Genomic DNA, 48,723 nt, shown 5'->3' on the forward strand with positions numbered 1-48,723 from the left:
TTTATCAAATTCCTCTTCCCATCTCGCATTTGCCTGCCTACACACCTTTATTCCCTTGATCTCCGACTCGGGCAACTTCGGAAGGTTCACATTTAGCACCACTCCTTTTGGGAGCCCGTGCTTTAATACCTGCCGGGTTATACGTTTTACAAATTTCTTGCAAGGTTCAAAATCGGCATTTAAGGAATAGTCCAGTAAGGAAAAACCAATTGCAGGAATACCTTCGATTCCGGCTTCCACTGCCGCACTCATAGTACCTGAATAGATCACGTTAATAGAAGAGTTAGAGCCGTGATTAATTCCGCTCACACAAAGATCCGGTTTGCGGTGGAGGATCTCCTGCGTCGCGATCTTCACACAATCGGCCGGCGTTCCCGAGCAGCTGAACTCTTTATGCTTATAAGTTTCTTTTACTGTTATCTGGTCACAAAAAAGAGTGTCGCTAATAGTTATGGCATGTCCCATTCCGCTTTGAGGGCTATCGGGTGCTACCACGATCACATCACCCAGCTGTTTCATTACATCGATAAGCGCCCGGATTCCAGGGGCGGTAATTCCGTCATCGTTGGTTACTAAGATCAGCGGTTTTTCCTGAGGCATTTATGAAAATTTTATGGCTGCTAAATTAAATTAATTTCCTGAGGAAAGACTTATATTCGTAATTTAACAAAAACCGTAAAACTATAGAAGTTGGCATAGTTTTTACTGTAGTAGAGGTATACAAATGATGAAAATACAAACTATAATGAAAAGGAATTATAAACTACTGGTGCTGGTACTGCTCTTTGCTGCAGCCTCCTGCAGCTTTACCACCAAGACCTTCAACGATCCCAACAAAGATAGAACCTTGATTGAGCTGATCTCTTATGTCCTTAAAAATGGACATTACGATGCCAAGGAGGTAGACGATTCCTTTTCTTCTGAAGTATTTAAAGATTACCTGGAAGCCCTTGATCCTTTGAAAAGATACTTCTATGCTAGCGATATTGAGGAATTCAAACAGTATGAAAACTTGCTGGATGACCAGATCAAGAATTCGGAGATCAGTTTCTTTGACCTTACTCATACCAGATTAATGCAGCGCATGAATGAGGCTGAAGGTATGTACATGGAAATCCTGGATAAGCCTTTTGACTTCAGCAAAAAGGAGCAACTGGATACAGATTACAGTAAACGTGGTTATGTAAACTCTGAAGCAGAGATGAAGCAAAGATGGAGAAAACAGCTTAAGTTCTCTGCCATTTCAAATTTCTACGATAAGAAAAAAGAGCAGGAGAGAGAACTAGAAAACAATCCTGATTATGTCGCAAAGACCGATGCAGAACTTGAAGTAGAGGCGCGGGAGCTAACCAGGAATTCTTTGGAAGAATATTTTGATTTTAGTGATGATCTTGAAAGAAAAGACTGGTTTTCGGTTTACGTAAATGCAATTGTGGAAGAATTTGATCCACATACCTTCTACTTTGCACCACAAGATAAGGACCGTTTTGATATGGCAATGAGCGGGAAGCTCGAAGGTATTGGCGCCCGACTTCAAAAGAAAAACGACAACGTGAAAATTGTTGAAGTGATCTCCGGCGGGCCTGCCTGGAGAGGTGAAGAGGTAGAAGTAGGTGACGAAATAATCAAGGTAAAACAGGAAGACGAGAAAGAACCTGTAAGTGTTGTTGGTATGAGGCTTGATGATGCCGTGAATCTCATTAAAGGGCCAAAAGGTTCAAAAGTTACCCTTACCCTTAAAAAAGTAGATGGAACAATTCAGGAAGTAGATATAGTGCGGGATGTGGTTGAGATCGAAGAAACTTATGCAAAGGCGGCCAAAGTACAAAAGGATGGCAGAACTTATGGAGTGATCAACCTGCCGAAGTTCTATTTTGATATGGAAGATTATTCAGAAAGGAATGCAGCTTCCGATGTTAAGAAGGAGATCATAAGGCTGAAGAAAGAAGGAATGGACGGTTTAGTGCTCGACCTTAGGAATAACGGTGGAGGATCACTTAAAACTGTTGTTGATATTGCAGGACTATTTATAAAGGAAGGACCTATTGTACAGGTAAAGTCCAAGCTGGAAGGCCAGGAAGTGTTGAAAGATAATGATCCGTCAATCCTTTGGGATGGGCCGCTTGTGATCCTTGTGAATGAACTATCTGCCTCAGCTTCCGAAATCCTTGCAGCTGCGATGCAGGATTATAAAAGAGCCGTGATCATTGGTAGCAAACAAACCTATGGAAAAGGAACAGTGCAAAATGTACTGGATCTTAACCGTTGGGTAAGAAATAGTGACCTTGGAGATCTGGGAGCATTAAAAATTACAACCCAGAAGTTCTACAGGGTGAATGGTGGTTCTACCCAGCTCGAAGGAGTTAAGAGTGATGTAGTGGTGCCCGATCGTTATTCTTTCATTGATATTGGAGAGAAGGACCAAAAGAACCCACTGCCATGGGATCAAATCCAGGCAGCGTCATTTCAGGAATGGGATGGATATATTGACTTTGAAGAAACCCTTGCCAATAGCCAGAAACGAATGGCGAAGAATGAGCATATCGATCTTATACAAGAAAATGCTGAATGGATAAGGGATCAGCGTAACAATACGACTTTCCCGCTCAACTATGAAGATTACAGCAGGGAAATGGAGCTAAACGAGGAGCAGGCAAAGAGGTTTGATAAGATCTCGGAGTATCAATCGAACCTCAGCTTCGAATCTCTTCCCTATGAGAAGGAACTGTTTAGTGTAGACACCGTACTTGCTGAAAAACGACAAAGATGGCATAAAAGCCTTAGCAGTGATATTTACATGGAAGAGGCAGTACATGTACTGGAAGACATGAAGATGAACAACATCAAAAAATCAGGTCTTGCTGATATAAAAAAATAAGAATAAGAAAAACAGCATATTCAAAAAGGGCTTTTTAAAGAGCCCTTTTTTTGTGCTTTACTAATTGGTGGGACAGATGTTTTGGAGGGACCAGGATTAGGTACTATAGTGTAAATGGACAGGCAGATGTCCAACACATACCCGCGATCCTGCCAGAGAATAGTTTTAGACGAAAGGAAGGGAGAGGAAACCTATGGCTGCGGAGTCCATTGTCTCTATTTGTTAGGGACGGACTCGATTCAGAGCAAACTTTTTAGTACTTGATTTGAAGCTGTCTCAAAAGCTGACTTCAGAAGGAGCGACACTAAAAGGGATAAATAAAAGCGATGAAAGAAACTCCGGAGCAGCGCCGTAATTATTCTGGCTAAATTTTTCGGAAGTCAGTTCTTGAACCTCTCCTATTTTCAAATTTTCTCCCTACCAGAAGGACATCCTTTCAGAATCCAGCTTCACAAATATGAACAGGAGAATGGTGAAGCCCCATAGACCTGAACCTCCATAGCTAAAGAAAGGCAATGGAATCCCTACAGTTGGAAAAATACCTATGACCATCCCAATATTTACAAAGAAGTGGACAAAGAGAATCCCTGCCACACTATAGCCGTAAACCCGGTTAAACTGAGACTTCTGCCGCTCGGCAAGATGAATGATACGAAGCATTAAGAAGATGAAAAGAAACACCACCACAGCGCTTCCCACAAAACCCCATTCCTCACCTACGGTACTGAAGATGTAATCTGTGTGCTGCTCGGGAACGAAATTACCTTTGGTTTGTGTGCCTTCGGTCCAGCCTTTTCCAAACCAGCTTCCGCTTCCAATAGCGATCTCACTCTGATTGGTGTTATAACCAATTCCGCGGTTGTCGACTTCCTTTCCTAAGACGATATTGAACCGGTCGCGGTGCCGTTGTTCAAAGACGTTCTCAAAAATATACTCCACCGAAAATGAGAGTGCCACTGCCAGGATTAGTATACTTAGGTAAGCAATCGCCCCCGGTCTTTTCTTTTTCCGGAAGAAATATAAAAAGATCACCAGAATAGTTGCGCCTATGGAAACCCATACGGGGCTCCAAACCAGGGTAAGTACGAAGACAAGAACTCCTACCGTGGCTGCTATGAGATAAACGCCCGATAAACCTTCCCTGTAAAGCGGAAAGAAAAAAGCAGCATAGACCATGGCACTACCGGCATCGGGTTGCGGCAAAATGATCAAGGCAGGAAGCGCAATAATTATAAAGGCTCTGAATTGATCGGCCAAATTGCGCATATTCGTTTGAATGTCGCTAATGTACTTCGCCAAAGCAAGGGCTGTGGCAACCTTTGCAAATTCGGCAGGCTGAATGGAGAAACTTCCAAAGGCATACCAGGAAGTAGCACCGTTTATGGTTTTTCCAAAAAAGAATAACCCCAGGATGGAGAGTAGGGAAATGATGTAGATAATACTGGAAAAACGTTCATAGAACTTTGCCTCAAGGGAAAGTAAGATTGTAATAAGAAAGACGCTGAGTAGGATCCACAACAATTGTTTTCCATAGATCTGGCTAAGATCAAACATTGATGTCGCCGTATCATCCAGGGATGCAGAATAGATATTCACCCAACCAATCATAACCAGTAAGAAGTAAACCAGAATGGTGATCCAGTCGAACTGGGAAATAGTTTTGGGCATAATTACTCCTTAGTTCTTTAGTGGTTTCTTTTCGGTCCAGCCATGCTTCTTGTTATCGTTGATCATGAACGGCTTTCCACTATATGGTTTTTCATATTCTTCTTCCAGGCTGTTGGTAAGGACCCAGTTTTCCATATCTTTTCTGGTGATCTCTCCCTTAATATATTTCTCGATCATTAATCCTGCTATACGTCCTGCATAACGACCTCCCCAGTATCCGTTTTCCACAAATACTGCCAGTGCGATTTTAGGATCATCTACGGGGGCAAAGGCGACAAAAATAGAATGATCTGTTAGCTGCATTCTCTTCCCATCTACTTTGGTGAAGTTTTCGGCTGTTCCGGTCTTTCCTGCTATTTCTATTCCCGGCACCTGTAGTGCAGAAGCAGTTCCTGCTTTATATACCTGGTGCATACCTTCTACTACCGGGCCAAAATGTTTTGGGTCGATAGTGGTAAATTTCTTTTCAGTAAATTCTTTTTCCTTAATAGGTTTACCTTCGATCTCTTTGAGGATATGCGGAGTATAGAACCAGCCCCGGTTTGCAATAGCAGCAGTCATGTTGGCCAGCTGGATGGGTGTCATTAAAACTTCTCCCTGTCCAATTGCATTAGATAGTGTTGCCGTAGAGAACCACTTATATGTAGGATAGTCATAGATCTTGTTGTAGTATTCTGCAGTCGGGATCTTGCCGGGTCTTCCTGTGGAAAGGTCAGATCCTAAGTAATCTCCCAGGCCAAAACTCCGCAAATGGTTCGCCCATGCATCTACTCCTTCCTGTGGAGAAGGATATTTTTCAATTACCCTGCGATAGACGTTGGCGAAATATGCGTTACATGACTGGGCAATTCCCGGGATCATGTCCAACGGACTGGAGTGCGGGTGACAACCCATTTTGCGGCCTCTTCCATAAAAATAGCCGCCGTGACATGAAAAACGATCGTTTGTTGTTACTACACCCTCCTGTAAAGCGATAAGGGCATTAATGGTCTTAAATGGAGAACCCGGAGGATATTCAGCTAAAAGTCCGCGGTCAAACAAGGGTTTGGCGATTGAATCCAGCCATAACTCGGTAAAGTTCTGCGACCTTTTGCGTCCCACGAGGTCTGCAGGATCATAATTGGGTGCTGTTACCAGGGCGAGAATCTCTCCTGTAGATGGTTCAAGGGCAACAATTCCGCCTCTTTTGTTTTTCATTAGGAGCTCCCCATATTTCTGGAGTTCGGCGTCAATAGTAATAGTGATGTCTTTTCCCTTTTTTGGGAGGGTATCATATATTCCACCTTTGTAAGCTCCAATATCCCGGTTGAACCTGTCCTTCTGAATATACTTTACCCCCTTTACTCCCCGTAGCAACTCTTCATAATAGCCTTCAACTCCCTGGCGGCCTATAAGATCTCCGGAAAGGTAGTAAGGGTTTTCATTCACTATTCGCTGGTTAACTTCAGTGATATAGCCAAGTACGTTTGCTCCATGTTGGGTATAGTAATCCCTCAGGGAACGCTTTTGGATATAAAAACCTTCATATTTCCGCATTTTTTCAGCTAAATATGCGTATTCACTTTTGGTGAGCTGGGGGATAACGACCGAGGGTAACCTGGGAGAATAGATCTTCGCTTTATCAAGCCTCTCTACCAGCTGTTTGGGAGTGATGCTCAAAATATTGCAAAGCTCTGTAGTGTCAAAAGGTTTAAGGTTTCTTGGGATCACCATTACATCGTAGGAAGGCTGATTAGAAACCAAAAGTTCTCCGTTCCTGTCAAAAATGAAACCCCGCTGAGGGTAGTCATACACTACCTTTATGGCGTTGTTCTCCGAAAGCCCTACAAAGGAGTCATCCATGATTTGCAGGTAAAATAACCTGGCAAGGAAAATTATTCCTGAAGTGATGACTATTATGTAGAGTAAAATTTTTCTCATCTGGATCGTCTGTTAAATAAAGCAAGCGTCAAAAACACCAGAATTATTGTAAATATTGCTGAAAAAAAGGTTTTTTTAAGAAGTAGCAAGAAGTGTGCAAAATTGAAGAATTCCAGCAAAAACAGGACAAAATGATGAACCAGCACCAGGATAAATACATAACTAATTCGCGATCCCGGTTGGGTACTTGAAAATTTTATCGTTTGATAATCGTAACTCACTCCGAAGGAGAAACGCAGGATAGCAGGGCGAATATAAGCAGCCACAAGGCAGGCAGCCGCATTGATACCTCCACTATCTTCAAAGATGTCAACTCCCCATCCCAGGAGAAAACTCAGAAATATAAAAAGTGTTTGATTTCCATTAAAAGGATAAAGAATTAAAAACAACACATACAGGTAGGGATTGATGTACCCCAAAAAGTTAATGTTGTTCAATAACAGTACCTGTAGTAAAAGCAGCACTACAAAACGCAGGGTATTTGTAATTATCACACTATTCATTTTTGGACAGGTTTTGCAGGGCTCTTATCTCGTCTTGCTGCGTATTTTCAATGATATAGACATAACCAATATTCGTCATATCGTTGAATAACTGGATGTCGATGTTGTAGTAGCTCTCGCTTTGATCAAGTGAAAAGTTCTTTACAGCACCGATAGGAAGTCCTTTTGGAAAAATGAGGGAACGTCCTCCGGTAATAATGGTGTCACCCTCGGCTATTGGAGCAATTGAAGGAACATCAATAAGCTGTACTACATTAGGGTCATCTCCATTCCACACCAGTGTTCCGAAATGATTCGATCTTTTTAGCTGGGCGTTGATCCGGGAGTTGGAATTAAGTATAGAAATCACTGTGGAATAGTTGGGAGATACATTCTCAACAATACCCACGATACCTCTACTGGTTACTACCCCCATGTCCCGTTCGATCCCATCCCGGGCACCACTCTTAAGGGTAAGATAATTGTCGACTTTGGCGTAGTTGTTATTTATAACTTCAGAAGCTCTAAAAAGATAATCGGCATCAAAACTACTGGTATCCCTGTATGATTTTACTTCCAATGAATCCTCATAGCTGGCCAGCCTTGTACGCAGCCTTTCATTTTCTTCCAGCAGCCTGAGGTTGTACTGTTCAAGGTTAAAGTAACTGTTGATGTTGCTCGTCCAGCTATAAATTCCCCCGCTTAAAAAATTGGCAGAACTTATGAACTTACTCTTTTGATAAGAGTGGGACTGAATGGTTAAAAACAGGGAAAAGGTAAGCAGCAATAAGAATAGTATATTGTTCTTATTGCGAATAAGAAAATTAATTATTTGCTGCATAAACTACTCCTACTTTATCAAGATCCCCTTGTAACGGTGAAGGGTTTTCAGGCAAATTCCTGTTCCGCGTACCACAGCACGTAAAGGATCTTCGGCGATGTAGACAGGAAGATCGGTCTTTTGTGATAACCTCTTATCAAGCCCGCGCAACATGGATCCACCACCGGCAAGGTAAATACCGGTGTTGTAGATATCGGCTGCAAGTTCCGGCGGAGTTTGTGAAAGGGTTTCCATCACAGCGTCCTCAATTCTAAGGATAGATTTGTCAAGGGCCTTAGCGATCTCACGATAGGAAATATTGACCTGTTTGGGTTTTCCTGTTAGTAAATCACGTCCCTGAACATTCATTTCATCTGGTGGCACCTCAAGATCTTCGGTAGCGGCACCTATTTGAATTTTAATTTTTTCCGCAGTACGTTCCCCCACATAAAGGTTGTGCTGGGTGCGCATGTAATAAACGATGTCGTTAGTGAATACATCCCCCGCGATCTTGACAGATTTGTCGCAAACAATACCTCCAAGGGCAATAACTGCAATTTCGGTAGTACCACCTCCAATGTCCACGATCATATTACCTTTGGGCTGCATGATATCAACACCAATTCCTATGGCAGCAGCCATTGGTTCATGGATAAGATAGACCTCTTTCCCGTTTACCCTTTCGGCGCTTTCTTTTACCGCACGCATTTCCACTTCTGTAATACCTGAAGGGATACAAATGACCATTCTCAACGCAGGAGTGAACATTTTTTTCTTAAGCGCAGGTATTTCTTTAATGAACATGGTAAGCATCTTTTCAGATGCATCAAAATCGGCAATTACCCCGTCTTTAAGAGGTCTTATCGTCTTAATATTTTCATGGGTTTTCCCCTGCATCATCGCAGCTTCTTTACCTACAGCTATAATCTTGCCGGTAGTGCGGTGACGGGCTACGATAGACGGACTGTCAACCACAACCTTATCATTGTGTATTATGAGTGTATTTGCAGTTCCTAAATCTATAGCAATTTCTTCAGTGAGAAAATCGAAAAATCCCATGTTAAGTCAATTAGTTGAGGTTCGGTAAATGTAATAAAATTAATGTTTAAAATGCCTCGTGCCGGTCATTACCATAGCAAGATTATTTTCGTTGCAATAATCTATACTCAGCTGGTCCTTAATGGATCCGCCGGGTTGAATTACAGCAGTGATTCCGGCTTTATCGGCAATTTCCACACAATCGGGGAATGGGAAAAACGCATCACTGGCCATCACTGCACCCTGCAGGTCAAAATTAAAAGATTTTGCCTTGTCTATGCTTTGTCTCAGGGCATCTACACGAGAAGTTTGGCCTGTTCCGCTTGCCAATAGCTGATTATTCTTTACGAGGACGATAGTATTTGATTTTGTGTGCTTGCATATTCTTGAAGCAAACAACAGGTCATTTAACTCCTGCTCCGAAGGTTTATTGTTGGTGGCAAAAGTTAAATCCTCTTTGGCGTCTGTCTTGCTGTCTTTATCCTGAACTAAAATCCCGTTAAGGCAGGTGCGAACATTCTTTTGCGGAAGCTCTGTTTCTTTCTGAACCAGGATTACCCTGTTCTTTTTCCCTTTTAAGATTTCCAGAGCTTCTTCGGAATAGAAGGGGGCAATAACAACTTCGCAGAAAAGTTGGTGGATCTCTTCGGCAGTAGCTTTGTCAATTTCAGTGTTGCTGATCAAGATCCCGCCAAAAGCTGAAACAGGATCTCCTGCGAGAGCATCTTTATACGCCTGAAGCAGGGTTTCCCGTTGTGCCAATCCACAAGCATTATTATGCTTTAAAATAGCAAAAGTTGGAGCCTGGTTTTGAAATTCATTCATCAAATTAATTGCAGCATCGACATCCAGAAGGTTGTTGTATGAAAGTTCCTTACCGTGAAGCTTGTCGAACATTGCGGAAAAGTCCCCGTAAAAATGCCCTTTTTGATGGGGATTCTCACCGTATCTTAATTCGAGTCCGCCATTGAAGCTTTCCTTATAGGAGAGCTCGTCATTGTTAAGGTAATTAAATATTGCTGTGTCATAATGTGAGGAAACATTAAAAGCCTTTGCAGCAAATCTTTTTCGGTCTTCAAGCGTGGTTTTACCTTCCCCTTCTGAAATGATGCTGAGGAATTCAGAATAACTTTCTACTGAAGGAACGCAAATAACATCTTTAAAATTCTTGGCTGCTGCCCTGATGAGGGAAATTCCACCTATGTCGATTTTTTCAATGATATCATCTTCCGGAGCACCCGATGCTACTGTTTTCTCAAAAGGATAAAGATCCACGATCACTATGTCGATCTGCGGAATTTCATATTTCTCAAGTTCGGCTTTGTCATCTTCATTCTCGCTGCGGTTGAGGATGCCGCCAAACACCTTTGGATGTAAGGTCTTTACTCTCCCGCCAAGGATCGAAGGATAGGAAGTTATGTCTTCAACCGGCACTACATCTATTCCCAGTTCTTTGATGAATTTTTCGGTTCCCCCGGTAGAGTAGATGGTGATCCCCAGCTCATTAAGCTTTTTTACAATAGGTTCCAGCCCATCCTTATTAAAGACAGAAATAAGTGCAGATTTAGCCGATTTTAAGTCGCTCATTGTGTTGGTTTTGTTGAGGTTGCAAAAGTAATTATTTCGCTAGAAAATAATGCGGCTGTTGCCTTTATTTCTATATTTATTTTGTAACGAATTTTTAAAGCTGGCGTCTTATGATGTACAGGTCATAAACAACAGAGGAAAGCTGCAATGTTAATATATCTAAGGGTTCTAAAAGAGAGTTTTTTATTTGCTATTAATGCTCTCAAAAATAATAAACTACGAACCATGTTGTCCCTGCTGGGTGTCACCATAGGGATCTTTTCAATTATCGCAGTCCTGGCTGCAGTAGATTCTCTGGAAAAAGAGATCAAAGGAAGCCTTAGTTCTCTTGACAACCGCACCATGTTCCTTACCCGTTTTTCCTTCGGGCCAACAGATATCCCTCAGTGGAAAAGACAGCAATTTCCCGATGTTACCTATGAGGAGTACGAATATTTGAGCCGTACCGTGCCGCAGGCTTCCGCCATGGCTTTTGTTCTAAACGTGCCTTCAGAGAATATAAAGTACAGCGATAAGACCGCTTCAAATGTTGGTATAGGTGCCGTCTCTGCCGAATATTATGATATTGAGGCCCTGCAAATAGAGGAAGGCAGATTTTTCAATATGGCCGAGGCTGTAAGTGGAACTCCGGTGATCGTTCTTGGACATGACGTCTATGAAAACCTCTTCGGAAGTAGAAATGCGCTGGGAGAGCAGGTGCGGCTCTATGGAAGAAAATTTACAGTTATAGGGGTGCTCGAGAAAATGGGTGCAAGTCTTATGGGAGGCAGTCACGACACGAATGTTTTTGTGCCGGTAAATATTGTAAGAAGGATATATGGAGGGAGTAATCGTGGTACTTTTCCGCAAATCGTGATCAAGCCCAACCCAGATGCCGACAGTAATGAGCTTATTGCATACATTACACAACAGCTTCGCAATTTGAGGGGGTTGAGAAGAGAGGATGTCAACAACTTTTTTGTCAATCAATTGGAGGGCTTCACAGATCTTATCGACAACATGACAGGTCAGCTTAATTTCTTTGGTCTCATCATTAGCGGATTTTCCCTTTTGGTAGGAGGCTTTGGGATTGCCAACATCATGTTCGTAAGCGTGAAGGAACGTACCAACCTCATTGGGATACAAAAGTCTTTGGGTGCAAAAAACAGATTCATTCTGTTCCAGTTCCTTTTTGAAGCAGTAATTCTATCAGTAATTGGAGGATTAATAGGATTATTTATGGTATGGCTGGCATCGCTTATAGTATCTCAGTTCACTGGAGATTTCCAGTTTATCCTGTCTCCGTGGAACATGTTTATTGGAACGGCTGTTTCTGCAGTGATAGGACTAATTTCAGGAATAGTTCCTGCAATTTCTGCCTCAAAACTTGATCCTGTTGAGGCGATCAGGACAGGGATGTAAAAAGATATTAGAAACCTATTGCAGGGTGGAACATCTAAAGTCTTCCCGCAATTAATAATACGATATAGAAAAAGGGTGCCAAAAATATCATTTTTGAGCACCCTTTTAATTTTAGTTTCTGCCTGTGGATTCTATCCAATAGAGAGGCAGGGATGAGGATTAAATAATTTCGGCCACCTTTTCGTTCACAAATTCCAGGAAACGCTCGTCTTCTTCAGTAAAAGGATCGGGTACATTGGAATCAATGTCGATCTGGCCGATATTTTCACCATTCTTGAATAAAGGCACTACAATTTCGGCCTTTACGTGAATACTGCAGGCAATATAATTATCCTGGGCGCTTACATCGGGCACTACAAAGTTCTTGTTGGATACTGCAACCTGTCCGCATATCCCTTTTCCGAAAGGAATAATTGTATGATCTGTAGGTTCGCCTGCAAAAGGCCCTAACTTTAGTTCATTTTTGTCCCCGTTCTTAAAATAAAAACCTACCCAGGTGTAATAATCTATTTCAGCTTTAAGAAGTTCGCAAACTTCAGCTAATCTTTTATCTACGGGAGTTTTATCATTCGAGAGGATCTCGGAGACCTCATTTCTTAGTTTATCAAAAGACATTGTTCACATTTTAGGCAAAAGTATTTAAAAATTCATCTCGCGGCCACGTGATAAATAAATACTTTTGATAAAACCATTGGTCAAAGTTTGCATCAGCTTCTAAAGAAATATTCTACGGTAATTAAGTTCATTTTTACCTTTTTAGGCACCTATCTCTTTTTGGCGCTGCTGTACAATATCTATCTGCAGAATTATTCTTCGGCTGTTTACTATCCCGATTACCTGACGCATTTGGTTGCTTTGCAAAGCGAAGCCGTGGTTTCTGCTCTCGGTTACGAATCCCATCTTAGATCTGGTTTTCCTGAGGCCACCATGCATCTTTATATTGGAGAAAAATTTGTGGCCAGGATAATAGAAGGTTGCAATGCAGCAAGCATAATCATACTTTTTGTCTCCTTTATGCTGGCTTTTTCGGGCCGTTTGAAGACGACGCTTTTCTTTACGCTGGCAGGAGCGGTAGTGATCTACGTGACCAATATTCTAAGGATCGCACTTATGGCTATAGGGATCTTTGAATATCCATGGCACGCACACTTCTTGCATTCCATAGCCTTTCCCCTGGTGATCTATGGAGTAGTTTTCCTGCTATGGGTGCTATGGATTGCCATTTATTCAAAACAGATAAGGTATGAAAGCAGTCACTAAGATCTTGATCATACTTGGTTTAGTAGGGTTGCTGGCGCTGGTAAGAATGTATGAATACAGGTTCTTTTACGATCCTTTCATGTATTTTTTTGAAAAGCAATATATGGACGGAGAGAGCATTGCTTTCCCCGCTTACATGTTCTGGAACGTTTTCTGGAGATTTTTGGTAAATACCCTTATCTCTTTACTTATTCTTTATGTGGCCTTTCAAAACAGGAGCATTATAAAATTTTCGGTCCTTATTTATGCCGGCTTCTTTATTGTGTTGTTCCCTTTATTCGTCTACCTCATGCATCACGTGCAGCCGGAAGATTATCTGGCAGCCTTTTATGTCCGCAGATTTTTGGCGCATCCGGTACTGGTTCTGCTGTTACTTCCTGCTTTTTATTATTATCGAATTCAATCGGAATCTTCCACGAACTGATCCTTTACATTTCAGTTCTTTCCTTGTTCTTCTGTAGCCAGTGTCAAAAACCAAGTAGTTCAGGATCTGATTCCCTCTTACTTTCTAAATCTCTTGACTTCTTCTTTTTCCATTTTTACCACCTAAGCAGCAGTTATTTAAAATTTATTTACCTTTGTCTTCTGTGAAAACTTTTTTTCAAAAGTCGGGATCTTTGTTAATGGCACTTTTGGTGCTATTCTCTACTATGTCCTTTACTGTAGATAAACACTTCTGCGGAGAGATCCTGGTGGACCAGGCTGTTTTTTCTGAAGCTAAGACCTGCGGAATGCATTCCGATATGCCCGCTTCGGCTGAAGATGAGTGCTGTGACGAAGAAAAAGTTTCCGTAGAAGGACAAAAGGAGCTAAAGATATCCTTTGATGATCTGGACCTTGAAAAACAGGTTTTTCTCGCTTCTTTTACCTGGTCTTATGCCGAACTTTTTGAAGGAGAAGCACAGGCTGAAACTCCTTTTTTTCACTACAAACCACCCTTGCTCGTCTACGACATACATTTGCTCGACGAGACTTTTCTTATTTGATATTGAAATTGATTTTTTAAACCCTGCATGACGGGGTTGCTGTGTTTGTTCACATTTAATCAATTTAATATCAAAGAATGCTTACTAAAATAATCCATTATTTCCTTTATAACCGGCTGGTCACATCCCTATTGTTGATCTTCATGATTGGTTGGGGCGTGGTTACTTCTCCTTTCGATTGGGATTTCGACCTGCTGCCAAGGGATCCCGTGCCGGTAGATGCAATCCCCGACCTGGGAGAGAATCAACAGATTGTCTTTACCGAATGGCCGGGCCGTTCCCCACAGGACATTGAGGATCAGATCACTTATCCCCTCACTACTGCTTTACTCGGTATTCCGGGTGTGGAATCTATTAGAAGTACCTCCATGTTCGGGTTTTCCAGCATCAATATCATTTTTGATGAAGATGTTGAATTCTACTGGTCCCGTACACGAATTCTGGAAAAGATCAATTCCCTATCTCCCGGCCTTTTGCCCGAAGATGCTCAACCTACCTTGGGACCTGATGCTACAGCTCTTGGGCAGGTTTTCTGGTATACTTTAGAAGGAAGGGATTCTGCCGGGAATGTCACGGGAGGCTGGGACCTGCATGAAATAAGGTCTGTGCAGGATTACTACGTGAAACTCGGTTTAAGCGGAGTGGAAGGTGTTTCAGAAGTTGCTTCTGTCGGTGGATTTGTTCGCGAATATCAGGTGGATGTTGATCCCGATGCTTTAAAAGCGTTCAATGTTGGAATTGATGAGGTGATGATGGCTGTGAAGAATTCCAATCGTGACATTGGAGCCAAGACCATTGAAGTGAACAAGGTGGAATATCTGGTTCGAGGGCTCGGTTATATCGAATCCCTGGAAGATATTGAAAATACAGTAGTTGCCGTGAATGATAATACCCCGATCCTCATTTCCGATATTGGAGTTGTGACCTTGGGTCCGGCAGAAAGACGAGGAATTCTCGACAAGGCAGGAGCTGAGGTCGCGGGAGGAGTGGTGGTTGCCCGCTATGGCTCTAATCCTCTCGCGGTGATCAATAATGTCAAAGACAAGATTGAAGAGATCGCACCGGGAATGCCGACTAAAGTGTTGCAGGATGGAACAGTGAGTAAACTTACTATAGTTCCGTTCTATGATAGAACGCAGTTGATACATGAAACTCTGGGAACGCTCGAAAATGCCCTTTCAGACGAGATCCTTATCAGCATCATTGTGGTAATAATTTTAGTGCTGAACCTGCGGGCTTCGATCTTAATTTCCAGCCTGCTGCCCATTGCGGTGCTCATGACCTTTATTGCAATGCGCTACTTTGGTGTAGACGCCAACGTGGTCGCGCTTTCGGGGATTGCCATAGCCATTGGAGTCATGGTAGATGTTGGAATTGTGTTTGTGGAAAACACCCTGCGGCACCTCGAGTTTCCGGAAAACAGGAATGCAAAAGGTTCAAAACTTCTGGAAGTAATCAGAACGGCAACCATAGAAGTCGGTCCGGCCGTCACCACTGCTTTAGCCACTACCGTAGTGAGTTTTCTTCCGGTTTTCTTTATGGAAAATGCCGAAGGAAAACTCTTCATCCCGTTAGCCTTTACAAAAACCTTTGCTTTGGTAGCAGCCTTTTTATTGGGCATAATGGTGCTGCCAATGCTATCTTATTACTTCTTCTCTTTCAGACTGAAAAAGGATAGGGTAAACCTCATCTGGAACTACAGCCTTATCGCCGGCGGAATAATCCTTTCACTCCTCTTCGGAATGTGGTTGCCACTGGCGCTAACGATCATAGGAATCCTTAGAATACTTGAGCCTAAGAGCCGTGGGTTCCTTGGAAAATATTCAAAAGAAATTTCCCTGTTCATCATCCTGGCGGTAACGATCTTCTTCCTCACCACACACTGGATGCCATTGGGAGTAAGAAATTCTATTATTGAAAATTACTTGTTTGTGATCATTCTTTTGATGATCACTCTTGCTGCGTTGTTAGCCGTGGTGAGGTTCTATGAAGATATTCTTAAGTGGTGTCTCGAGAACAAGAAAACTTTCCTAATGCTTCCGGTGATCACCATTTCGATCGGATTATTGATCTGGCAGGGGTTCCCAAAGATCTTCGGATTTCTTGGAGACGGTGCCGAAGAGATTGGCTGGGAAATAAGAGAAACGGCTGCCTGGGAAAATGCTTCCGAAGCTTTTCCCGGAGTAGGAAAGGAATTTATGCCAACCCTTAACGAGGGAAGCTTTTTGCTGATGCCTACCGCCATGCCACATCTTGGAATTGAAGGCAGTAAAGAAGTACTTCAAAAACTTGACATGGCAGTTACAAATATTCCTGAAGTAGAAGTAGCTGTTGGGAAGCTGGGAAGAGCAGAGACGGCAATTGATCCCGCTCCAATTTCCATGTACGAGAATGTGATCAATTATAAGCCCGAGTACATGCTGAATGAAAAGGGTGAAATGCAGCGCTTCCGGGTAGATGATGAGGGGAACTTCATCTTAAAATCGGGAGAAGCTTTCCCTAATGAAGAAGCTGTTATGGGGAATATAACAGCTAATGACCTTATCCCCGATGAAGATGGTGAGTACTTCAGAAACTGGAGAGACCACATTAACAGCCCCGATGATATTTGGAACGAGATCGTTGCTGCCACACGATTGCCGGGAATAACCTCTGCGCCCAAGCTGCAGCCTATCGAAACCCGGCTGGTGATGCTGCAAACGGGAATGCGGGCTCCAATGGGAATCAAAGTTTATGGACCCGATCTGGAAACCATCCAGGCTTTTGGGTTTAAACTGGAAGAGATTCTTAAGCAAGTACCAACGGTCAAGGAAGAAGCCGTTTTTGCCGACAGAATTGTTGGGAAACCTTACCTGGAATTGGACATCAACCGGCAGAAAATTGCCCGATATGGTCTTAGCATTGAAAAAGTGCAGCAAACCATTGAAACTGCCATCGGCGGAATGGAGATCACTACTACCGTTGAAGGTAGGAAACGTTATCCTGTTCGGGTGCGTTATCCACGGGAACTGCGAAATTCACCCGAAGAAATAGAACAGATTTTGGTGCCAACACCAACCGGAGCGCAAATTCCCCTGGGACAACTGGTGGATGTGAGGTATGTTAAAGGTCCGCAGATGATCAAAAGTGAGGACACCTTTTTAGTGGGTTATGTGCTGTTTGACAAAAAACAGGATTTTGCAGAAGTCGATGTGGTCAATGATGCGCAGGATCTAATTGCCGAAAAAATAGCACTGGGTGAACTGGTGGTGCCACAGGGAGTGAGCTTTGAATTTTCAGGGAATTATGAGAATCAGGTGCGGGCAGTGAAAAGACTGGCTATTGTGATCCCAATTTCACTGATCATCATTTTCCTATTGCTCTATTTTCAATTCAAAACAGTAATCGCTTCCACGATACATTTTTCGGGAGTATTTGTTGCCTTTGCCGGCGGATTCATCATGATCTGGCTATACGGTCAGCCGTGGTTCCTGGACTTCAGCATTTCGGGAATGAACATGCGGGACCTGTTCCAAATGGGCACGATCAATTTGAGTGTTGCGGTTTGGGTAGGATTTATCGCCCTGTTTGGGATCGCTACAGATGACGGGGTGCTCATGGGAACCTACATCCACCAGGTCTTTGAGAAGCGGGATCCACAATCAGTTCCGGCTGTAAGAGCTGCAGTGCTCGAAGCCGGTAAAAAGCGGGTAAGACCGGCAATGATGACCACGGCCGTAACAATAATTGCCCTTTTCCCGGTTCTTACCTCCACAGGAAAAGGGGCCGACATCATGGTACCCATGGCAATTCCAATTGTAGGAGGAATGGTGATACAGATCATGACCATCTTTGTGGTTCCCGTGCTGCAGGCAATTTGGCGTGAAACAGTAGTCACAAGAAACTCAAACAAAACAACAGCAGAATGAAAGATGCTCTAAAAATATCTTTTTTGACAGGTCTGTTTTTTCTTCTTTCGGGAAGCATAGGTGCACAGACTTTGCAGGATTACCTGTTGATCGCTGCGGAAAATAATCCGAAAGTTAAGGCTGCTTATTCTGAATTTGAAGCAGCATTGCAGGAAGCGCCGCAGGTGAAAAGCCTGCCCGATCCCACCCTTACGGTTTCCGCTTTTGGGCAAATGGTGGAAACACGACTGGGGCCACAGGAAGCTCGTTTTTCCCTGATGCAGATGTTTCCCTGGTTTGGGACACTTGAAGCACGGGAAAACGTTGCAAATCTCATGGCTGAAGCTAAATTCCAGGCTTTTCTGGAAACGCGCAATGAGATCCTGTTGCAGGTGAGTTCCAAATACTACGAGCTCTATGAACTGGAGCAGCAACTTAAGTTTCAACAGGAGAATTTGGAGATCCTTCAGAATTATAAAGACCTTGCCCTGTCACGCGTAAGTGCCGGTAGCGGAGCTTTATCTGACGTTCTACAGGCCGACCTGCTTCGGAACGAATCTGTGACCGGGCTGGAAGTGATAAGACTGAAGCAGGATGCTTTGCGGGCGCAATTCAATGCTCTGCTGAATCGGGAAAAGTCTGAAGCAGTTGTGGTGCAAACGCAAATAGAAATACTTCCCGAAAATGCCATTTTTGACACCTTAGTGGAAGGCAATCCTCAACTGGAAGAACTGGAGCATATGGCAGCTTCGGCAAGGGCGAGGGAAGAACTGGCCAGGAAGGAGGGGATGCCAAATGTAGGTATTGGGCTGGATTACGTGATCGTTGGGGAGAGAATGGACATGGCAATAGAAGATAACGGGCGAGATGCTATTATGCCGATGCTTTCTGTGAGTCTGCCCATCTTCCGCGGAAAATATAAAGCAGCGCGCAAACAGGCAGCCTTTATGGCCGAAAGTTATGAGCAGCGAAAAGAGGGAGTTGAAAATCAACTTCTGGCCGACCTTGAGACAGCTCTTTTTGAGGTAAGGGAGGCAAGGGCAATGTTGGAACTTTATGAGCGCCAGGTGGAAAGTTCGGAACAGGTGCTCAATCTTCTGCTTTCTTCTTATCGCAACGCAGCATCAAATTTTGAAGAGGTGCTACGGGTGCGACAGGAACTACTAAAATATCAACTGGCGGTTGCCGGGGCAGAAGCCGGTTATCTAACCGCATTGGCAAAAATCGATTATTTATCGGGTAATACTTTGGACTATGACAGGCAGAAATAAAAATATTCTCATTATCGCAGGTACTCTTGTCGCAGGAATCCTGCTGGGCTGGCTCTTTTTTGGAGGCAGTGATGAAGTTGCACATGAGCACGAAATGGTGGAAGAAGGACAGGAGACCGTCTGGACCTGTTCTATGCACCCACAAATAAGGGCTACTGAACCCGGAAAATGTCCCATTTGCGGAATGGATCTTATTCCGCTGGAAGGTTCAGAGGTGATGGAAAATCCGAATGCAGTTCAAATGACCGAATACGCTATGAAGCTGGCAAATATTCAGACGCAGGAGGTGGGAGCAACTTCAGCAGAAAGGGAAATAGAGCTCAGCGGAAAAGTGGAAGTCGACGAAAGGATCTCCTATACCCAAAGTACGCATGTGCCGGGAAGGATTGAGCGCTTGATGGTCAACTTCACCGGGGAAGAAGTGAACCGGGGGCAGGCTCTGGCTGTGGTTTATTCCCCAGAACTTGTCACGGCCCAGGAAGAATTGCTGCAGGCTTACGCCATTCGCAATTCACAACCCGAACTCTTTGAAGCTGCAAAACAAAAGCTTCGCAACTGGCGGATTGGAGAAAACCAGATCAACCGCATCCTCGAAAGCGGCAAGGCCACCGATCGTTTTACCATCACCGCAGATGTGGGTGGCGTGGTGACCGAGAAGCTCGTGGAAGTCGGGGATTATGTGGAACGTGGAATGCCGCTGTACCAGATCGCTGACCTTTCAAAAATGTGGGTTTTATTCGACATTTATGAGAGGAATATGGGCATGGTGGAGGTTGGTGATACTGTATATTTCACTGTAGCTTCCATCCCAGGACAAACATTTACTGGAACCATAGATTTTATCGACCCTATTATTAACAGGCAAACCCGTGTTGCTACCGCGAGGGTGGAAGTGCCAAATAATAACGACAGGCTTAAGCCCGGAATGTTCGTCTCGGGAGTGGTTACAGGCGGCGGGGAGAAAGTTGCTGCAGGATTGATTATTCCGAGGTCCGCAGTACTGTGGACCGGGAAACGCAGTGTTGTTTATGTCAATGAAGGTACTGCGACAAATCCGCTTTTTGTGTTGCGGGAAGTTGTGCTGGGGCCTCTCCTGGGAACTGCCTATGTGGTTGAGGAAGGCCTTAATGCGGGAGATGAGATCGTGGTGAACGGAACTTTCACTGTTGATGCCGCAGCTCAGCTTGCTGGAAAACCGAGTATGATGAACCCCGAGACGGCAACTACGGCCGGTGCGCCCATGGATGTGAGGCAGTATCTAAAGCAGGGAGGGAATAATTTTAGAGCTCAGACTTCAGAAGAATTTCAGCAGCAATTGGGAGGTCTTGTAGAGGTATATCTCGAGCTTAAAGATGCGCTGGTGGAAGGAAGAGCAAAAGAAAGTTTAACTTTGACAAAGGAATTTGCACAAGCGCTTCAGCAGGTAGAAGCAGCAGGATTGACAGGGGATGCGGAGAAATTTTGGCAAGAGAAGAAGCGGTTCCTGTTGCAACATTCCGAAGAAGGACTTAATACAGCTAATCTTGAAAAGCAAAGGGAGAATTTTATTTATCTTTCTGAAGCGCTTATCAAAACAGTGGCTGCTTTTGGCCTGCAGAACAAGACTGTTTATGTGGATTACTGCCCAATGGCAAATTCAGATAAAGGCGCTTACTGGCTTAGTGATGCGGCCGAAATAAGAAACCCGTACTACGGTGATGCGATGCTCACCTGCGGGGAAATAGTAGAACAAATACAATAGAAAAATCAATTTAAACAACAGAAAAATGAAAAGAACAAAAATGACAATGCTGGCTTTGGCAGGAGCTTTTTTACTGGCTTCCTGTGGAGAGACAAAAAAAGAAAATGAAATAGAAGACGGTGCGATGCCAATGCAGAATGAAATGCACATGGAGGAGACCGATGACCACGACATGGGCGAAATGAGCGCTAATCTTGACGACGGGCAGTCTGGGGCAGTTGGTTTTAGGGATGAGAAAATGGGTGAAGCATATCAACATTATATGCACATTAAAACTGCACTTGTAAACACCAACGCAGAAGAAGCTCAAAGCGGCGGGAAGATGCTTGCTGAAGTATTAAACAAAGTTGAAAATAACACAGAGGCACTTGAGGCAGCTCAAACCATTGGTAATTCTCAGAACATTAATGAACAAAGAACGGCTTTTGAAGATCTTTCTATGGCAATGGAAGAAATGTTGAGAGGTTCTCTTAGGTCTGGTGAGGTCTATAAACAATTTTGCCCTATGGCCTTCGACGGGAAAGGTGCTTACTGGCTATCTGCTTCCAAGGAGATCAGAAATCCTTACTACGGGGATAAGATGTTGAAGTGCGGAAGAGTTGAAGGTACTATTACCGGGAGCTAAGCGTGAAGCTATTCATCAAAAATATGGTTTGTAACCGCTGTAATATGATGGTGAAGTCTGAGCTCGAACAGTTCGGGCTTCATCCTCTTACAGTAGAGCTCGGGATGGCCGAAGTAGAGCGCGATCTCTCTGCTGAAGAAAAAAAGCTGCTGAATGAGCGGCTGGAAAAACTCGGTTTCGAACTAATTGATGATAAAAAGACCCGGCTCATTGAGAGCGTAAAAACTGCGGTGGTCGAACTGGTCCGGAATCCGGAAGACCTTCCAAAAATGACATTTTCGGAACATCTTTCAGATAAATTTCACCAGGATTATTCTGCCCTGAGCAAACTTTTTTCTGAAGTGCAGGGCATGACCATTGAACAATATCTTATTCACCAGAAGATCGAAAGGGTGAAGGAACTGCTGGTCTACGACGAACTTTCCCTGAGCGAGATCGCCCTCCAACTCAATTATTCAAGCGTCTCCCATCTTAGCAAGCAGTTCAAAAAAGTAACGGGTTTAACGCCCACCCATTTTAAGCAGGTAAAGGAAAATAAACGTATTCCTCTGGACAAGCTTTAGAATCTTACCACAAATTTCCAGAATTGTATAACATTTCCGCTTTTATTCCTGCGAACTTTGGGATGTAAAAGTGTAAGAGATGAAACATACTTATAAAATTACCGGCATGACCTGCAATGGTTGTCGGGCACATGTTGAGGAAACACTGCGGAAGGTTGACGGAGTAAAATCTGCAGCCGTGGATCTGCAAAAAGGAGAGGCTGTGATCGAAATGGAACAGCATATTCCCTGGGACATTTTTGAAACTGCTCTTCAAAAAAGCGGAGGCAATTATCACATCCTGGCCCCCGGAACTTCGGAAGAAGATTTAAACTTTGCCAAAGTTCCAAAAAATAAGAATTCGGGTCGTGATGATAGCACTGCCGCTGGTGGGGAAAACTTTGGTAAAGTTGAAGAGAATTCAGGATCTGAATCAAACTTTGCCAAAGTTCCAAAAAAGGAGAATTCGGGTCTTGATGATACAACTGCCGCTGATGGTGAAAACTTTGGCAAAGTTGAAGAGAATTCAGGATCTGAATCAAACTTTGCCAAAGTTCCAAAAAAGGAAGATTTGAGTTATGATGATACCACTGCATCTGATGGTGAAAACTTTGGCAAAGTTGAAGAGAACTTGGGATCAGAATCAAACTTTGCCAAAGTTCCAAAAAAGGAGAATTCGGGTCATGATAATGCAACTGCTGCTGATGGTGAAAACTTTGGCAAAGTTGAGGCAAGCATGACCCACACCTATAAGATTACCGGAATGACCTGCAATGGCTGTCGGGCGCATGTTGAGGATACATTGCGCAAAGTGGACGGCGTAAAATCTGCAGCCGTGGATCTGCAAAAAGGAGAGGCTGTGATCGAGATGGAACAGCATATTCCCTGGGACATTTTTGAAACTGCTCTTCAAAAAAGCGGAGGCAGTTATCATATTCTAGCTCCCGGGACTTCGGAAGAAGATTTAAACTTTGCCAAAGTTCCTAAAAAGGAGAATTCGGGTCGTGATGATAGCACTGCCGCTGATGGCGACAACTTTGACAAAGTTGAGACAGGGATGACTCACACCTATAAGATCACCGGCATGACCTGCAACGGTTGTCGGGCGCATGTTGAGAAAACTTTGCGCAATGTCGACGGAGTAAAATCTGCTTCTGTAGATCTCGAAAAAGCTGAAGCTGTCGTCGGGATGGAAAAGCACATCCCGATTGAAGTTCTAGAGAATGCTTTGCAAAAAGACAACGGAAAATATCACATTTTTGAGAAGGAAGAAGGAGAAGGATCAAACTTTGCCAAAGTTCCAAAAATTGAAAATTCGGGTCATGATAATGCAACTGCTGCTGAGGGTGAAAACTTTGACAAAGTTGAGACAGGGATGACTCACACTTACAAGATTACCGGCATGACCTGCAATGGTTGTCGGGCGCATGTTGAGGAAACATTGGGCAAAGTGGATGGAGTGACAAGTGCTTCTGTAGATCTCCAAAAAGCTGAAGCTGTCGTCGGAATGGAAAAGCACATCCCGATTAAGGTTTTGGAGGATGCTTTGCAAAAAGACAACGGGAAATATCACATTTTTGAGAAGGAAGAAGGAGAAGGATCAAACCTTGCCAAAGTTCCAAAAAATGAGAGTTCGGGTCGTGATGATAGCACTGCCGCTGATGGTGAAAACTTTGGCAAAGTCGAGACAGGCATGACCCACACCTACAAGATCACCGGCATGACCTGCAATGGTTGTCGGGCGCATGTTGAGGAAACTTTGCGCAATGTCGACGGAGTAAAATCTGCTTCTGTAGATCTCGAAAAAGCTGAAGCTGTCGTCGGGATGGAAAAGCACATTCCCATTGGAGTTTTTGAAGATGCATTGCAAAAAGACAGTAGTAAATACCATATTCATTCAACAGGATCAATGGAGAAATACCAGGTGACCGGCATGACCTGCAGCGGGTGTCGTGCACATGTGGAGGAGACGCTCCAGAAAGTAGAAGGTGTCAAAGAGGCGAAGGTTAACCTGGAAAAGGCAGAGGCAGTTATTTCTTCAGAAAATCCCATTGCTGTAAATGTGTTTCAGGAAGCGCTAAGAAAGGACGGGAGCACGTATAATATTTATTTACCCGGGCAGAATGTTACAGCTCCACCTAAGCCTAAAATGCCTCAGGGCAAAGGCACAGGGACTTTTTATTGTCCTATGCACTGTGAAGGAGACAAAACATATAACAAGCCCGGAGACTGCCCCGTCTGCGGAATGGATCTGGTGGAGGAAGTAAGCTTAAAAGCCGAGCAACCATTGTATACCTGCCCAATGCACCCTGAAATTAAGGAGGATGAACCGGGAAGCTGTCCCATTTGCGGAATGGACCTGGTGCGCATGGAACCGGAACTTTCGGCTGAAAAGAAATCCTACAACAAACTGCTCAAAAAGTTCAAAATAGCCGTGGGATTTACCATCCCGATCTTCCTGATAGCGATGGGAGAAATGATCCCGGGGAATCCTATTTATGACTGGATGAGTATGGAGGCCTGGAATTGGGTGCAGCTGGGACTTTCGATTCCGGTGGTTTTTTATGCCACCTGGATGTTCTTTGAAAGAGCCTATCGTTCTATAGTGACCTGGAACCTGAACATGTTCACCCTCATCGGAATTGGTGCGGGTGTGGCATGGTTATTCAGTGTCTTTGGAATGTTATTCCCGGACTGGTTTCCGGAGCAGTTCCTGACTCATGAAGGAACCGTGCACGTGTATTTCGAAGCCGCGACAGTAATTCTGACTCTCGTTCTACTAGGACAATTACTGGAAGCAAGAGCACACAGCCGCACAAATTCGGCTATTAAAGAACTGTTGAAACTTGCACCGAATAAAGCCACTTTGGTGGTCAATGGAGAAGAACGTGAGATCCATACCGATGAAATTGAAGTGGGGAATGTCCTAAGGGTAAAACCCGGAGATAAAATTCCTGTTGACGGAAGTATAGAGAAGGGCCAGACCAACATTGATGAATCGATGATCACAGGAGAGCCTGTGCCGGTTGAAAAAGCTGAAGGTGATAAAGTTACTTCGGGCACGATCAACGGTAACAGGAGTTTTACCATGAAAGCCGAAAAAGTAGGGGATGAGACCCTGCTGGCCCAGATCATTAAAATGGTGAATGATGCCAGCAGGTCGCAGGCACCCATTCAGAAGCTGGCAGATAAGATTTCGGGATATTTTGTGCCGGTTGTAGTGATCATATCGGTCATTACTTTCTTCGTGTGGGCAGCATTTGGCCCTGAACCCAGCTATGTTTACGCCCTCATCAATGCCATTGCAGTATTGATCATTGCCTGTCCCTGTGCGCTTGGATTGGCCACTCCTATGTCGGTCATGGTAGGAGTTGGAAAAGGAGCTCAGAACGGGGTGCTTATCAAGAATGCTCAGTCTCTGGAGCAAATGGACAAGATCGATGTGCTTATTATTGATAAGACAGGAACTATTACCGAGGGAAAACCTTCAGTTGAAAAAGTTGTGGCTTCCGGAGGTATTTCTGAAGAAGAGCTGGTACAAATAATAGCTTCAGTTAATGCACAGAGTGAACATCCCCTGGCAGAAGCTACAGTGCGATACGCAAAGGATAAGAATTTGAAATTTTCCGAAGCATCGGACTTTAATGCCGTAACCGGAAAAGGAGTTACAGGAACTTCAGAAGGAAAATCGGCTGCTATAGGGAATGATAAGCTTATGCAGGAGATCAATGCTGATATAAGCAATGACCTTCAGCAACAGGTAAAAGCTGAACAGGAACAAGGGAAAACTGTTTCTTATGTGGCTGTGAATGGAAAGGTGAGCGGTTATCTTACTATCACCGATCCAATTAAGAAGACGAGCCGACAAGCTATTTCAGACCTTATAGACGCGGGCGTTGAGGTGGTGATGCTCACGGGTGACAACGAAGTTACGGCTAGTGCAGTGGCTAAGGAGTTACATCTTTCAGGTTTTAGGGCGGGAATGCTGCCACAGGATAAAATGGAGGAAGTTTCGAAACTTCAGCAACAAGGGAAAAAGGTTGCCATGGCAGGAGATGGGATCAATGATGCACCCGCACTTGCCAAAGCCGATATCGGAATTGCTATGGGTACAGGAACCGATGTGGCTATAGAAAGCGCAGAAATCACCCTGGTAAAAGGGGACCTGCACGGAGTTGTAAAAGCCAAGAACCTGAGCAAAAAAGTGATGAAGAATATTAAGCAGAACCTGTTCTTTGCCTTGATCTACAATACCCTGGGAGTGCCAATTGCGGCCGGGGTTTTGTTCCCGTTCTTCGGAATTCTGCTTTCTCCCATGATCGCAGCATTGGCTATGAGCTTTAGTTCGGTATCGGTAATTGCCAATGCCCTAAGATTGAGAAGTGTCAATATAGGTTAGTCAAAAATGGCATTTTTGACACCTCATAAAATGAAAGAGCCGGACAATCGTCCGGCTCTTTTCTATAGTATAAGAAAGAGATTAACTATTCGGGTCGAGTATAAGATTTACTCTTTCCAAAGCATCTTCTAAATGATAACGCGTTAGGGTATCTCTGCTTCGGCCAATGCTGTTGCGAAGATCACGCTGAAGCCTTTTGAGCTCGCCTCTCACAACCGGACGAATATCACTCTGCGCCACATCGATATTGGAGCGGGTGATCCAGGAACGGTAACGCGCAGGAATTGACTCCTGTTCTTCATTCATTAGATATTCCATTCTGTCAATATATGCTCGCTGAAGATTCCTTCTGTAAGTATCAATGTTCTGACCTCTTCTCAATTCACTCCAGATTCCGGTTCTTAAATCCTGCATCATTTCCAGAAGTCCGTAGGCATCGCTTCCGTTCATTTCGCGGTTCTCGATCAATCTTGCCATTCTTCCGAAGTCAAGAAGGTTGTTGAGCGTTCTCTCCTGAGTATTTCTTATTCTTTCAACGCTGCCGTCAAATTCGATCCTGTTGAAGATCTCCTGATCGATCAACCATTCGGGAGTTGAGAATAGTTCCTCCTGAAGGAAATTCATGGCGTTTTGCTGCTTTTCGGGAGTTACGTGGAAATACACGGCGCCTTCCTGGTCGTAAGTTTTGGTTTCCTTGATCACCCCACCCACGTTGGCAGCAACATGGCCCATATAGCGGTTGTACTGGCCAAGCACCTGCTCGTACATGGTTTCAAGATCTTCGTAATCCTTTCCTTTTTCAGCAGTCCATTCGATTAGGTTAGGGACAATTCTTTTCAGGTTTTTGATCCCATACTGGCTGGCAAGAACAGAATCATCGCCTAAATCTTCGGTCTGAGAAGTTGGATCAATTACGCTGCTCTGCTGGGCTCCAAATCTGTACATAGGATCACCTGCTTTTTCAAGGATCCATGAATCAAGGATCTCTTTTTCCTCTTTTCCAACCTTTTCAGGAATTGGTTTATAACCCCACATTACGGCATACTTATCGTACGGCCCAATGTTTGGCATTAAGGCTACGTCTCCGTCTTCCGGCTGAGCCACGTAGTTAAAACGTGCATAATCCATAATAGAAGGAGCTGTTCCATATTTCTTAGTGAATTCTGGATCTCTAAGAGACTCAACAGAATAAGCTACACTACTTCCCATGTTGTGTGGAAGTCCAATAGTGTGTCCTACTTCGTGAGCAGATACAAACCTGATTAAACGCCCCATGATCTCATCCTTAAATTCAACTCCGCGTGCTTCTTCATTAATTGCCGCGGTCTGAACAAAATACCAGTTTCTCAACAGGGTCATTACATTGTGGTACCAGTTGATATCCGATTCCAGGATCTCTCCCGAACGCGGATCACTAACGTGAGGTCCATTGGCATTTGGAATGGGAGAGGCAAGATAACGCACTACAGAATAACGCACATCTTCCGGGCTCCAGTCCGGGTCTTCCTCTTTGGATGGAGGATCTTTGGCAATAATGGCATTTTTAAAACCTGCAGCTTCAAAAGCAACCTGCCAGTCTTCAATTCCCTGCTTGATGTATGGAACCCACTTCTTTGGAGTAGCACGGTCTACGTAATACACGATTGGTTCTTTAGGCTCCACCAATTCTCCCCGCTTGAATTTCTCCATATCTTCTTCCTTCACCTCAAGTCTCCAGCGGTCAAGGTAGCGCACAGTTTCACTTTTTTGAGCATCAAGACCATAATCTGTTTGCCCTGTAGTAAACCAGCCAACGCGCTCATCATAGTACCTTCTTTCCATAGGTACTTTTGGCAGCAGGATCATAGAGTTGCTCATTTTTACGGAAATAGATCCTGTGCTTGAATTTGAAGGTGGTTCCCCGGCGTTGTACGTCTTTACGTGACGAACCTCAATGTTTTCGGGATAACTTCTAATAGTATCAATATAAGATCTGCTATCATCAAGGCGGCTGATCTTGTAGTTTTTACGACTTCTTTCCGGAAAACCTAGAGCCTGTACATCTTTTTTGAAAAGATCTGTCACTTTGATTACAGTGGCATTGTTCACAGAATCTTTGTGATAAGCTTCAATGTCAAAGGAAAAAAGAATAGGTTCAAAATTGGAATTTACCACGGCTTCGTGAACAGGAAGGGAATCAGCTGCATAAACATCGTGGGAAACTACGCGAAGAAGCACATTTTTGTTCTTCTTTTCCCATCTCAGCACTTGTTCATTTTGCTTTCCTCCACCAAAACCTATGCCCGAAGCAGTTTGAGCGATCCTGGTGACCATAAGCATTTCGCGGTTGAAAAGGCTGTCTGGGATCTCGTAATAGTAATCATCATCAATTTGATGTACGGTGAATAATCCGGTATCAGATTTTGCTTTTTTGGTGATCACCTTGTCGTAAGGTTTGATCCCGTTCTTATCTTTTTCGGCGGGTTTGGCTGTTGCGGCCGTTTTCTTATCCTTTTCAGGTTGAAAGACGGCGCAGCTTGTTATTGAAAAAGAAAAGAAAACAATAACCAGCCGGAACAATAGTCGGTTGTTCATTAATTGTAAATTTTTAGTTAAGAATTTGCCCAATTTAGGAAAACAGTCTTCGGTTGCCTAACCAAAAGCTGTTAAAATAAATGGAGGTGCACTTTGCTGATAGTTAGACGGGAGAAGCAGTAAAAGGTTTAATATTTTAATGAAGAAGCCGAAAGGCCTGATAAAGATCATAGACACAAGCTGCTAAAATTATCTTAAAATCTCTTTGCTTTCCCGTACCTTTGAGGGAAGATGAGAACTCCCTTACTTCTTATTTTCATTCTTATCTCCGGAAGTGCTTTTTCCCAGCTGGGATTTTGCCCCGGCAGTAAAGGAGACCCTATTTTTCATGAGACTTTCGGAACGGGAATAGGTACCGGGGCTCCATTGCCTGCAGGGGTTACTACCTATACCTATGTCACAGGTGATCCAAATGACGGGCAATATACCATCTCCAGCAGAATAGGCCAGAACAACGGAAGCTGGCATTCCGCTTTTCCGCAAACGACCTTGTCGAACGGGAAGGCGCTGGTAGTAAATGCCAACGAAAATACAGCAGGAATGTTCTACGAGACAGAGATCTCCGGCCTCTGTGAAGCTACCACTTACGAATTTTCAGCTTTCTTGATAAATGTGTATGACGCTGCAAGTGTAGACGTCTGTCCCGGCACCGGAATTCCGATCAATGTGCGCTTTGAAATCTGGGACGAAACTGATTCTTCACTTTTAGCAAACGGAAGTACAGGAGATATCGATGGAACTTCTTCTCCAAAATGGGAGCAGTATGCTCTGGTATTTCGATCTCAGGCAGGACAATCAAATGTGATTCTGCGAATGTTCAATAATGGAATTGGAGGCTGTGGGAATGATCTTGCTATAGATGATATTATTTTTAGGTCCTGTGGTGATCTCACAGAAATAACTTCTGATGTCACCGGAGGGAATTCCATGGAGGTTTGTGAACCCGAGGCTCCTGTAACAGTTGATCTTACAGCCTCGCCGGATGGTTCTGTGTACAACAGCTACGCTTTTCAATGGCAGGAAAGTACAGATGAAGAGAACTGGCAGGATATCCCTGGAGAAACAGGTAGCAGCTTTTCTTCTCCCTCTGTTAATTCCACCCGTTATTACAGGGTGAAAGTGGCTGAAGATGCTGTGAATTTGGCCGATAATCTCTGTAGTTCTGCTTCTGAAGCCTTTGCAGTCATTGTGGTAGAAGATCCTGAGGCCCCGATAAGTGAAGGGGACGTGGAGGTTTGTGAAGGTGATAATATCCCGCCCCTGGCGGTAAGCGTAGAAGATGATGAATCGGTTTTTTGGTTTGAGTCTGCTTCAGGCGGTGAGACCATTGGAACCGGCCGGTCATTTTTTCCCGCTACCGAAGGAACTTACTATGCTGAAGCTGCAAAAACAGGCTTTAGCTGTGATCCCGGCCCACGCACCCCCGTTAAGCTAAGAATTTTTTCCAAACCAATGGTGAATGATGAGGTTCGACGCCTTTGTACAGGCAGTGAAATACAACTTGATGCAGGAGGAGGGAATTTTAGTTACAGGTGGAATACCGGCATGACAACGAGGCAGATCGCAATAAATCAGCCGGGAAATTATTCCGTGACCCTCACCAATGCTAATGGATGTAGTGCCACAAAGAGGTTTGAAGTTGAACCGGTTGATGTTGCCGGAATAGGAAATATTACCTCCGAAGGTTCTACTGTGATCATTGAACCTTCTAATTCCGGGCAGTTCGAATATTCCCTTGACGGTAGCAATTTTCAGCGGTCAAATATCTTTCAAAATGTTTCCGGCGGAATTTATACGGCCTATGTTCGGGATCTTGAAGGTTGTAACACAGTTTCAGAAGAATTTCCTCATATTGTGCTTCCAAAATTCATCACTCCGAATGGTGACGGAATGAATGATCGATTTGAGCTGAAAGGAGTTGAATACTTCAGCAGCTCAGAGATCAGAATCTTTGATAGGTATGGGAAATTAGTGGCAATGGGCGAAGGGGCAGGATTTTCATGGAATGGAACTTTTAACGGAAGAGACCTGCCTGCAGAAGATTACTGGTATCACATTTCTATTGAGGGTTTTGAACCCCAAACAGGCCACTTTACCTTAAAGCGTTAATATGGTAGGACATACAAAAAGTAAAAACCTTCTAAAATGCCTTTTCTGGGCCTTTAGTTTAGGATCGTTCTTCAGCAGTGACCGCACTGCTGCCCAGGAGATCATCCCTACTTATTCAGATTATCTCACCGACAATCTTTACCTGTTACATCCCTCTCTCGCAGGGGCTGCGGGTAGAAATCAATTACGTATCACTGCGCGGCAACAGTGGTTTGAGGTTGCCGATGCCCCGGGAATGCAGACGCTTACAGTTAATGGCAGACTTGGGAACAGGGAGGGGATTGGCGCTATAATTTTTAACGACCAAAACGGTAACTTTTCAAAATCGGGTGCTTACGGGACCTTCGCCTATCATTTAAGACTCCCTTCCGGAGACCTGGAGTTGCACAGGCTGAGCTTCGGGATTAGTGCCGGGATTATCCAGCACCGGCTCGATCAAAGCGGATTTGATCAACCAGATCCCGTTATAGGACAGGATAAAACTTCCGTGAGTTACGCCAATATGGATGTGGGAATGTCCTATTTTAGAAAGGATCTTTATGTGCATCTTGCCGCAAAGAACCTGCTGCCTGTTACACGGGAGCTGTTTAATTCAGATAATATCGCAATTAACCAACGCAGGTACTTTCTTACAGCCGGATATATTTTTTCACCTTCCTATGACTGGTTTTTGGAACCCTCGGCCATGTTACAAATTGTTGAAGATACTTCGGAAAAAACTGCAGATGTTAACCTGAAAGCCTACCGGAATTTTGGTTTTGGACAGGTGTGGGCAGGACTTTCTTACCGGCAGGGTCTCGATAAAATAGAAGAGGACAATCTTGAAAATATTAGGTATGTCACTCCTTTCGCGGGAGTAGAATTCCGGAGTTTTTTAATTGGATATACTTACTCGCAGCAGTTTAATGATGTCGTGCTAAGTAACAGCGGATTTCATCAATTGACACTGGGCTATAACTTTGGAGCACCCCGTGCTCGCTACCACTGTGGCTGTCCTGCTATAAATTAAAGAGGCTGTTCAAAAAAACCGGAGAGATGTCATCCTGAATTAATTTCAGGATCCAAGTTAATTGAAAATCCAACTAAACTGGAAGCTGAAACAGGTTCAGCCTTACGACGATTTTTTTTAAACAGCCTCTTAGTGCCAGTTCAAAAATGGCATTTTAGAACCACTTTTCTACCTCGTCCAGCTGCAGTGCAGCTATGGGTAATTTATTCTTTTTGCGAAGGCCATTCAGCTTTTGATGTACCTGTGTTGGTTTATTTTCCTTTAGCCTCGCAACTGTTCCATATTCGTGCATCACCGTGTCTACCCACTCCTGTGGCACACCAATTTTGATAAAATCTTCGGGTTTTGGAGTAGCAATCTTCTTTTCGGGCTTCATTTGAGGGAAGAAAAGTACTTCCTGAATGGATTGTTTGTTGGTAAGGAACATGATCAAACGATCCATTCCAATTCCCAAACCTGAAGTTGGAGGCATCCCATATTCAAGAGCTCGTAAGAAGTCATTATCGATAAACATGGCTTCGTCGTCCCCTTTTTCAGAAAGTTTTAGCTGCTCTTCAAAACGATTTCGCTGGTCAATAGGATCGTTAAGCTCGGAATAAGCATTGGCGATCTCTTTTCCGCAAACCATCAATTCGAACCTTTCAGTGAGCTCGGAATTTTCCCGGTGCTCCTTACAAAGCGGACTCATCTCCTTCGGATAATCTGTGATAAATGTCGGCTGAATAAAATTACCTTCACATTTTTCGCCAAAGATCTCGTCAATGAGCTTGCCTTTCCCCATGGTGTCATCTACTTCGATACCCATGCTTTTTGCAGCCTCAAAAAGTTCTTTTTCAGACTTGCCTGTAATGTCGAAGCCGGTGAATTTCTTAATTGCATCGGTCATGGTGATGCGTGCGTATGGGGCTTTGAAATCTACCTGATGTTTTCCAAAAGTAGCTTCTGTGGTGCCGTTAACAGCAATAGCACAATGCTCCAGGAGATTCTCCGTGAATTCCATCATCCAGTTGTAGTCCTTGTACGCCACATAGATCTCCATGGCAGTAAACTCTGGATTATGAGTGCGGTCCATACCTTCATTGCGGAAGTTTTTGGAGAACTCATAAACTCCGTCGAAACCACCAACAATCAGCCTTTTAAGGTAAAGCTCATTAGCAATCCTAAGGTAAAGCGGAATATCCAAAGCATTGTGATGTGTTATAAATGGACGCGCAGCGGCTCCACCTGGAATGGACTGTAAAATTGGAGTTTCAACTTCAAAATATCCTTTGTCATTGAAGAAATTCCGCATTGCATTAAAGAGCTTTGTTCTCTTAACAAAGATCTCCTTAACTTTAGGATTCACAACCAGGTCGGCATACCGCTGGCGATATCTTAATTCGGGGTCGTTGAACTCGTCATAAGTTTTTCCTTCCTTGTCTGTCTTTGGTAGCGGCAGCGGCTTTAGGGACTTGCTCAAAAGAGTGAAATTCTCGACCATTACGGTTTTCTCTCCCACCTGGGTTTTAAAGAGTTTTCCCTCAATTCCAATGAAATCGCCTATGTCAAGAAGTTTCTTGTATACGTCGTTATATTTGCTTTTATCGTCTCCGGGGCAGATCTCATCACGGTTAAAATAAACCTGGATCCTTCCGGTGGAATCCTGAATTTCAGCAAAGGAAGCCTTCCCCTGAATTCTTCTCGACATTAGCCTTCCGGCTATGACTACCTTTTTATTTTCTTCAAATTCAGCTTTGATTTCAGAAGTAGTGTGATCAACGGGATAAAGCGCTGCGGGATAAGGATCTATATTCAGTTTTCGCAGGGAATCCAGTTTCTCCCGGCGAATTTGTTCCTGTTCAGATAAATGCATCTTGTTTATTTCAAAATTTGACTTGCAAAGATACAGACATTAGGAGAACCAATCAATTGTTTTTTATGGCCCGAAAGCAGCCATGTGATTCCCCAAAATTGCTATTTTTGTAATCGCTTATGAGTCTTTGGAGAGTAATATTATCGATTCTTTTTCCACCCCTCGCAGTAATAGACAGGGGCTGTGGATCTATTCTTATTGTTCTTATCCTAACCCTGTTGGGGTGGGTGCCGGGAGTGATAGCAGCTTTGATCATTTTAAATAATAATAAGCACAGTTAAAAGGAAGAAAGGATTTGAATAAGAAGGTGCAATTTGAGGAGTTGGGGCTTAAGGATTATAAGGATACCTGGGAATACCAGGAAAGGCTTTTCAAAAATATCCTTGATCAAAAGATAAGGAACCGTAGAGAAGGAACTACAGAAGTTACCGGGAACCATCTTCTATTCGTCGAACATCCTCACGTTTATACCCTCGGAAAAAGCGGAGATATTTCGAACCTTCTAATTAACGAAGAGCAGCTGAAGCAAAAAAAAGCTACTTTCTATAAAATCAACAGGGGAGGAGATATCACCTATCACGGCCCCGGACAGATAGTAGGATATCCAATTCTTGATCTGGAAAATTTCTTCTCCGACATACATAAATATCTGCGACTGCTGGAGGAAACTATTATACTCACCTTGGAAGAATATGGTGTAAAAGCAGGTCGAAGTGACGGTGAAACGGGAGTGTGGCTGGATCAAGGAACTCCTTTTGCAAGAAAGATCTGTGCTATGGGCGTGCGGGCAAGCCGCTGGGTGACCATGCACGGTTTTGCTTTTAATGTAAATGCAGATCTCGGCTACTTCGACAACATCATTCCCTGCGGAATTGAAGGTAAGGCGGTAACTTCATTAAATTTAGAATTAGGAGTTAAGGAAGTGCCGGTGGAAGAGGTCAAGGCAAAAATAAAGAAGCATTTTTCTGCCCTTTTTGAAGCGGAATTGGTTTAGGGCTTAGGCGGATTTTTTAGCCACGGATTCACTGATGGTCTTCTGAAATCTTTCTGTCTACTCTCCACCGACCACTGCTCACTTATCACTGAAGTTCATAAACAAGGACTTCATCCTTCTCACCTTTTACAACCAGTTCCAGGGCTGGGTCTTTATCGGTATTTGCCAGATCAATCCCCGAAGTTCCATAAACTGGAAAGCCCGGCAAAAGAGCAGCGTTACTATCGAACAGATACACCTTATTGGCCTGGAGGTCGGTTAAGCTTACGTAGATCTTGTTGTTGAGATAAAAGATCTGGGGTTCTGTATACAATCCAAAATCCAGGGTGGCAGAGTTTCCTTTGATCTTCAACTCATTGTCTGATAGTGTGACCAGAGTTTTTTCTGTTGCAACAATGCGGTGGTTGTCCGCCAATCCCAGGTCGTTACGGGAAATTTTCCCTCGTTCGGTGACATTTATAATTTGACCTGAATTGTTTGAGGAAATAAAGTTGCCTTGGTATTCGTACCATTTATTTTGGGTTAGGTCGAGATTTTCCTTTACGGCCACCCTTGTTTTTCCGGTGCGGCTCAGGATATTCAGTTTTCCTGATTCTTCCGGAATCACAATATAATCTTTGCTTCCAATTCTAATGTGCTTCGGGGGGTGTGTGATTTTTGATGAAGTCTTTGAAAAAGTAAAGCCTTTTACACTTCTTCCCTTCCGGTCATACATAAAAACTTCATTTCCCTGGGTAATTACGAATCGATAATCTTTTTTTCCGCCGTAATCAAAAACAGATAGCGGCTGTGTAATATCATCCCTAAACTTTAAAGGGAAAGGATTCACGGGATTCCCATCTCTGTCAATGATGTGGAGTTTATTCTGAGTAGCAAAGGCGAGTTGATATCTTCCATTTCTTAAAATATCCACTGTCTGTACATCTCCTAAAATGCGGGAATCGAGCCTCTTTTTCCAATAGATCTTTCCTTCAGGAGATATTAGGTAAAGGGTATTGTCGATATCCTGCACAGCAATATCCATCCCTTTAGTACGATGGTTCCTGAAAAATACCGGTTTGGATGAAAGAGCCGCACCTAATTTAACCCCTGAAGCCTGGGTAGTTGTTCCTTTAGTTTGAACAATAGTATTTTTTGTAAGCACGCTGTGTATATGAGCAAAATTATCCTGGTAGATTACCTGTATTGCAGTTAAAGGATAATCTGTAAAATCCAGATCATTCTCCACTTTTCCAGCCTGATTATTTCTTACCATTAAAAGCGATGCTTCTGAACTGAGATTTTCAGAAGATGTTTTATATGCTTCAGTATTTGCCAGAACGAGATCATTTTGGACTGAAGTGATCATTTCTTTCAAGGATTCGGAACTTTCGGCGAACAGAACATAACCCTTTAAAAATGTGAAAAAATGAAGATCTTTTGGGTTGAGTAGCGGCTCCAGGAGCTGTTGGAAAGCATTTGGATGGGGGTGACTATAGATGTCATTTCCGCGGAATTCTTCAACTACTTCAGGTTCAAAGTTCATTGATTGTTTAGCACTCCCGGGATCCAAGACCTCAATGGCAAGAACTTCCCCTTCAGAAAGGCTGATAACTCCGGCTTCATTTGAATTTCTAAAGACTTCAGCTGCAGACAGCTCAAGACTGTCAGGAGTATTTCTCTTCAAAAAAGCCAGGTTCGTCTCTAATTTTTTAAAATCCTTAAAGGTGATTGATGTGAAGCTGTCAGCATTCACCGGTGTAATGCCTGCAAGTGAATTTTGAGCCGCCCCCACGTCCTTATAGACATTTACAAGCCTGGGCAGGCTGTCTGTGGCTACTGTAATACCGTTTAGAAGTATCTTCTCTTGTGTGATATCTGTATCCAAAACTGTCCAATTGCTAAAAGCAGGAAACTGCGGAGGTAAAATTTCTTTCAGAAAGGAAGGAATTCTGTTGTGATTTATTAAAACAGAAGTTTTCTTTCTAGAGGCAGCCTTGAAAGCTGTATTTAGGTCATTATCATTTACTGTTTCTCCGCTAAGGATCTTTTCAAGAATTGGTCTGGAATTACTTAAAATGTTGATGCTATCTATTCTTGTCGAAAAGGCCTTTTTTTCTTCCAGAATATACCTTTTGATATTTCCGTTAGCTGTCTTTATCGACTCTACTTGCTTATTGGAAATAGAATCTAAATTTCCAGGAAGGAGAGTGTTTCTGGTTATAAAAGTAAAATCCAGGGAATCAGCTTCCTTTGCGTTTAGCACAAGTAAGGCCTCTTTGTTATGCGGGAAATAATCAAGAATAGACAACTGTTCTTTCAGTTTTCTGAAACTTTTGTTTTCTGAATTGGATTTTATAAACTCATTATTCCTTAGATTACTGAAGAAAAGATCGGGATTTTGCATCTGAATGATCACTCCGGCATTTACAGGTAAAAAATCGGTCAATTCCCCTGTCTTTCCCGGGTCATCACTACATGAAATCAAACAAACAGTAAGAAAAAGGAGAAAAATTTTTTTCATGTAAAGATTTTGTTCTTTTCAAGGATTAGAATGACAGCTCTAGTTGCTCCGGTAAAAGTTTAAAGCTCCTGCGGTGGTACTTGGTTACTCCGTACTTTTTGATCGCCTCTCGATGTTCCACAGTAGGGTAGCCTTTATTTTGTTTCCAGTTGTACATAGGATACTCTTCATGGATCCTCATCATAAATTCATCTCTGTAGGTCTTTGCCAGGATAGAGGCCGCGGCAATAGTGAGGTATTTCCCATCTCCTTTGATGATACATTCGTGAGGCACCCCTTTAAAGTTTTTAAACCTGTTCCCGTCCACAATTATAAATTCGGGTATGGGATCAAGTTCATCTATGCATTTATGCATCGCGAGAATAGAAGCATTCAGGATGTTGATCTCGTCGATCTCCTCCATATATATGTGTTGCACGGAGTAACAAACAGCTTTTTCTTCTATTACTTTTCTTAGACTGGCTCTGGAGACCGAATTTATCTTTTTGGAATCGTTGATAAGTTTATTGCGAAACTTTTTCGGCAGAATAACTGCAGCGGCAGTGACGGGTCCTGCTAGACATCCTCTTCCAGCTTCGTCGGTACCGCACTCTAAAGGTGATTTCGAAAAACTTCTTACTAGCATAGTGTTAAAAACCTCATAAATAGCAGATTATGTCGGACGGTAATTTTTAGGGGTGAATGCAAAAGTAGAAAATAAGTTAATGCTTGAAAAAATTAACCTCGGGAAATGCGATGTGTGAAATAAAACACTTTAATACTTTCTGTTTAATTCTTGATGAAAAAAGACATAATAGGTAGTTCTGACAGGTTTTGAATCTAAAAAATATCAACAGGCTTAATAACTTCAAATAGAATCAAGAAACTTCTTAAAGAATTAACAGACAAGTTTCTTTCGTTAGCTTGTTTTATTAAGAAATTATTATCATTTTTGGCCTTGGCTAATTCAAATAATTCATAAAATGAAAAGAAAATTAAGTGGAATTCTAACACTATTACTGGTGTTAGTCGTGCAAATTGCCTTTGCACAAGAAACGAAAACAGTTACCGGGACGGTGGTTGACGATCAAGGTCTTCCTCTTCCAGGGGTAAATGTTTTGCTTAAAGGTACCTCGACAGGTACACAAACAGATTTTGGTGGTAACTATACTATTACTGCCAGTCCACAAGACGTTCTTGTTTTCTCCTATGTTGGCTTTCAAACAACCGACAGATTAGTAGGAGCTCAAGATGTTATTAATGTAACCCTAAAAACTGATGCTGCCGAATTGGAAGAGGTGGTTGTTGTAGGGTATGGTACAGCTACCAGGCAGTCATTTGCCGGTACAGCTACCACCATTGATGCTGAGAATCTTGAAGTGAAGTCATACTCTAACGTTTCTCAGGCTCTTGCTGGGGAGGTTGCTGGTGTGAACGTAATAAATACTTCGGGACAACCGGGTACAGCTTCTACTATACGTATTAGAGGTTTTGGTTCTGTTAACGGAAACAGGGAGCCACTTTATGTTGTAGATGGCGTGCCTTATTCTGGAAGTATCAACGCCATTAACCCTGCCGATATTAAGACTACTACTATTCTTAAAGATGCAACTGCAACTGCGATCTACGGTTCCAGGGGTGCTAACGGGGTTATCTTGATCACTACAAAAAGAGGTAGTGCTTATGGTGAGGACTTCATCGAAGTTGACGTTAAGACAGGGGTTAACTCTCAAATGATCCCACGTTATGACGTGATCACTTCTCCAGAGGCTTATATTCCACTAGTTTGGGAAGGTCTTTATAATAGAGGTGTGATTGAGAATCGTGCAGATCCTATTGCTTATGCAAACACTAATCTTTTTTCAGACAACGTAGTGCCTGCAGGATACAACATGTGGAATGCTACTGCTGCCGAGTTGATCGATCCTGAGACAAGAATGGTTCGGGACGGAGTTACTCGAATTTACGATCCGGAAAGATATGAGGATCTTGCTTTCGATTCTGCAATTAGAACTGAAGCCAACGTGCGTTTTGGTGGGGGAGATGAAAAAACCTCTTACTATACCTCTTTTGGTTACCTTAATGATGATGGATACTCAATCAATACTGGGTATGATAGGTATACAACCCGTTTAAATGTTTCTTCTCAGGTGAAGGAGTGGATCGAAGTGGGTGCGAACATTGGTTACGCATATTCCGAATCATTGCAGAACGGACAGATAGTTGGATCTGAGAACGTGTTTGAATTTGCAGACAAAATGGCTCCTATTTTCCCTGTATTTCTTAGAGATGACGAAGGAAATCTGGTTCCTGATCCGGTCTTTGGTGGATTCCAGTATGACTATGGTGGGGCTTCAGGCTTCCGTGCGCGTCCTAACGCAAACAATTTGAATCCCATTGGTTCTGCTTACTATGATTTTGACGGAACAAACAGGCATGAATTGAATGGTAACTTCTCTTTTGATATTACTATTACAGAAGAGCTGACTTTTGAGTCGACTTACGGAGCTCAATACTATACCTGGAGAAATAAGAATTTCACCAATCCATTCTATGGTGGTGGTACTGCTACAGGAGGTGATCTTTTCGAATGGGAGCGTGAGGTACTTGTTCAAAACTTCCTTCAATTGTTGAGGTACAAGAACGATTTTGGAGATCACTCTCTTGAAGTTCTTGCTGCTCATGAAAGCAATGAATTTGAAAGGTCTGAGTCGACTGTATGGAAAGGATTGGCAGTTAGCCCCTTCATCTATGAACTTAATAATTTTGTAGAGAACCTTCAGCCGCCAACAGGCTTTACCGAAGGACGTGCCTTGGAATCCATATTTGGGCAGATCAACTATGACTACCTTGATAAATATTTCCTTACTGGATCTGTGCGTCGTGACGGTTCTTCTAGATTCGTAAATGACAAGTGGGGTACATTTGGATCTGTAGGTGGTGCATGGGTAGTGTCTAATGAAGATTTTCTTAGCAACAATGAATTGGCTACCTTCTTGAAGCTTAAAGCTTCCTACGGTATTACCGGAGATGAAGGGGATTTTGCAGGTGATGCAGATTTCTACAGAGGCTATGATACTTTTAACCTCGGTCTTTTGGCAGGTGGAATTTCTATTTCTCCTAGAGACAATGGTAACCCTGATCTTACCTGGGAAACTTCAAGGATGTTCCAGACTGGGGTTGAATTCAGCTTAGGTACTTTCCTTGATGGTTCTATTGACTACTACGTAAAGAATACCGACAACCTTATCTTTGATAGAAGGGTAGGTCCGTCTCAGGGAATTGCTATTATCACAGTTAACGATGGTGAGCTTCGCAACACAGGTTTGGAATTCAATCTTACCGGTCATATCTTTAATACTCCAGACTTTAAACTGAACGTTAATGTGAACGGAGAGATTCTGGATAATGAGATCGTTACTATGCCTTTAGAACCATCAACAGGTGAACCTAGAATTCTGGATACTTCCAATGCTCCATTTGCTTATTCGAAAGGTAGGTCTATTTTTGATTTCTACACTAGAGAATGGGCAGGAGTGGATCCTGCAACAGGTGCTCCGCTGTGGTATCAATATTTTGACGATATCAATGACAACGGAATCTTTGATACAGGAGATACTGCAATTGGAGAAATGACACCATATCTTACAGATAACCCTGAGGCTAATGTTGAAAGAAGAGTAACTTCTACTTATGCAAGTGCTACGAACAAATATGTAGGTAAATCTGCTATTCCAGATGTGCGTGGTGGTATTAGAATTGGTGGTTCATGGAAAAACCTTAACTTCTCTACTCAATGGATATATAGTTTAGGTGGTTACGCAATAGATTACCAGTATGGGGAACTTATGAGCGACCGTTTTGGTGCAGCTGGAAATAACTTCCATACTGATATATTTGACAGATGGCAAAGACCTGGAGACATCACTAACGTACCTCGTTTAGCTGATGGATTCGACCAGACTGCAACTTCAGGATCTACGAGATTCCTAACCAGTACAGATTACCTTTCATTGAACAATGCACTTGTTGGGTATACTGTATCTGAAAACGTTCTTGGTAATACCGGACTTGATTATGTAAATATATTTGTTTCCGGAGATAACCTGTTTGTAAAAACAGCGAGAGATGGTTTCCTGCCGAATACGAGTGAAACAGGAAACTCCGGACGTCGACTTTATGCCCCGCTAACCACCATTACCGCAGGTGTAAGAGTTAAATTTTAATACAAAAAAATAATATGAAAAATCTTTTAAAATTAACAGGTGCTGCAGCCCTACTTTTTCTGGGAACAAGCTGTAGTGAAGAGTTTCTTGAAAAGGAGCCGACCGAATTTTTAACGACCGATCAAATTGCGGAGGCAGCTGAGCTAAATCCAGCGGTTGTTCGTGGAACTTTGACAGGGATCTACTCCCTTATGATTGAGACAGGTACTGGTGGTACAACTAACCATGATGATTTTGGGCAAAAGGGTTACGATATTTACGGAGATATGCTTTCCGGGGATATGGCTCTTTCTGTAAGTACTTATGGATGGTATCGTGCTGATATCACTGAATTTGTTGCGCCAACAGATTTTACCAGGCAGCGTAACTATATGGTTTGGAGATACTACTACAGGATTATAAGATCTACCAACACTGTAATTGATGCACTTGGTGGAAATGATGCAGTTCCTGAGTTGGAAGAAAACAAGTATATTATGGGGCAGGCTAAAGCTATAAGGGCTCATTCGTACTTTTACCTGACTCAATATTTTACTGAAGACTATGATCCTGCTGCAGAGATTCTTCCTATTTATGATGATCTTCAGGATCAAAATGGTCCTAAAGTGGCTACTTCTGAGATCTTTAATTTGATCGAAAGTGACCTTAATGATGCTATTACCTTACTTGATGGTTTCAATCGTACAGGTAAAAATGAGGTGAATAAATATGTTGCTCAAGGTATCCTTGCTTACGTGAAGGGTTATAAACAGGAGTGGCAGGCAGTTTATGATCTTACTCAGAGTGTGATCACAGAGGGAGGCTTCCAGATTATGACAGCTGAGGAAGTTGTAAGAATGCGCCATGATGGTCCTGATACTACTCCTTATGGTGGTGGCTTTAACGATCTGAGTACTCCGGGTTGGATGTGGGGTATCGATCTTACTACAGATACTGGTTTAGGACTTGTTTCTTGGTGGGGTCAGGTTGATTACTTTAGCTACAGCTACGCTGCGGTTGGAGATTCTAAGGCAATTGATTCTGGTCTTTATGACCAAATTCCTGCTGATGACGTAAGAAAGAATCAATTCAGGGTGGCTCCCGGTACTTCAACTCACCTTATGCCAATCAATAAGTTCTTTGCTCCTGAAAGAGTTCCATTTGGTCAAAACCCAATGGTTACCGATTATGTATTCATGAGGGTTGCTGAAATGTATTTGCTTCACGCAGAAGCTGCTGCTCAACTCGGAAGATATGATGAAGCTAGAGATGCCTTGGACGAATTGTTGAGCAAGCGTTTGGCTGATTCTTCATCTTACCTTGCTGGTATTTCTGATGAAGGTCTGCTTGATGAGATCTATCTTCAGACTCGTATTGAGCTTTGGGGAGAAGGAAAAAGTTACCTGGCTCTTAAGAGGTTTAGAGAAACTGTTGTAAGAGGAGATAACCACCTTTCCTTTGTAGGTGTGCCAATTCCTTACAACGATGACAGATTGACCTTTGAAATTCCTGAATCTGAAATTCAGAATAACCCATTCATTGATAGTCAAAACGATTAACGTCGTCTAACAACCAAAATTTGTGATAACTATGAAGAAATATCTTTTATTATTAGTAGCGACGTTTAGCATGTCCATGTTTGTAGGATGTGATTTCGACGAAGATCTGGAACCACTTAGCTATGCGACCTTTGAAAGAGGGCCGCTTAGTGTAGGTGTTGATATTGACGGGAGCAGAACCTATGATGTGACTGTTTTTACTGGTAACGTGGTTGGTTCTGATAGAACTATAGATGTTACAGTGGATGCAAGTTCAACTCTTGATGCTGCTGCATACTCTGTACCTGCAACTGTAACTATTCCTGCAAATTCAAACGAAGGAACACTTACTATTGATGTTTCCGATGTGAACATTGGTGCTACAGGAGAGACTCTTGTGCTAAACCTTGTACCTACTTCAGAACTTTCTGTAGGAAGTGGAATTACACTTAATGTAAGAACTGTTTGTCCTGAAGGGACTACAGAAGTTATGCTATCTTTCATCTTTGACGGATATGCAAGTGAAACTACCTGGGAGATTACAGACGCCGATGGTACTGTAGTTTACGAAGGAGGAGGTTTTGCCGACGGTGATGAAACTTTCATGATGCCGGTATGTCTATCTTCAGGAGATTATACTTTCACTATATATGATGTTTATGGTGATGGTCTCTCTTATCCTGAAGCAGGTTCTGTAACACTTTCTGCAAATGGAACAGAGCTTGGTAGTATTGAAGGAGACTTTGGATTTGACGATTCATTCGATTTCACTATTAACTAAGTCCAGATAAATAATTGTAATAAAGCTGCCCTAAAGGGCAGCTTTTTTTTTGTGTATTTTCCCTTAATTCCATCTTTGGAATTTGGTTAACTTGCCATTTTGAAAAATTTCAAGTAAAACATTAAATCATGCGTCAATTTCTTTTGCCTTTTTTACTTTTATTAATTTTTTCTTCCTGTACTCAGAATGATGTTATAGAGGAAGTACCTCCAAAGAATGAAGTGCCGGTTCAAAAGAAGTTGGCGGGCAGGATAATTATCCATGACTTGGAAAAGACAGAGGATGCCTATGTGCTGGTAAATGACGCGATCAATAACAGGGTTTACATAATTGAAAAGAATGAATCAGAGATCTTATACGAGTGGAAATTACCTTCAGGAATTGGAAATGATGCTGTGCTTATGGAGGATGGCAATCTTCTGGTAGCTTTAACAGATCCTGAACCAGCATACAATTTTGGGGGTTACGGTGGAAGAATAGCTATAGTTAAACCTAATGGTGACCTAATTTGGAATTATACCTATTCCGATGAAAAAAATCTCGCCCATCATGACATCGAAATGTTACCAAATGGCAATATTTTATTCATTGTTTGGGAGAAAAAAGATTCGAACGAAATCAGGCGAAGTGGTTATACCGGTGAGGAGGAAGTGATTTATACAGAAAAAATTTTAGAAGTAAATCCTGCGAACAATGAAATTGTTTGGGAGTGGGATGTATGGGATCATCTTGTGCAGGAGGAGGAACCTTTGCTTGCTAATTATGGTTCTGTTGCAGGATCACCAGCAAAGGTAAATGTAAATTATGTTGACCACCTTAAGGAGGGGCTTTACAATGGTGACATCTTCCATGCTAATGGATTGGAATATGATAAAGAAAATGATCTAATATTTCTCAGCGTGAATTATTTCAGTGAAGTATGGATTATTGACCATAGTACTACCACTGAAGAAGCAAAGGGAAGTACTGGTGGAGATTATGGGAAGGGAGGAGATCTTGTTTATAGAATCGGAAACCCTGCAGCATATGATAATTCTGAAGGAGAGAGGATGTTTTATCATAATCACCACCCTAATTTAGTTCCCGGAAAAAACAATTTGCTTGTATTTTCCAACGGCATTCCGTCTGTTGATGCTCATTCTATAGTATATGAACTTGAGCTTCCGGAAGTGTATGAACTAAGAAGCTCCACCAATAATGAACTTAACGTTGCCTGGAGTTTTGCTCATGAAGACTTCTTTTCAGCTAAAGTTTCCGGAGCACGTAGATTACCCAACGGGAATACTTTGATCACTGAAGGAAGTGCTGGATATTGGGAAGTGACAAATACTGGTGAGGTTGTTTGGAGGTTTGAAGGAGATGGTTTTTTCTGGAGAGGATATCATTATGCTAAAAACGACAGTGCATTAGGACCGTTGGGATTGTAAACGGGTTCTCGAGAGCTCATGTTTACAATAAATCTCTTTTCAAGGCTGAGCTAAAACTTATTCTATCATTTGTCATATTTTTGTGGCAGTACTAGTTCTATGGGGAAAAATAAAATTCTATTAGTTTTTTCACTTCTGTTCTGTGTGCATGTAAATGCACAGGAGAGAAAATTAAACCGCGGGAATGCGGAAGTTCAGGACAGAGATGCATTTGAACAACCTGATGCCCGGCAATCAAAAGAATCATCTGTCGAAAAAGCGCCTATTTCTCTCTACAAGATCGTTTCCGCGGAAAATGATACTACCATTGTAGACACTTCACTACACATTTACAAGGATTATAAATTCAATTACCTTAGGAAAGATAACTTTGGACTGCTACCTTTTTCCAACGTTGGACGATCTTACAATCGCCTTACCTATGATTTTCTACGAGAACGGGAAATAATGCCTCAATTTGGAGCTCGGGCGAGACACTATAACTTCATGGAGGTAGAGGATATCTTCTACTATAATGTGCCAACCCCCTTCACAGAATTATTTTTTAAAACGGTATTTGAACAAGGGCAGGCTGTCGATGCGCTTTTTACAGTGAACACCAGTCCAAATTTAAATTTGTCTATTGGGTACAAAGGTTTGCGTTCCCTGGGAAGATATAAACATCTTCTAACCAGCACCGGGAATTTTCGGGCTACTGTCAGTTATAATTCCCCAAATGAACGATATAGCCTGAAAACCCATTTTGTTTCTCAGGATCTGCTCAATGAAGAGAATGGTGGATTAACACCCGCATCCCTGGAGCAATACCTGGCTAAAAATCCCGAATTTGAAGATAGGTCACGTCTTGATGTTAATTTTGAAGATGCCCAGTCTACGCTTTTTGGAAAGAGATTCTATCTTGATCATTCCTATGCCCTCTATAAAAAAAGCGATTCATTAGTCGAAAGAGATCTTACTATAGGGTATACCATTAACCACACCTATAAGAAATATCAGTACCAGCAATCTAGTGCTAACGACCTTTTCGGTCCTTCATTTGAGCAGGTTGGAATAAAGGATGAAACGCGCCTCACCTCGACCTCCAATGAAGTTTATGTTGGTTTTACGGCCGGGAATCTTGCAAAAGTAGTGGCCAAGGGAAAGTTCACCCGGTACGATTACGGTTATAACACGGTGCTGGATCTTCAGGAGGGTTTTATAACTAACCGTCTTCAGGGGGATATCGTCTCTGCCGGAGGGGAATATACTGGCACTCTCGCCGGATTTCAATTTCAAGCGGACGGAATGATAAATCTCACCGGTGAGTTTTCAGGGTATGATCTTGGTGCCAGGCTATCTTATGCCTCTTCACCGAATTTTGTCGTTGCTGCTACAGCTAATTTGAATGATCGAGCACCTAATTATAATTTTCTTCTCTATCAAAGTGACTATATAAACTATAACTGGCAAACATCATTTTCAAATGTGAGCAGGCAATCTCTTGGCTTTGATCTGTGGGCTCCAAAGTTCTTAAATGCCAATTTCGAATTCACTACCATCAATGATATGGTCTACTTTGGACTTGATGAGAATGACATGGTGCAGCCCTTTCAACATGCCGGGCAGGTGACCTTTTTTAAAGTTAAAGCTCAAAGAGAACTTACGTACGGACTTTTTGCTCTAAACAATACCGTGTTATATCAAAATGTATTGGATGGCACCCAGGTTCTAAATGTACCCGATCTCATTACCAGGAACACATTTTATTATCGGGATCACTGGTTCCGCAGGGCACTTTATCTGGAAACCGGATTTACCCTGAACTATTTTACCAGCTATGCAATGAATGGCTATGATCCTGTTTTAGCTGAATTTTACGTTCAAAATGAACAGGAATTTGACGGATTTCCGACTGTTGATTTTTTCTTCAATGGGAAGATACGACAGGCGAGGATCTTTTTTAAGCTTGAGCATTTGAATGAGTTGATCCAGGGCAACAACAATTTTTCTGCACCTCTTTATCCCTACCGGGACTTCGGCGTGAGATTTGGCCTGGTTTGGAATATGTTTATGTGATACTTTTTTGGGCGTTCCCCCGCCTCAGCCTTTTTCCCATTTCAGGTCTTGTTGTTAGCTCTTCCATAATTGGGAATGTCCGCCGAAGCTTTAGCTGGCTGGGGTCGCGTATTCTGCTATAGTTTTAAAGCGCCTTATGTGTCAGCGCTTTAAAAACTACCGCTTCACCCGCTAACGCAGTTTGTAATTTCCGGTTCAAGATTTAGAATTCAATGTTGAAATTTCAGAGTTAAGAACAAAAGACAAGTGTGTCCTTGTCCACCCTGTCAGCGGCTATCAGCCCTGACAGCGGTTTAAAGTTGCGAATCCAGAGCAAGAATAAAAGAGCAAGTCCTTGTCGTCGTCCACCCTGTCAGCGGTTAAAGCAACACTTCTAACTTTAACTTCTACCTTCGTAATTCTACCTTCGTAATTCTACCTTCAAAAATGTCATTTTGAGCACCTTATCTACAGGGGATTTAAAAATGTCAAAAAAAGCTTAATTTATTTTTTCAGAAAACTTGCGGAAGTGAAAATCGGTTGTATATTTGCAGCCGCTTTGAGAGAGAGTAAGGGCAGGGGTGAAGAATTAGCTGAGCCTTTGTACAGCAAGACTTCAAAGCAAATAAGTTCTCTGAAATATTTTTGAATTTTAGCTTGGATTGTAAAGGAAATTGATTTTATCTTTGCATCCGCTTTCAGAAACAGCTTTTGGTTGTGAAGAGAGGTAAAAAAGTTCTTGAAAAAAGTTTTGAAGTTAGGTTGAAAGGGTTGTAAGTTTGCATCCGCTTTTGAGACAAAACAATTTCCGGAGCCTCTGAAAAAAATAATTTTTTTTCTTGCGGGGGGTTGAAAAAAGGTTGTACATTTGCAGCCGCTTTGAGAGAGCAAAAGTTCAAAAATTTTACTGATTAGAAATCCCGGGCGGGGCACAGGTAGAAAAGGTTCAACTCCTTTTATTTCAACAAGACGATCCTTCCAATAATACGGAATGATCCTCTCCTTTCCAAGGGGAGGTGCCGAAGGCGGAGGGGTTTGAGTTCATTGACATATTGAATTGACAGCGCGTATGTTGTTTTCATTAACAACAAATGCAAAATAAGAATTAAGACTAGAAAACGTCTTTGAGCTTTTTGACTGGAAACAGTTAAGAAAGGAATTCCTTTAGTAGTTGTAAAATTATTTAAGATTTAACGATGAAGAGTTTGATCCT

General features: G+C 42.7%; 32 protein-coding genes (1 of these 32 running past the window's edge). 20 read left to right on the top strand and 12 right to left on the bottom strand.

What is annotated here, in order from left to right; genetic code table 11:
• Window positions 1-600, bottom strand: partial view of a 5'/3'-nucleotidase SurE gene (gene surE, locus VR862_RS10455; protein ID WP_324720915.1) — the 5' portion only. The gene continues 183 nt to the left of window position 1, outside the view; 600 of the gene's 783 nt are visible here — the first part of the coding sequence; its start codon is at window positions 598-600; its stop codon lies beyond the left edge, outside the window.
• Between the two features lie 145 nt (window positions 601-745).
• Here surE and VR862_RS10460 point away from each other — a divergent pair, with 145 nt between their 5' ends.
• Entirely contained in the window at window positions 746-2,878 is a 2,133-nt protein-coding gene (locus VR862_RS10460) for a carboxy terminal-processing peptidase (RefSeq protein WP_324720916.1), read from the top strand.
• Between the two features lie 417 nt (window positions 2,879-3,295).
• Here the strand turns inward: VR862_RS10460 and rodA are convergent, their stop codons facing one another.
• Genes rodA through purH form a run of 6 tightly spaced genes read right to left on the bottom strand, consistent with a single transcriptional unit; the run spans window position 3,296 to window position 10,393 of the window.
• Complete coding sequence (gene rodA / locus VR862_RS10465; protein WP_324720917.1) at window positions 3,296-4,546, bottom strand: rod shape-determining protein RodA; 1,251 nt, start codon at window positions 4,544-4,546, stop codon at window positions 3,296-3,298.
• A 9-nt stretch (window positions 4,547-4,555) separates the two neighbouring features.
• Window positions 4,556-6,466, bottom strand: a complete 1,911-nt coding sequence (gene mrdA / locus VR862_RS10470; protein WP_324720918.1) for a penicillin-binding protein 2 — start codon at window positions 6,464-6,466, stop codon at window positions 4,556-4,558.
• A complete protein-coding gene (locus VR862_RS10475; RefSeq protein ID WP_324720919.1) occupies window positions 6,463-6,969 on the bottom strand; it encodes a rod shape-determining protein MreD in 507 nt (168 codons plus the stop codon). Before VR862_RS10475 ends, mrdA begins: the two co-directional genes overlap by 4 nt.
• Window positions 6,962-7,789, bottom strand: a complete 828-nt coding sequence (gene mreC / locus VR862_RS10480; protein ID WP_324720920.1) for a rod shape-determining protein MreC — start codon at window positions 7,787-7,789, stop codon at window positions 6,962-6,964. Before mreC ends, VR862_RS10475 begins: the two co-directional genes overlap by 8 nt.
• A gap of 9 nt (window positions 7,790-7,798) precedes the next feature.
• Window positions 7,799-8,827: a rod shape-determining protein gene (locus tag VR862_RS10485; RefSeq protein WP_097055686.1), complete on the bottom strand. Its 1,029-nt coding sequence runs from the start codon at window positions 8,825-8,827 to the stop codon at window positions 7,799-7,801.
• A 39-nt stretch (window positions 8,828-8,866) separates the two neighbouring features.
• Entirely contained in the window at window positions 8,867-10,393 is a 1,527-nt protein-coding gene (gene purH, locus VR862_RS10490; protein WP_324720921.1) for a bifunctional phosphoribosylaminoimidazolecarboxamide formyltransferase/IMP cyclohydrolase, read from the bottom strand.
• A 147-nt stretch (window positions 10,394-10,540) separates the two neighbouring features.
• On the opposite strand from purH, the gene VR862_RS10495 reads away from it, so the two are divergent.
• Entirely contained in the window at window positions 10,541-11,794 is a 1,254-nt protein-coding gene (locus VR862_RS10495; protein ID WP_324720922.1) for an ABC transporter permease, read from the top strand.
• Between the two features lie 159 nt (window positions 11,795-11,953).
• On the opposite strand, the gene VR862_RS10500 is transcribed toward VR862_RS10495, so the two are convergent.
• Window positions 11,954-12,409 (bottom strand): XrtF-associated fRMsr-like GAF protein, encoded by a 456-nt coding sequence (locus VR862_RS10500; RefSeq protein WP_324720923.1) that lies wholly within the window; start codon window positions 12,407-12,409, stop codon window positions 11,954-11,956.
• Window positions 12,410-12,496: 87 nt separating this feature from the next.
• Between VR862_RS10500 and xrtF the strand changes: the two genes are divergently transcribed.
• From xrtF to VR862_RS10545, 9 genes are all read left to right on the top strand, one after another.
• Window positions 12,497-13,054 carry an exosortase family protein XrtF gene (xrtF, locus tag VR862_RS10505; protein ID WP_324720924.1) on the top strand — a complete coding sequence of 186 codons (558 nt, stop codon included), beginning with the start codon at window positions 12,497-12,499 and terminating at the stop codon, window positions 13,052-13,054.
• Window positions 13,038-13,478 (top strand): exosortase F system-associated membrane protein, encoded by a 441-nt coding sequence (locus tag VR862_RS10510; protein ID WP_324720925.1) that lies wholly within the window; start codon window positions 13,038-13,040, stop codon window positions 13,476-13,478. The genes xrtF and VR862_RS10510 overlap by 17 nt, the downstream gene beginning before the upstream one ends.
• Window positions 13,479-13,641: 163 nt before the next feature.
• Window positions 13,642-14,040, top strand: a complete 399-nt coding sequence (locus VR862_RS10515) for an HYC_CC_PP family protein (RefSeq protein ID WP_324720926.1) — start codon at window positions 13,642-13,644, stop codon at window positions 14,038-14,040.
• Window positions 14,041-14,117: 77 nt separating this feature from the next.
• Window positions 14,118-17,948 carry an efflux RND transporter permease subunit gene (locus VR862_RS10520; RefSeq protein WP_324720927.1) on the top strand — a complete coding sequence of 1,277 codons (3,831 nt, stop codon included), beginning with the start codon at window positions 14,118-14,120 and terminating at the stop codon, window positions 17,946-17,948.
• The gene (locus tag VR862_RS10525; RefSeq protein ID WP_324720928.1) at window positions 17,945-19,198 is read left to right on the top strand and encodes a TolC family protein; all 1,254 of its coding nucleotides are present in this window, start codon (window positions 17,945-17,947) and stop codon (window positions 19,196-19,198) included. Before VR862_RS10520 ends, VR862_RS10525 begins: the two co-directional genes overlap by 4 nt.
• Entirely contained in the window at window positions 19,182-20,939 is a 1,758-nt protein-coding gene (locus VR862_RS10530) for an efflux RND transporter periplasmic adaptor subunit (protein ID WP_324720929.1), read from the top strand. Before VR862_RS10525 ends, VR862_RS10530 begins: the two co-directional genes overlap by 17 nt.
• A gap of 25 nt (window positions 20,940-20,964) precedes the next feature.
• Window positions 20,965-21,564 carry a DUF3347 domain-containing protein gene (locus tag VR862_RS10535; RefSeq protein WP_324720930.1) on the top strand — a complete coding sequence of 200 codons (600 nt, stop codon included), beginning with the start codon at window positions 20,965-20,967 and terminating at the stop codon, window positions 21,562-21,564.
• A 44-nt stretch (window positions 21,565-21,608) separates the two neighbouring features.
• Window positions 21,609-22,127, top strand: coding sequence for a helix-turn-helix domain-containing protein (locus VR862_RS10540; RefSeq protein WP_324720931.1), 519 nt, complete (start codon window positions 21,609-21,611; stop codon window positions 22,125-22,127).
• Window positions 22,128-22,206: 79 nt separating this feature from the next.
• Window positions 22,207-26,505 carry a heavy metal translocating P-type ATPase gene (locus VR862_RS10545; RefSeq protein ID WP_324720932.1) on the top strand — a complete coding sequence of 1,433 codons (4,299 nt, stop codon included), beginning with the start codon at window positions 22,207-22,209 and terminating at the stop codon, window positions 26,503-26,505.
• A gap of 81 nt (window positions 26,506-26,586) precedes the next feature.
• On the opposite strand, the gene VR862_RS10550 is transcribed toward VR862_RS10545, so the two are convergent.
• Entirely contained in the window at window positions 26,587-29,079 is a 2,493-nt protein-coding gene (locus VR862_RS10550; RefSeq protein WP_324720933.1) for a zinc-dependent metalloprotease, read from the bottom strand.
• A gap of 231 nt (window positions 29,080-29,310) precedes the next feature.
• On the opposite strand from VR862_RS10550, the gene VR862_RS10555 reads away from it, so the two are divergent.
• On the top strand, window positions 29,311-31,188 hold the full coding sequence (locus tag VR862_RS10555; RefSeq protein ID WP_324720934.1) for a T9SS type B sorting domain-containing protein: 1,878 nt from the start codon (window positions 29,311-29,313) through the stop codon (window positions 31,186-31,188).
• A gap of 1 nt (window position 31,189) precedes the next feature.
• Complete coding sequence (locus tag VR862_RS10560; protein WP_324720935.1) at window positions 31,190-32,197, top strand: PorP/SprF family type IX secretion system membrane protein; 1,008 nt, start codon at window positions 31,190-31,192, stop codon at window positions 32,195-32,197.
• 154 nt (window positions 32,198-32,351) lie between these two features.
• Here VR862_RS10560 and lysS read toward each other — a convergent pair whose 3' ends face one another.
• The gene (lysS, locus tag VR862_RS10565) at window positions 32,352-34,049 is read right to left on the bottom strand and encodes a lysine--tRNA ligase (protein ID WP_324720936.1); all 1,698 of its coding nucleotides are present in this window, start codon (window positions 34,047-34,049) and stop codon (window positions 32,352-32,354) included.
• A gap of 119 nt (window positions 34,050-34,168) precedes the next feature.
• Between lysS and VR862_RS10570 the strand changes: the two genes are divergently transcribed.
• Both VR862_RS10570 and lipB read left to right on the top strand, forming a co-directional pair.
• Window positions 34,169-34,330, top strand: a complete 162-nt coding sequence (locus VR862_RS10570; protein WP_324720937.1) for a YqaE/Pmp3 family membrane protein — start codon at window positions 34,169-34,171, stop codon at window positions 34,328-34,330.
• A gap of 14 nt (window positions 34,331-34,344) precedes the next feature.
• Window positions 34,345-35,043 (top strand): lipoyl(octanoyl) transferase LipB, encoded by a 699-nt coding sequence (gene lipB / locus VR862_RS10575; RefSeq protein ID WP_324720938.1) that lies wholly within the window; start codon window positions 34,345-34,347, stop codon window positions 35,041-35,043.
• 85 nt (window positions 35,044-35,128) lie between these two features.
• On the opposite strand, the gene VR862_RS10580 is transcribed toward lipB, so the two are convergent.
• Both VR862_RS10580 and rnhB read right to left on the bottom strand, forming a co-directional pair.
• Window positions 35,129-37,546: a PQQ-binding-like beta-propeller repeat protein gene (locus VR862_RS10580; RefSeq protein ID WP_324720939.1), complete on the bottom strand. Its 2,418-nt coding sequence runs from the start codon at window positions 37,544-37,546 to the stop codon at window positions 35,129-35,131.
• Window positions 37,547-37,571: 25 nt separating this feature from the next.
• Window positions 37,572-38,171 (bottom strand): ribonuclease HII, encoded by a 600-nt coding sequence (gene rnhB / locus VR862_RS10585; RefSeq protein WP_324720940.1) that lies wholly within the window; start codon window positions 38,169-38,171, stop codon window positions 37,572-37,574.
• Window positions 38,172-38,508: 337 nt separating this feature from the next.
• Between rnhB and VR862_RS10590 the strand changes: the two genes are divergently transcribed.
• The 5 genes from VR862_RS10590 to VR862_RS10610 all read left to right on the top strand — a co-directional run bounded on the left by VR862_RS10590 (window position 38,509) and on the right by VR862_RS10610 (window position 47,531).
• Window positions 38,509-41,751, top strand: a complete 3,243-nt coding sequence (locus tag VR862_RS10590; RefSeq protein WP_324720941.1) for a SusC/RagA family TonB-linked outer membrane protein — start codon at window positions 38,509-38,511, stop codon at window positions 41,749-41,751.
• Window positions 41,752-41,765: 14 nt separating this feature from the next.
• A complete protein-coding gene (locus tag VR862_RS10595; protein ID WP_324720942.1) occupies window positions 41,766-43,289 on the top strand; it encodes a RagB/SusD family nutrient uptake outer membrane protein in 1,524 nt (507 codons plus the stop codon).
• Between the two features lie 31 nt (window positions 43,290-43,320).
• Window positions 43,321-44,049: a flagellar hook assembly protein FlgD gene (locus VR862_RS10600; RefSeq protein WP_324720943.1), complete on the top strand. Its 729-nt coding sequence runs from the start codon at window positions 43,321-43,323 to the stop codon at window positions 44,047-44,049.
• A 128-nt stretch (window positions 44,050-44,177) separates the two neighbouring features.
• On the top strand, window positions 44,178-45,476 hold the full coding sequence (locus tag VR862_RS10605; protein WP_324720944.1) for an aryl-sulfate sulfotransferase: 1,299 nt from the start codon (window positions 44,178-44,180) through the stop codon (window positions 45,474-45,476).
• 99 nt (window positions 45,477-45,575) lie between these two features.
• On the top strand, window positions 45,576-47,531 hold the full coding sequence (locus tag VR862_RS10610; RefSeq protein WP_324720945.1) for a putative porin: 1,956 nt from the start codon (window positions 45,576-45,578) through the stop codon (window positions 47,529-47,531).
• Window positions 47,532-48,723 lie beyond the last annotated feature (1,192 nt).

The sequence above is a fragment of the Salinimicrobium aquimaris genome (assembly GCF_035607535.1).
In the GTDB taxonomy this organism is placed as follows: domain Bacteria; phylum Bacteroidota; class Bacteroidia; order Flavobacteriales; family Flavobacteriaceae; genus Salinimicrobium.

Bases quoted from the DNA above. Each gene is read 5' to 3' on its own strand.
- VR862_RS10540 (WP_324720931.1), top strand. From the start codon at position 21,609: ATGATGGTGAAGTCTGAGCTCGAACAGTTCGGGCTTCATCCTCTTACA.
- VR862_RS10590 (WP_324720941.1), top strand. From the start codon at position 38,509: ATGAAAAGAAAATTAAGTGGAATTCTAACACTATTACTGGTGTTAGTC.
- mreC (WP_324720920.1), bottom strand. From the start codon at position 7,789: ATGCAGCAAATAATTAATTTTCTTATTCGCAATAAGAACAATATACTA.
- mrdA (WP_324720918.1), bottom strand. From the start codon at position 6,466: ATGAGAAAAATTTTACTCTACATAATAGTCATCACTTCAGGAATAATT.
- VR862_RS10560 (WP_324720935.1), top strand. From the start codon at position 31,190: ATGGTAGGACATACAAAAAGTAAAAACCTTCTAAAATGCCTTTTCTGG.
- VR862_RS10535 (WP_324720930.1), top strand. From the start codon at position 20,965: ATGAAAAGAACAAAAATGACAATGCTGGCTTTGGCAGGAGCTTTTTTA.
- VR862_RS10475 (WP_324720919.1), bottom strand. From the start codon at position 6,969: ATGAATAGTGTGATAATTACAAATACCCTGCGTTTTGTAGTGCTGCTT.
- purH (WP_324720921.1), bottom strand. From the start codon at position 10,393: ATGAGCGACTTAAAATCGGCTAAATCTGCACTTATTTCTGTCTTTAAT.
- rnhB (WP_324720940.1), bottom strand. From the start codon at position 38,171: ATGCTAGTAAGAAGTTTTTCGAAATCACCTTTAGAGTGCGGTACCGAC.
- VR862_RS10605 (WP_324720944.1), top strand. From the start codon at position 44,178: ATGCGTCAATTTCTTTTGCCTTTTTTACTTTTATTAATTTTTTCTTCC.
- lysS (WP_324720936.1), bottom strand. From the start codon at position 34,049: ATGCATTTATCTGAACAGGAACAAATTCGCCGGGAGAAACTGGATTCC.
- VR862_RS10550 (WP_324720933.1), bottom strand. From the start codon at position 29,079: ATGAACAACCGACTATTGTTCCGGCTGGTTATTGTTTTCTTTTCTTTT.
- VR862_RS10600 (WP_324720943.1), top strand. From the start codon at position 43,321: ATGAAGAAATATCTTTTATTATTAGTAGCGACGTTTAGCATGTCCATG.
- VR862_RS10525 (WP_324720928.1), top strand. From the start codon at position 17,945: ATGAAAGATGCTCTAAAAATATCTTTTTTGACAGGTCTGTTTTTTCTT.
- VR862_RS10570 (WP_324720937.1), top strand. From the start codon at position 34,169: ATGAGTCTTTGGAGAGTAATATTATCGATTCTTTTTCCACCCCTCGCA.
- VR862_RS10495 (WP_324720922.1), top strand. From the start codon at position 10,541: ATGTTAATATATCTAAGGGTTCTAAAAGAGAGTTTTTTATTTGCTATT.
- VR862_RS10520 (WP_324720927.1), top strand. From the start codon at position 14,118: ATGCTTACTAAAATAATCCATTATTTCCTTTATAACCGGCTGGTCACA.
- VR862_RS10580 (WP_324720939.1), bottom strand. From the start codon at position 37,546: ATGAAAAAAATTTTTCTCCTTTTTCTTACTGTTTGTTTGATTTCATGT.
- rodA (WP_324720917.1), bottom strand. From the start codon at position 4,546: ATGCCCAAAACTATTTCCCAGTTCGACTGGATCACCATTCTGGTTTAC.
- VR862_RS10555 (WP_324720934.1), top strand. From the start codon at position 29,311: ATGAGAACTCCCTTACTTCTTATTTTCATTCTTATCTCCGGAAGTGCT.
- VR862_RS10545 (WP_324720932.1), top strand. From the start codon at position 22,207: ATGAAACATACTTATAAAATTACCGGCATGACCTGCAATGGTTGTCGG.
- VR862_RS10485 (WP_097055686.1), bottom strand. From the start codon at position 8,827: ATGGGATTTTTCGATTTTCTCACTGAAGAAATTGCTATAGATTTAGGA.
- VR862_RS10530 (WP_324720929.1), top strand. From the start codon at position 19,182: ATGACAGGCAGAAATAAAAATATTCTCATTATCGCAGGTACTCTTGTC.
- VR862_RS10460 (WP_324720916.1), top strand. From the start codon at position 746: ATGAAAAGGAATTATAAACTACTGGTGCTGGTACTGCTCTTTGCTGCA.
- VR862_RS10595 (WP_324720942.1), top strand. From the start codon at position 41,766: ATGAAAAATCTTTTAAAATTAACAGGTGCTGCAGCCCTACTTTTTCTG.
- VR862_RS10500 (WP_324720923.1), bottom strand. From the start codon at position 12,409: ATGTCTTTTGATAAACTAAGAAATGAGGTCTCCGAGATCCTCTCGAAT.
- VR862_RS10610 (WP_324720945.1), top strand. From the start codon at position 45,576: ATGGGGAAAAATAAAATTCTATTAGTTTTTTCACTTCTGTTCTGTGTG.
- VR862_RS10510 (WP_324720925.1), top strand. From the start codon at position 13,038: ATGAAAGCAGTCACTAAGATCTTGATCATACTTGGTTTAGTAGGGTTG.